This window comes from Sporosarcina sp. SAFN-015 (assembly GCF_059415085.1).
The window spans coordinates 57,231-113,614 of record NZ_JBPFDR010000008.1 but is presented as its reverse complement, the minus strand read 5'-3'; the positions used below and the strand labels follow the sequence as shown (position 1 = coordinate 113,614).

Here is a 56,384-nt window from a genome sequence, read left to right as displayed (position 1 = left end):
ATTCTCCACTATGAAGAAATGCTTTTCAAGGTTTGTATTAAATAAACGATGCAATGAAGATAACGATGATCGCTAAAGGGGCGATAAAGCGGACGAGAAACTTCCAAGCATGATTCAATCTACTATTCATTCGCAGCTCATCATCTGTTTCAGCAGTAGATAACACATGTCCGGCGAAAATGGAAATAAGCAGCGCCCCTATTGGAAGTCCGAACCGGCTCGTGAGGATATCTGCAAAATCAAAAAAAGTTCCTCCGGGCAGCTTCACATCTGATAATACACCAAATGATAAAGCACTTGGAATTCCGACGATGAAAATCAATACCCCAAATACCCATGCCGCCTTTCTTCTACGTTCCAGCTTCTTTTGAATTCCCGTCGAGACGACAATTTCCAACATCGAGATAGAAGATGTCAACGTCGCGAACAACATTAAAATAAAGAATAAAATCAAGAAGAATCCGCCAAATGGAATTTCATTGAAAATGGCAGGCAAGACGACAAAAATTAATCCTGGTCCTTCAGCTGGCGATTGCCCTAATGCAAATACCGCCGGAAAAATGACGATTCCCGCGAGTAGCGAGATGAAAATATTTAAGATCGATACATTGAAAGCGGATTGTCCAAGACGCTCCTCTTTCGGCAAATAAGATGCGTACGTCATCATCGCAGTGACCCCGACGCTTAACGAAAAGAATGCCTGTCCAAGTGCTAGCAATAATGTCTTTCCTGTCAAATACGACCAATCCGGCACAAATAGGAACCGGACTCCTTCCATTGCCCCGTCGAGCGTCAACGAACGTATCGCCAAGACGATGAAGAAAATGAATAGTAAAGGCATCATCCAGCGGCTCGCAAGCTCAATTCCGCCTCGGATCCCACTTTGCACGATCCAGATCGTCAAAATCATGAACACTGCTTGAGCAATGAGCACTTCTCCTGGATTCGCGATAATAGTATTAAATAGTCCTGCATAATCAGATACTTCAAGTCGGAAAAATAACGCCCTTGCTAGATAGGATAGAATCCATCCTCCAACGACGCTATAAAATGATAAAAGAATGAAGGAACTGAGCAATCCCATCCATCCAATCAAAAACCATGGTTTTCCGGGAGCCAATTTTTTCAAAGATGTGACGGCATCATGCTGTCCCCTTCTTCCGATTACAAATTCAGCTAACAGAATAGGCAATCCGATTGCCAATGTGCAAATGATGAATAGCAAGAAGAAAACACTACCGCCGTTTGTGCCAGCCATATATGGAAATTTCCAAATGGCACCAAGTCCGATTGCACTTCCGGCAGCAGCCAATACAAATCCAATTTTAGATGTCCATTGCTCACGTTGTTTCATATAATCACTCACTTTTCAAAATTTCTCCGATGAACATTGTATTAGTATAACGTAGAATGGATGGAATCCATACTATCTTATTATTGCGCATTCTTTACGCTTGTTTATTGTTTTAAGATGTCGTCAAAGGGAATTATGTACTCAACAAGGAGGTTTTACAATGGAACTCTTAAAAATAAACGGTAAGATCGACAAGAAGCGGCTAGCTGTCGGCATTCTAATACCGATAATCGGCGGATCTGTAACGGGATGGTTGGCGAATCGAAATGCCCAAGAAAAATACAACAAGCTCAAAAAACCCCCTTTCTCCCCACCCCCTTCAACATTTCCGATTGCCTGGACAACCCTTTATAGCTTAATGGGACTCGCAAAGTATCGTGTGGAGAAAAAAAGAGAGTATGGGTATGGAAATTCAAGCGCAATTCCCATTTATGAATTGCAACTCGGTCTCAATTATTTATGGTCTTTCTTATACTTCCGATGGGGACTGAGAGGAACAGCTCTTGTTGAAATGACCATTTTACTTGCAGCTATCGCTCTGACGACCTATGAGTTTTACCAAGTTGACCGGACGGCAGGATCGTTAATGATTCCCTATATCGGTTGGGTCGCTTTCGCTTTGTCCCTTAATTTTTCGACGTGGAAATTGAATAAGTAATGATAAAGAAAACCCTTGCCTGAAAATGGCAAGGGCTCTTCATTCATAATTGAATATCTTGGGGTTCTTCTCCCTTTTTATTCATTAAACGCATGGAATCTGGGGTGATTTTCAGGATGACGAAGTTAGGATCATCAGGTCCTTTAAAATAGGGTTTCATATGTTCATTCCAAACTTTCTCCTTCAAACCTTCTTCATCCGAAATCGTGACAGTTCCCATAATTTCAAGATACGCATCCCCAAAACCTTCTCCATCATACCCAATCAAAATATGCGTATTCGGATTCTCCTCTAGTTCCTCAACTTTGTCGGTCTCTTTAGAAGTTGCGGTGTAAAGCGTGAGATTCTCAGAGAAAAATGTCATATACCTGCTGAAGGGCTTGCCCTGTTGGACAGTCGCCATCGTTCCGACATAGCTTTCATCCAGGATTTTGCGAGCTGTTTCTTTTGCATCCATTTCAATCACTCCTTATTCAATATCTCCCCTTACTGTTCCTTTATTAAATGGAGACTAAACATTGAACAGTCGTCTGAAGAGAAGAAATGAATGAACTTCCTGCAAAGTCTTATATGATTTCATTTAAGAATAAAACCATAAAATCCTCGTCGAAATAATCTTTGCCGATTTTCAATGCTCTTTTCTCTGTTCCGTACGCTTCAAACCCTAAAGAGGAATACAATCTGATGGCAGACGAATTCGAGCTCACGACTGTCAGATGAATCTGCTCTATTCCTTTAAAAGTTCTCGCCTTATTGATTGCTTCATTCATAAGCTTCTTTGCAATGCCATTCCCACGCATACTAGGTGTCACGTACATCGCTACGATAGTTGCACGGTGTCTAAGTTTCAACGTTTTCTCCGTCAATAATGTAATGACACCGATCAGTTTCGATTCTTCGAAAGCACCAAATGTAAAGGATTTATCTCCTTGAAACCTATCCTTATATTTGTCGGCAGTTTGCTTTTTCTCCTCTTCATAGCTTGAAGAAAACGCCTCGGGATTCGTTTGCAAAGCTTCTAATCGTATTTGAAAATAAGCTTCAGCATCTTGTGGTGATAATTTTTTTATCTCCATTTATATCCTCCTTACTACATTGAATAACTATATTCATTTTACCTTTCAATTCAATTTTCCTGCAATCAACAACTAGTAACGTATAATAGATATACATAAGAATGTTTTCTAAAGGATGTGTCTATATGTCGAAGGAGCTTTTCATCACAACTGATTTGCAAAGGGAATGGATGGATAAATTAAGCAAGCTTGCACAAAAAATTCGAAGCTCGGCAGAACAGACAGACCGCCTTGCTCAATTCCCAAAAGAAAATATCCAATCGCTTGTTGAATTGGGTTATACAACACTTGCACTTCCGAAAGAATATGGAGGTGACGGAATCACTGTTACGGATATGATATTGATGCAGGAGACGATTGCGTCCTACGATGGGGCAACTGGATTATCCATCGGCTGGCATCAAGGCGTCGTAGGCGATCTTTATGCAAATGAACTGTGGGAAAAGAACAATTTGGACCGGTTTGCAAAGGAAGTTTTGAACGGTGCTCTAGTGAATCGCGCGGCGAGTGAAGCTCAAACAGGCAGCCCAACACGCGGCGGCCGGCCGCAAACAACTGCGGTCAAAAAAGAGGGGCATTGGGTCATTAACGGACAGAAAAACTTCACATCGATGTCGCCGGTCCTAACGCATTCTCTCGTGTCTGCATGGGTGGAAGAACAGGAAGGCATCGGATTCTTTCTCGTTAATCAAACAAGTGAAGGCGTATCAATCAAGGAGACTTGGAATACGGTCGGCATGCGTGGGACGGAAAGCCATGATTTAGTTTTAAATAATGTCATTGTAAGTGAGGAAGATTTCGTAGAGTTTAGTAAAGGTCGCCGCGGGGATAAATTGAACGGCTGGCTCCTTCATATTCCGGCATGTTATCTAGGAATTGCACAAGCTGCAAGAGATTATGCAGTGAAGTTTGCTGTCGAGTATAGTCCGAACAGTATCCAAGGGACGATTTCGGATTTGCCGAATGTGCAAAGTCATATTGGTCATATCGATTTGGAATTAATGAAAGCACGCCATTTTTTATATAGCGTCGCAGCCGCTTACGATAATAAGGAACGGCGAACGGCGATGAATCAAGAATTAGGCGCTGCCAAGCATGTCGTGACTAATGCAGCCATTCATGTTGTCGATCAAGCAATGCGCATCGTTGGCGCGAAAAGCTTGCAGGTGTCCAATCCGCTGCAACGATACTACCGGGATGTCCGAGCAGGGTTGCACAATCCGCCTATGGATGATATGGTCATTTCAAAAATAGCTCTATCCGCAATCGAGGCTATGAAAAAATGATCAAACGACTTGTCATAACAGGCTATAAAGCACATGAATTAGGCATCTTCAACGATAAGCATCCGGGCATCGGCATTATCAAAAAGGCGTTGGAAGACCGATTGACTCCCCTACTCGATATCGGTCTCGAATGGGTGATCATCAGCGGGCAGCCGGGAGTAGAAACATGGTCCGCGGAAACCGTCATTGATCTGCAAGACATGTATCCCGATTTAAAATTCGCCGTCATTACCCCTTTTCAAGAACAAGAGAAAAACTGGAACGAGGCGAAGAAAGAGGCATACGACTTCATATTAGCGCATGCAGATTATACGGTCAGTTTAACGAAACGTCCGTATGAAGCCCCTTGGCAATTCATCGAGCGTGATAAGTTTTTATTGCGAAATTCGGATGGGATTTTGATCGTGTATGATGAGGAAAATGAAGGCTCTCCGAAATTCATGAAGAAAATGGCGTTGAAATTTGCGGAGACAAGCGATTATGAAGTACTGACGATTTCAGCGGACGATTTGCAGCTCGTTGCTGAAGATTTGCAGAGGCAGGATTGGGATTGACAGGAATATGATCACTTATCAGGTTTTATGATCACTTACGCTAATTTATGAGCGCATATTGGCTCTCTCCATTTTAAAAGCTGTCCGCCAGCCTAACAACTGCTGGTGGACAGCTTTTCCAAATTACTTCTGATGCTTCTCCAAAAACTCCAACATCAAACTGTATACCTTAATTTCATTTTCCTTCTTCGAGAATCCATGCCCTTCATCATTCAACACAAGATATTCGACATCGCGACCGAGCTCATTCAACTTTGCGACAATCTGGTCGGATTCCTCTTTCACGACGCGTGGATCCTTTGCACCTTGGATGACAAGCATCGGTTTCACCATTCCGTCGAGATACGTGACTGGCGAATCTTTAATGAAGCGTTCTTTATCCCGCTCAGGGTCGCCTAACCATCTATCCATTATCGGCTTCCAATGTGGTGGAACGGAATTGACGAATGTAAATAAGTCGGATACTCCAAAGATGTCGACGACTGCTTTAAAATACTCTGAATGTCGGCCGTGTAGCAGTAAAGCCATATAGCCGCCATAGCTTCCTCCTACGAGAAATAGTCGATCCCTGTCGGAGATACCATTTTCAAACAACCAATCGATGCCCGCCAAGCAGTCGAGGCGAGGACCTTCTCCCCAATCCTGTTCAACCATTTTCGTAAATTCCGAGCCATAGCCTGTGCTTCCACGGAAGTTTGGTGCAAAAATATTATAACCTCTGTTCAAGAAGCATTGAAACATTGAACGAAACATTTTCCGTTCGGATGACTGGGGACCGCCATGCGGCCAGAAGATTGTGTAGCCATTTGCATTCTCTTCTTTCGCTTTGAATAAAAGAGCTTCAATTTCCAAACCGTCAAACGAAGTATAGGAAATGACACCCGGTTCGACCATGTCTTCCTCGCTGACACCGAGCACTCTATTTTCAGTAAGTCTTGTCCACTTGTTTTCATCTACAGATTTATAAATATTAGGAGGAACTGTTGCGCTTCTCCCTAAAATATACACATTTCCAGATTTTGCGACACGGAATTGATCAATTACATCGACCGGCAAGGAGCACTCTTCCAATCCTTCACCGTTTACATTCATACGATAATACTTATCCGCCACTCCTTTGATTGTAAGGAAATGGATGACGCCTGTTTCCTTATTCCATTTGATTGTAGTGACACTTTCTCCTTCCACTTCCAATACTTTTGAAAAGGATTTTGTCTTCAAATCGAATTTCGCTATATATGCATGATCACTCTCATAATCCGTTATAAAATGAATCGTGTTGTCATCGGTGAACACAGGTTCATAGGCGACATGCACTTTATTCGGATCCGGCGTTAAGTGGAATGTTTCTTCCCCGATATTCACGAAACTGACGACGTAGGTATTTGCAAAAGCCTGTGAGTAGACGAAAGCGGTTTCATCATCCGAAACTGCTGCGAGCTCCGTCGTTGATGTCTCGCCAATATGCAACAGCGTATCGACACCTGTTTCCAAGTTATGCATATGCGAATTTAGAAACATCGGATTATCGACAGATGTCACATAATAGATCCGTTTGCCATCATCGCTTAAATGACTGAAATAATACTTCTGATCCGCTTCGCCTGTAATTAATGATTGCGGCAATCCTCCTTCAAACGGAATAGCATAGATTTGATAATTTTCATCGCCATCATTATCATATCCCGCCAATACATACCGATTATCAGAATCGAACTTGATGAAATTGCACGATTCATCTTGATGCGCAAATAAGTAAGGTGATGTGCCAGGTAAATCCATCGCCCATAAATTCATCTTACCGTTAAGATTCGAGTTGAAAATAAGCTTCGTTTCATCGTTGTTCACTGCAAAATTAGTGATTGTGTATGTTCGGAAAAATTGCTCCACAGTCGGTTTTGCGAAAGGTATCATACTTATCCTCCTAGGCTACTTTTCTATTCAAAGTACAGTATATCATTTCTATACTTATGAAAGAATCAAACTTTACTAGTTTCTGAGAATATTTACACAGATGTTGTTTTCATTCAAATTCGCTTCTACTCTAGCATACGCTGTCATAGTGGGGGTGATATGGATGGAAAATGAAACGCAACAAACAAATGGGATGGCAATCAGCTCACTTGTTTTAGGGATCTTAGGAGTCGTATTAAATCTGATTCCTCTTCTACCTTATCTTTTGGGGATCTTAGCTATCGTCTTCGGTGTTACAGGGAAGAAAATTCAAAGTGGAAAAGGAATGGCGATAGCTGGCATTATTTTAGGTGTCATCACATTGGCAATGAAACTTCTCTTTTGGATATTCATTATCCTTCTGGGAGGTTCGGGCTATTAAGTGAATACAAATATGCCGCCCCGGCGAAATATTCGGAGCGGCTATATTTCATGACTTTTCCAATTGATTTTCCACCATGTCACCAATAAATGGGAGCTTATAGTAATTGTTATGATAAGCTTGATACATCATGAAAATCATCAGAGCAAAAGCAAGTGGGCTTAAAAGCAGGCTTGCAATTGCACCGATTATTGGAATGAAGCCCAATATGATACTAATCAAAAGTAAAGCGATCGCCAAGAATACAGATTGAAACGCGTGGAAACGGATAAAACGGTTATCTTTTTCCATGAATAGAAAAATAAGACCGATGATGAAGATATAACATAGCATCCCTCCAACATTCTCTGTTAATCCGATTGACGTTTTGTGTCCTTCAGCTTTAGGATCATTAGCCTTTGCTAGCTCTCCTTCATTCGTTACTTGCTTTTCTTTTTCATTTTCTTGCAATTAACAGCAACCCCCTTTCTTCCCTAGTATATTGAATTGTTGTAAGAATGATGCCTCCTTAAGTCTATTAGGACGTAAAGGGGTGAAAGAAACAAAAAAAGTCCGTCTGCAAAATGCAAACAGACAGGTCGTCAATTTAGTTCGGGTCGGATTGGTTGGACTTACCTCTCACATTACTTATATACGTCGTAGTGAGCTGGTAGCTTTTGTCGATTTTATCTGCAATGAAATGTGATCGTTCGAATAGAACCGATTTCAAGAAATCCAACTGTCTCATCATTTTATCTAGCAGTCCTTCCTGCTGTTCAATTCTTTCCACAATCCCGGTTTGAGTTTTCTTCTGTTCTTCCAGTGAAATGGAGAATTGATCCTGCTTCATGATTTGTTCATCCATTTTGTTAAGGAGTTTCTCTTGGTCGGCATCAAATTTATTTAATCGTTCCGCTATTTCATTGTTTGATTGGTTTAGCATGTTGATTTGTTCAACAAGTTCTTCATTCATCCTTCTCTTATTGTAGAGGATTTTTTGCAGCTCAATATGTTTTCGATCTAAACGTTCCAATGTTTCAATCGCTTCTTGTTCAAACTGTCGATGTTGTGATTGATAATCCAGTATTTTTTCAAAACGCATACCCGTTGTTTTCCATCGGTCAGACTGGACTCTTCTCTGTCTTTGAAGTTCCTTTTCCATATCGCTATATTTTTCATTCATCATATCGAATGCATTCTTTTGCTCTTTCATAGCTTCTGACAATGAATCGGTTCGATAGACGGCTTGGTTTCTTTCAGAAATAATATTGCCACTAAAGAGATTTGTATGGTTCTTCTTATTAAAAAACAATCCCATAAGTCAACCTCCCATCAATCGTTTTCTCTATGATATGACGGGGAGTATATATCTGTACAAAATGTGAAAACCGTCCCTTGGATAGAGACGGTTTTGATAATAAATTTATTTCTCAAAAACTTGATGAAGTACTTTTTTCGATTCAACATTATTCAAGTTTTTATAAATACAGTTATTCGGTTTCGTCCGAAGAGTTTTGGCAAATGAATTTGCAAGCTCCGCTTCACCGACTACGTATAATTCCTTCCAGTTTCGTTCTTTCCTCATTTTCTCAACAGTTACTCCTAATTCTTTATAAAAACGTTCTAGATTTTCGCGTAAACGATCATCAAGTCCGTCACTTTGGCCACCACCTGAGCCACGTTGCAACGAGGAACGGACGCTTTGTTGTTCTTTCCATACTTCCAGGCCTGAATCAAATGCATAATTCATCTCGTCATTGACAAAACCCATCGCAGTGTCCAAAATTCGAACATCTCCGAAACTTGTCAATACGATGCCCGCTTCTGGATACGCTTTCAACATATACTCCATTTCCTCGATTACCGGATGGTCCTCCCAATGGAAACTCGTCTTCACTTGTACTTGCACATAGTGGACGGACCACAATTCAGGATCTTCAGACGCAAAAATAACGACCCCTTTATTCAAGTCGTTTTGATGATCTTCGATTTCCTTTGTTACTTTTTCTTTCAGTTTCTTATACGCTTTAATTTCTTTTTCATCTTGGGAAGCTACCAAATACTCGTCGAGGCGCTTCAAACCGTTTTTTAAGTGGATTTTCCAAGCGCCATTCTGCTGTTCTGGATCTGCAGGGTTCGTATTCAAATAAACACTCAACACACAACGGGAATTACATTCGAATTCCTTTAGTTTTTTCAGTTCTTCACTAAGTGACATATATCCCGAACCTCCTCATAGTATGCTTCTTTTAAGCATACCCTATCCATTTCAATCTAAAACGGAAGATTCGGCAATAAGTCAATTTGGTTTAATCCAGTTTCACCCTCATAACCTGACCGGTTACCGCATCCACTTTCACTTCATATTTGACACCTTGAGATGTACGGATTTCGACTTCGTATAATAAAGTTCCGTCATCAAATTCCAATTCAGCCTTAACAACCTCTCCAGGAACACGTTGCAAGGCAATATCAATTGCTTGTTCCATTGAAATTTTCCGGTACCTTGGATTTTGCCAATGGCCATCCCAGTAATTATTATTCATGTTATTCAATCTCATTTAGCCCCCAAATCAAATTAGACATTCATACTCATCTTATTCAAGGAATAGTGAAATGTGCCCCACTCGGCATAAAACAACGCCAGAAAGCCATAGTAAGTACGATAGCAATTTGAAAGGAGCGATCATTTTGGGAAGAGATAACCACAATAATAAAACAGGCGGAAACAACACAAATTCTTTGCCGCAAACACCAAAAAACCAGAAGATCAAACCCGGCAATATGCAGGAGGAAATCGCAAAAGAATTTGCAGAGCTGCGAAAGGCAAAAAAGAAGAAAAAATTATGATGCTCATTACAGTATGCCCCTGCACTTGACTGTTGTAGGGGTGTTTTTAAGTTTTGCTCAAATTTGAGGTTGTTATGGCACAATCCAGTGGAATTATGCTCGATAAATGACGATAACTTTGTGAAATTGATCGATAACACCGGTGAACTGACCGATAACTTTGCTCTATCGACCGATAATTCCTATGTATCGGTCGATAACGATGTGAAAATGACCGATATGTTTCTTAGTATTTCCTCAGACTTTGCAATCCCTTGACTATTTCAAGAAATTACGTATAATCTAATGGAATAAAATAAGTAAAAATGTTTTCTAGGGTTCCGCAACAAGTTGTTGGCCTGGTCCGAGAGAAAACTCGCAGCTTAGCTGTGTCACGGAAGGATAAAAGCCTGGGAGAAACTGTCTATCAGTTGTCTCTCAGGCTTTTTTTATTTTAGGCAAAATAATTCCGGAGGTGTATTGAAGATGAATAAAGAATGGATCAAAGTAGTTGTCGCATCTTTCTTTGAAGTTTTGTGGGTGATCGGCTTAAAGCACGCGAATGACTTTTGGACTTGGGCAGGTACGGCTGTCGCAATTTTTATTAGCTTCTATTTAATGATCATGGCGGGACGGAAGCTCCCCGTTGGAACGGTATATGCCGTTTTTGTTGGTCTCGGGACAGCAGGGACTGTCTTATCCGAAATTCTAATTTTCGGGGAGCCATTTAAAGTGGAAAAAGTACTGTTAATCTTATTTCTATTAGCGGGAGTTGTTGGATTAAAACTAGTTACTTCAGACAATGTTCAGGAAGGAGATGAATCATAATGGCATGGATTGCTTTAATCGTGGCTGGCTTATGTGAAATGCTTGGTGTTGTCTTGATCAATAAATTGCATAAGGATCGTAATTGGCAGTCATTAGTTTTATTAATAGCTAGTTTTGGAGCAAGCTTTATCTTTCTGGCCTATTCGATGAGAACACTTCCTATGGGTACTGCATACGCAATATGGACAGGAATTGGTGCCTCTGGCGGAGCAATTTTAGGAATGGTACTATTTAAAGAATCAAAAGACTGGAAGCGTCTTGTTTTTATTGGCATGGTTTTAGGAGCAGCCATTGGTCTGAAACTTGTATCTTAGAGCTTATAAACAATCAAAGCCTAATTCCTTAGTCTATTGAAGAAATTGGGCTTTGATTATATAGCTTATTCATTTTGAACAACATCACTTGGAATGCTTCCTTGTTGCGAAATATCAACCGTCCAACCAATCATTGTCGTACTGTCTCTTACTTTGCACTCTTCAATTTTATTCAGAAGTAAAGAGAAGGCGGCTTCAACTTGGTTAACGTCCAAAATTTCCACTATGTCTACCGGATTAGAAAAGGGTTCTCCTGGACATTCAAGCAAACCATCTGTCGCCATGAAGATATGATTGATCCCTTTCCTTAATTCCCGGATTCCAGACGTGAAGCATGGAACAGCTTTCTCAAATGTATTCACTTGCCCAATCCATTCATAGAACTGCCTTTGATTTAACTGAAATTGACCTAGGGCAGTAAAATCGGGGTGGAAAACGTAAGCTACGCAATCTCCGATGGATAACCACCAAAGATAGTTATCCTTACGAATACAGATGAGACAAGCAGTCTCTCCTCTGACCTTCTTGCATTGACCAAGAAATTTGTCACTTTGAAAGATGGCAAGAAGCTTTTCTTGCACGTTGTGAAATCCCGGCATGGATAGTAGTTCCCTAAGTTCATACTCGTACTCTTTGAGCGTTTGTATGATCAGTTCAGCACTCTCAGCACTATAGTGAGCATCTAAAATCGCAGCGAATTCCCACACCTCACCTATCCAAACTATACAGCCATCTTCGTTTTTATATTGTCCCGCGGAAGAATTTCCTCCGAATAATCCAATCGCTACACGACCAATCGAGTGAACATATTTCTTGTCTATATAATCCTTTTCACTTCCAACCCATGAAAACTTATTGCTCATTGTTTGTCTCCATAAACGAACGCACCCGCTCACACAATTCGATTATTTCTCTATTCCCCCCTATTGGTGCTTCTGACCAATCACGAACAGACATCGGTCCACAATATTTTTCGGGAGTGCCCGGATAGCGCGGGACAATATGCATATGCAAATGTGGAACGGCATTTCCAGAAACAAGAGAGTAAATATGCTCCGCCCCTTCAGTAACCATTAAGGCCTTGCTCACTCTTGCCATTATTCGTCCAAAAGCAGCCGCTTCTTCTCCATTCATATCTCCAAGTGTTGGCACATGCCTTTTCAAATCAATCATCAAATGCCCCAAATAACTGGGTTGTCCATTATTATCTATATGTCCTACGTAAACAACATTATCTTCATAAATTGTGATACCAGCCGTCTGTATTTCTCCAAGGTGTTTCTTGCAAATAAAACAATCCATTTTCCCATCCCATCTCACCAACAAGGTATTTTACTGCTAGTCGATCTCACTACAAGGTTTCAACAAGATCCAATTCCTCTTCAATGCTATTCATTACACTGAATGCACCGACGGATTTATTAGAACAGACGACGAGACTGACATCTGTTTTTGGATAATAAGCTGAATGGAAACTGACGCCTGGGTCATATCCCATGACGTGATACTTAATGGCAATGTCGTTATTCTTCTCAATCCATACGCCATATCCATAATAATCGCCATCCTCTTCTTTGGCATGAGAAGTAAGCAATTGTTCAGTTAGTTCTTTCGAAAACAATTGATAGTTTAGTAAAGCGTTCCATAATTTCGCCATATCCTTTGCAGTTACAAACGCCCCACCATCAGAACCGCCTTGGACGGGTATTGAATACGCATTCGTCTTCCATGTACCATCTTCGTTGTCAATATAGCCAATTGCTGTTTTTCCGGGTAGTGAATCAAGTGCAAAATAACCGGAATCAGCCATATATGCCTTTTCAAAAACCCTTTGTTGAACATATTCTTTAAATGGAAGCCCGCTAGCTTTTTCAACAATTAAACCAAGAAGAATAAAACCTGCATTATTATAATGGAAACGTTCGCCAGGACTAAATTTCATATGTCCATTTTGAAATAGCGGCAAGAAATCTTCTAGAGAGCGTAAATGATACATAGGATTCTCAATCCATAAATCTTCGAAGTCATCCATTTCTTCCTCGTCAAAATAATCAGGTACACCTGAAGTGTGAGTGAGAAGATGATGAATCGTAATATTTTTATCGAAATTTGGGAAGTCAAATGAAAGAAACTCTGTCATCTTCGTATCAAAAGATATCTTCCCTTCCTCCACAAGCTGACAAATCGCGATTGCCGTAAATAGCTTGCAGCCTGAAGCAATTCCATATCGCGTTCCCACTTCGTTTTTTATATGATCCGCACGATTTGCATAACCGAAACTAGCGTCCACATAGGTTTTCTCTTTATCCCTAACAAAAACGGTGCCCCAAAATTGTATATCATTTTGTATCTGTTCGATTCGTTTCATTACACTATTTTTCATTTTATAATCTCCAAGCTTGTTGATTTCCAATAGATTTTGTTAGCTCCTGTTATAGCTATATACATGAGCTGATGTCCAACCCTTCAGATTCTATTACAATTGCTTTCATTCCTCTAAATGTTGTCGTTTCATGTCCTTCCCCTTTTTCCCATAAGACGACATTTCCTGCTGTAATCCTTGCCTTTGCATCCTCACCTGCTCGGACCCAGCCTTCTCCTTCTATTACGATCAGCATTTGCGGAACTGCCGCTACGTGATAACCTACTATTCCATTTTCCCCCAATTCCATCAGTCCTACATGAGAGGGCTGATTGGTCATTAATAGTTTTCTCATAATAAAGCTTGAATCGTATTGCGTAATGTTCTTTCCTATAACATTATTCAGATGTATAATTCTCAACTTGCGCCCCCCTTTGGACACGGAGAAATTCCGTAACAATCGGCAAATCTGGAGAGCTAATGTTGCTAGGCAGATCGTTGAATGAAAAGAATTGTAAAGACAACACTTCATTTTTCTCCGCAATTAATTCACCCTCAAAATTTTCACAAATAAATGTGGCTACTACGTTATACACTTCATCACCATGTGGATAACGATAATAAAGTTCCTTTCCAGAATAGACGTTGAATAAAGACAGTTCGTTTGCAGTTAAATTCGTTTCCTCATAGAGTTCCCGCTTTGCAACATCTTCCAAGGTTTCACCAAGTTCCATAGATCCACCAGGCAGTCCCCAGCAATTATTGTCTGTTCTTAGCTGAAGGAGAAGTTGATTTTCTTCATTTGTCACTATTACATTCGCTCCAACCATAATGATTGGCCGCGTACCAATCAGTTTTCTTAATTCACTAATATACCCCATGAAACACCCCTTATTTTTATCATTCTCTTTTAAATGTAGGACTCAATTCACTCCACACATCAAATCGATTTCCGTCGACATCTGAAAACACAAAATTGATTCCTGCATGCCCTCGGTTCTCAATCTCTCCCACCTGCACTTCACGTTCCTTTAAACTTTCACGAAGCAACTTTAAAGCCTCTTTCCCATCGACTTCAAAAGTTAGTGAAAAGCGCTCATTCCCATAAGCGTCTATAAAGTTGGTAGTCTCTTTTTCTTTCGATTTAACGAGAAAGAAACTTTGATCGGCCAAATCCAAAATTGCCTTGTCTTCGTCCTTATAATTCAATTGTGCATCCAATTTTTCAACATACCATTTAGCAGCTAGGTCAACATTAGATACAGGAATATACGTAGTACCAACCCTTAGTAATCTATTATTCATATGCTCCACCTTCCTTTTCACATCAACTAATTCAAATCGTTCGCAGACAAGCAGTAAATCTTCACTGAACTCCAACCCAACTTTGCCAAGCTCCCGCTTGAAATAACGTTCATGGATCTCTTTCCAATTCCGATAAGATCCATCACCTTCTGCCAAAGCAAACTCTTCCGTCACTTCATTCATCGGTATAATGGATACATCCACCGTTTTAATGATTGCAACCGGCTCTTCCAAACTATTTAGAATGATACTGTACTCCTCAACTACCGGGACTGGTTGATTTTCCAATTCATATAATACAAGCGCCGAACAAGTCGCCGTCTTCCGTCCGTCGATGACCGCCTGAGCCAGCTCATCTACAGCTTCGCCAAACATCCATGCACTGACAATTGTAGGACGTTCTTTATCTCCCCAAAATTGATTCCAATATTCCTTTGCAGCCTGATTCATTAGTTCTCCTCCCCATTTTCAGCAACTTTTTTCACTCGCTTTACAAAATCGACAACGACTTTGTCAGTGGCAAATAGTAAAAATAAATTTACGAACCATTTCAGCGGTTTATTTGTAGTCGTATAAATAAATCTAGTTCTTCCTTCATCAATCTTATCAAGTTCATAACCAGCTGTTATCTCGAACATACCACTGAGTGTAAACCCGACTTTCATCTTTTTTTCATTCGGAGAATTCAAATAGTCGAGTGTTTCAACCTCATACTCCATGACTCGCTTGCCTTCTCTATATTTCTGTAAATATATACTTCCCACCATTCCTTCTTTAATGGTAATGGGCTCATTTGAGACGACTTGCGGCATGATCTTTTGCATGTTCTCTAAAGTTCCATCTAAATACTTCCAAACTTGTTCAATTGGTGCATCAATCTCAATTTCCTTTGTCCACTGCTTCACTAATAATTCCCCTATTCTCGGATACTATTTAACCGTACTTAAAGTCCTATAATGTACTATGTTCGTAGCGGTGAAATCAATTGCACGTATGAGTTGTCATTTTTCGGACAAATGACGGCTGGCTTCATCATTCCACCAAAACTGATTGTCACTTGTTCTTCCTGTATCCCTTTTAATGCTTCTAATAAAAAACGCCCATCAAAAGTCATATCCATAGCAGGATTACCATTCACCTTACTTATTCTTTGGTGTTCTTCGATCGTTCCAATTCCTACAGAGTTTGTTGTAATTTTTAAAATGCTATTGTCAATCACTGCCAAGTGAACATTGTTATGCTTCCATTCTTCGGAGAAAACGCAAGCCCGGTCAATCCCCGATATTAATTCTTTCGTATCCATCGTAATTTCCGTCACAAAACCCTCCGGAATTAATGATCCTGTGTTTGGATAATTCCCTTCAATTAATACGGAATACAGGTTTGTATTCTCTGTGGAAAATACGATCATATTAGGCCCAATCGATATTTGTACTGTAGCAAAGCTGGATTCTTTCAATAGTAGAAGTTCGGTTAAGCTTTTATTTGGAACAACGATAGAATGGGATGCTTCAGTAAAATTGATTTCTATCTCTTTTCGCGATAAACGGTGGGAGTCAGTTGCAATACAAGTAAGTTTATTGTTGCCAAACTCCATCTTCACACCTGTCAACACTGGCTTAGCGTCACTTTTAGAAACTGCAAATATCGTTTGCTTGATCACTTCTTTTAATGAATTGAAATTGAGCTTAACGGAATGAAGAATTTCGATCTTCGGCAATTGCGGATAATCCGCTGCATGTAAACCATTCATTCTCGTTACAATATCACCAGATTTGATAAGGACAGACTGCAAATTGTCAGATGAAATCTCAATGTCATCAGGCAATTTTTTTAGGAGATTCATAAAATGCTTTGACAATACAACAACACTGCCGGTTTCATGAACCTCAACGACTGTTTCCTCATTTATTTGTATAGGGATTGTCTTTTCAATGAATAACTCTGAATTACCGCCAGTTAGAACGATTCCTTCACGGTTTGCTTCAATTTTAATCCCAGAAAGGATTGGTAGCAGACTTTTAGTTGAGCATATTTTATATAATTCCGAAACGATTGCTGTAAATAATGTGTTCTTTATAATAAATTTCATGGATATATTCCCCTTAGTACTATTTCAGTTATCAATCTCAACTTTATGCCATACCGACTTCCAATTCTTCTTGCTAATGCGTTGATAATAATATTTCATTCGCTCTTCTGTTTCCCTGAAGTAAGGCGTAGGTCTTATGTGGAAGCTGACGGCGTCTTCTATTCCATGCGGAGCAGTCAACACTACCTTTCCGTCTTCCAGTTTCACGCCTAATGCAGTAGCTGTTTCAGGAAATTTGGCTATTGCTTCAGTGGATGACGAATAGGGAAGATCATTGTTCACAGTATGCATTCTAGCTTGATTTTTTACAGACCAAGGAATTGCAGGCAAATGTCGCTTTAATATATTTTCATAATTTTTTTCAATTTCTTCATCTATGTTGGATGGATCAAAATAAATCACATCGATATCCGGTAAAGGTGTTCTTTCATTAAACTCATGTAGCACATCCCAAATTTTTGATCGTACGAAACCCGCGCATACCCACCAATCAGGCAAATTCAAAGACTGTGCACTCCGTAAAATATCCATCATCCACTTATCTTCAGAAACCAAGCGGATGACATCCTCCTCATCATAAATCATAATACGACTGCCTTTTTTTCGATCCTTACATGAATCAATTCATGCTTTACTTTAAATCCAGCAGCTAGATAAAGTCTTATAGCTTTCTCATTTCCATTATCAACACATAAAGAAATTTCTTTAATATCCTCATAAGCGAACAATTTGTCCAACGCAAAAGTTAACAGCTTTTTGCCAATCCCTTGTCTGCGAAATCGATCCGAAACAGCAATGTATTCGATCGAGCCTTCACCATGTTGAGGATCAGCTTCGATATAGACATAACCAGTCAATTGTTCATCACTTGCAGTGATAAACAATTGATTTTCTTCACTTAGTCGTCCGAAAATTGTTTGTGCACTGAAATAAGTTGATGGAAAAGCTTGTTCATGCAATTCTACAAAGTCATCTTTATAAGCAGAATTGTATTCTTTTACTCCTCCCTCAACGATTTTCTCCCATTCACTCTTCTTGGCAGCTAGAACTGTATGACGCCCTTGTGATTTCCCCCCATGTGAAATGGAGAATTGTTTTGCATATTCGTTTTCACAGTTGAGGAAAAAGTTATACCGATCCACTCGCGAGGCTGATAATGCAGTTACTTTCTCCCAAAGTTCATTAACAAGATCTGTATGAATAAGTTCATCATTCACAAAGGGTCCCCATACTTCTGCGCTTCTTTCTTCTAAAACGATGTCTAGTCCGATGGCACCTATAATTTCTTCTTTCTCATAAGCGACCATGAAGGAATTCGCCAAATCTAAGTCTGAAAAATCGCTTGTAAGCGTGTCGAATATCTCTTCTATTGCTTCTCCGCAATAGCCGATATGTTGGCTCGTCTCTGTATTCATTTTCGCAAGATAAGTGGCCAAATCTTTTGTCCTTCTTGGTGATTCTATTACGAAAGTCATCCTTTATTTCCTCATTTCATATAAGCATATAATGTTTCTGCAACTTCGTACTCAGCAAAATTATAGATTTGAAGCGAAAATGGACAAGTAGAATCCACTTCTTTTTCAATGAATGAGATGTTGTGTATTTTAGCATCTTCTAATTGTTTATATATCAATTTATCCAAATCACTGATTTGTGAAAGGTCATCAACACCTAGCCAACCCAATTCCCAACTTTTCTTATCAGTTTCATACATTAAACTAAAAGCATTAATTTCTATCCCGTCGACTAAGACATAGCTATGTTCTTCCAACAATCCATCCATTGCAGCATGCCTCCAGCTCTCAATCGGCAAATTCGCAACAGGGTTGTCGGTATGTGTTTCTGTATACGTTTTTTTACATAACTGAATAAAACTATTCATTATTGCTTCATTTGTTCGTATCTCGCTGATTGATAAAATTCGTTCATCCTGCACAGATTCACCTTTGGGCAATATAGGCCCGATATGTATTATCTCCGTTTTTCTAATCATCCTGAATTGATTTCGGGTTAATATATCTTTTACTTGATAAAATCTGTCGTCCAGCAAGAAAAATAAAGGCTGCTCATATTTATTTTCCAGCTCAGTAATCAATGATTGAAGTACCTGTTCATCGACTCCATCCAGGTTATAAGCAAGTTGGACATAAATACAATTTGGATGCCAAGAAGATTTATGTGTTGAAGCAGCGGCAAGTTTTTGAGCTGCAATTTGGACAGTAAATATATCTTTGTGCAATTTGGCGGAAATGCTACTGTGGAATCGTTCCTTCAAATCACGATTCTCCCAGAATACTTTGTCGATGAAATTGCTTAGTTTGCTTAATTCATCCTTATCACTTTTATCAAACTTCCTTATTATCAATCCAATACTCCTTCCCATCATCACTGCGATACATAAAACCATAGTCGATGAAAAAACGTCGAATGGTCGCAAAATCAGGATGAATTTCTTTGAGAATAGCGTTTATCTCTTTTTCCAAATACACTTTTCCAACTTCAAATCGCTTAATTATTTCTTGGGCAATGATATACTTCCTTTTGTCTTTGCTTGGAAACGTATCTAGCGGACCATCTAACCCTTTTCTAAAGTAACTTTTTAGCACTTTCTCTCTTTCTATTTCTGTAACTTGAAATTTTTCTACCATCTCTATCATTCCTTTGTATTTTTCATAGTGATCACTTAATATGTTCCTACACTCCTACCATGTCATGTCCAGCTTGTCCGCATAGAAAGTAATGGCTCTCCCATAAGATTTGATATCCGGATCGTTTGAAGTTTGCACTAGGCAAGTGAGGAGAATCTCCATCGCCTTTACGTGTTCTCCGACGTTATAGAGTGTCATAGCATAGAACGTTTTCAGAACATTGTTTTCTGGAAAGCGCGAAAGGCCGTTTTCAAAGACAGCCTGCGACTTTTGATAGCTTCCCAAAGTTCGGTATGTACTGCCGAGTCCAATAATTGCACCTAACGTATCTTCTTCGTTCAATCCTAATTGAAGAGCTTTTTCATAGTAGGGAACGGCTTGCACTTCCTTTCCCAAAACGTCAAAACTCCATGCACATTGGTAATTAATTTCGGCATTTTCCGGATCATTTTTTGCCAATTCCTTTAGAATTTCATTCGATTCAGTAAGTTTTCCTTCACTTCTCAATAAAATGGCTTTGTTAAGATTCACCTTCATTCATTCCCTTTCTTACCCTTCAAGCATTGCTAAATAAGGAATTTCCTCACCATCCACAACTGCAATAAGGACCGGAGTATTTGTTTCATATATAACAGTCCCGACAGGAAGCTTATTTGCATTTCCATCTCGGTATCCAAAAGCTTTCTTTTTCTGTTTTTTTATCTCTACTATTTGCTCACCTATTGTATAATCCAATTCAAGTACCCATTTAACTCCTTCAACATTTGAATAAACAATTCCTTCGCACATAAAAATATCGGCCTTGTCATTAGATAGAAAATCCTTCGGTGTTGGATTCCCCTTGTAGGCCTCTTGGATGCTGGAGCAACCAGCTAGACTAAGAAATACAAAAGTGGCTATGAGCAAAAGTCGTTTCAATGCTTAGCCCTCCAATGCTTTGCTTTTAGAAATATCATCGAAATGAACTTTTGATATTTCAAGAAGCGCGAAGCTGTTTTTGGCTATCATTGTTTTAATGCGATCAAACTCTGTCCACGCAAGTGCAAACTCATCGTCTGATATGATTCGACTGTTGTGCGCAGCTTCTAATTCGTCAATATCTTTCTCTATTATTTCCCCACTAGGCAGCACGATCAGATCTAAAAACAAATCATCCATCCATGGTCCATTTATTGAACAATAGCTATTCTCTCTGCAAATATCGATATACCATTGGACAATTTGACCGGTTGAATTAAACACCGTTGTCACAGAAAAATGCTTTCCATCGGGGAAATGCTGCAGCCAGCTATATCCCTTATCTGCGATGCAAACTGCCCTTCCCATATATGTTTTGTAAAGAGGCGCAGCTACATCATTCATTTCAAGCAGGGTTACATATCCTTTGAATTGTGGTGTGGAAATATATGTTTCTGCATACCCCCTATCCACTATCCGCTTCCAATCATATCGACTTCCGTATTTGCGTTTTAGCATCTCTGCTTCACTCTCCGTTCTGCATCGGCCTTGCGTTATAATTCTGAATCTCTTCTATTTCGAATAAATTCTATTGCTAAATGATAAGCAGTGACCGTAAACAACTGAGTGATTTCCTTGTTTCGAATCATTTCCTCCATGCTAGCAAAAGGTAAATGTTTTACTTCCAGAACTTCCGTCTCATCCAACTCTTGTTCATGTATACGTTTTGCACCAGTCATTAAAAAAGTGATTACTTTATTCGTTTGGGTGGCTGGATTGACCATGAACTCCCCTAAATGAATCAGCTTTTGCTCCGAAACATAGCCAGTTTCTTCACGTACTTCACGTCGAATCGCCTCTTCATACGATTCGCCTTTCTCTACTTTCCCTGCCGGAATTTCAAGATAATAATCGTTTCCTGGATGGCGATACTGCTCTACAAGAATGATTTCACCATCTTCCGTCAATACGATTGCGTTCACCCAGTCCGCATACTCATTTACGTAGTAATCTTCAATAACTGTTCCATCGGACATTTGACAAGTATCTCTCCTCAAATTGCCAAATGGTGATTTATACTTGTATTCACTGTTCAACAATTTCCATGTACCCAACTGCTTTCCCTCCATTACAGCCTATGTACTTTTTGATGTAAGACCCAATCTTCCAACACTTGATTGAATAAATCCGATTTAGCAACTGGAAAACCGTGTCCGATACTAGGGACGAATAAAAATTCAAAATGTTCGTTCGTCTCGACAATCTTCCGAACGGATTTTTTCACAAGCCCTTTCTCTTTTTCACCAGCAGTCACTAAAACACGGGCAGTGCTTTTCGAACAGTTTTCCGGAAGTGAGTACGCCATATTTTCTTTGAGAACATTAATTAGTGCGTCGGCATTCATTTTCAAGCTTTCTTCATAATATTTATTGAAATACGCGCCATCCATATATAGTTGTTTCGCTTGAGCTTTGGCGAATGTCTTATTTTTAATAAGTGGAAATGTCATCTTTATTGTCAGGGGAATGAAGGGGATCATGTACTTCATCGGAATGACTACCGCACTGTTGATGACTGCAGTTTTTATTAAATTTGGTGCCAGACTCACGATTTCCAAACAGATTTGAGCGCCAATTGAAAAACCGATAATATGTACGTCTTTCTCCTCTTTCTTCTGCTCAATCAACTCCATAATTTCTAGCGCATTTTCATGGATAGAGAAGGAGGTTTCATTATTCCTGTTCCCATGCCCTTGCAGTGTAGGAACTAAGCAATGATACTCACTGAAATACGTAATTTGCTTATCCCACATCCATCCGCCAACGCCGCCCCCGTGAATGAACACGAGGAGCGGTCCTTCTTTATTGCCAAATTCCATATAATCTTTATGCAACTTGATTCCCCCCTTAACTGAACCGTAAAATATGTGTCGTTTCAGAAGCAGAATCATCAAATGAAAAGCCGCCTGCGCGATAAAAAGCATCCGCCTTCGCTGAATCTGTTCGGACAGTAATTTCTTTGAAGTGCTGCTTAGCGTGTTCAATGATCGTTTGCAACAATAATGTCCCGACCCCTTCTCGTCTGACAGCTTCAAGTACATAAAACCTTCGCAAACGTCCTACATCAGCTTCTTGTGAAAACGGTGATTGATTGATGCCGCCGATCGCCACTACGGAATCTTCTTCATTTTTGACACAAAACAATACTTCGCCTGGCTTATTGAACGTATTGGTGCCATCCTCAAATTCATTCACAAGCCGTGTGACGAAGCGATAACCCTCCTGTTCACTTTCTTGTACGAGTTCTTCGATATCCAATTCCCGTAAATCGTTTACCTTCTCGACGATGTATTTCATTTGCTCTCCCCCTCAATTTAATGTCTATAATATACATTCAACAATGCATTTCAAAAAACCTGCCATTTCCTAATTTTCGAGAGAATTAAAAAAGCCAGTTCGTTGCGGAACGTGGCTACTGCTTAATATTCATATTGCACCCTCATTGTCGAGCGGACGCTAATTTGCCCGCCTTCGATCGGTGTTGATACACTTTCTGACATAGCTGCTTTGAAAAATGGAGTAGACTGACTACCATTTTCGACTTCAGTGACTCTTACAGGTTGTGGTGCAATTTGGAGTTGTAAAGTGTCGGCAATAGTTTGGGCTTTCATCTGAGCATTTTGTAAAGCCTTGACTATAGATTCCTGCTTATACCGATCAACATTTTCAACTGAGAATTGTATATTGGAAACCCGATTCGCTCCATGCTCTACCGCCGTATCGATTACTTCCCCTACTTGCTGAATATTAGTAAGTTTAACCGAGATGGAATTCGAAACTTCATATCCTTTAAATATTTGTTCCCCATTCACATAATCGTATCTCGGAAATATTGAGTAATTTACGGTTTGAATATTTTCTAGTTGAATGCCCAATTGATCTAATGCTTGAATGATGTTAGTCATGATTGCTGCGTTTTCCCGTTGAGCTTCGCTAAGTTGTTCACTCGTCGTGTTTACTTCCAATTGATTTACAGCTGTGTCTGGCAAGGCTAAAACCTCCCCTTGACCGACGACGGTAATCGATCGGGCACTTTGTCGGACTTGTTGTCGGATATATGGGTAATACACATTATCCCTCCTTGCTTTTTTATCATCATATGCCAGACCAGTTGTAATAATTATTATAGGAACTTCGCTTTGAGCACTTAAGATCAAATTAAAAGGGCGTCACAGAAAGTTGTTTAGACTTTCTGGACACCCCCTCTGTGACTTATAAAATCTTACTAAAAAAAGCCTTTGTTCTCTCGTTCTTCGGATTTGAAAAGATTTCATCAGGCGTCCCTTCCTCTACTAATAACCCTTGGTCCAGGAACAATACCCGATCTCCCATTTCCTTCGCAAACCCCATTTCATGAGTAACAACGACCATCGTCATGCCTTCCATGGCCAACTGTTTCATGACATCCAATACTTCCTTCACCATTTCCGGATCCAATGCAGACGTCGGTTCATCAAATAACATGACTTTCGGCTTCATTGCAAGCGCTCTTGCGATAGCAACCCTTTGCATTTGTCCACCGGATAGTTGTTCAGGGTAAGCATTCGCCTTATCGGACAGACCTACTTTCTCAAGAAGCTGCATTGCCAATGCTTTTGCGTCTTGTTCATTCATTTTCCGAATTTTAATAGGTGAAATTGTAATATTATCAATGACTCGCATATGAGGAAACAGGTTGAATTGCTGGAAGACCATTCCAACTTCCCGCCGAATATCATTAATATTCGTTTTGGAATCATTAATTTTCACGCCATCTATAAACACTTCGCCCGCAGTAATTTCTTCAAGGAGGTTGAGGCATCTTAAAAATGTACTTTTCCCCGATCCACTCGGACCAATTACACAGATGACCTCCTTCTCCTTTATGTCGTAATCAATACCCTTTAGCACATCTAATTTTCCGAACGATTTGTGCAAATTTCTTACTTTTATCATCGCAATCCCCCTCCCGGTTCCGAACGTCGCATTGAAAAAACAGACCTTCTTGAGGACGGGACATAACTATTGCTGAACCTTTTTTCGATATAATTAATAAGCTTCCCACAGATAAATGTCAAAATGAGATAAAGGACGGCGACCGTTAAATATGGCTCCCAAAATCTTGAATATGCACCCGCGACCACTTTCCCAGCATACAGTAGATCGCTCGCAGCAATGACTGTGACGAGCGAAGAATCCTTCAACAATGCAATCAATTCATTGCCGAGCGGTGGAATCATCCGTCTGAATGCTTGCGGAAGGATGATCAATTTCATGGCAGTTTTATGCGGCATCCCGAGAGAACGCGCAGCTTCCATCTGTCCTTTATCGAGCGATTGAATTCCAGCACGGATAATTTCTGCGTTATAGGCGGCACTGTTGAGCATAAGTGCTAGCGATCCCGATACAAAAAATCCTAATGAATGCCCAAACATACTAGGGATCAATGCGGTATGAATCAATAATATTTGCACGAGTAATGGAGTTCCTCGAAAAAAATCTACATACATTTTCGCAGGAATATGGATCCACTTCCGCTTCGATAGTTTGCCCATTCCAACGATCAGCCCTAATATGAATCCTCCTATATATCCTACCGCTGTCAATCCGAGGGTTACCCAAATCCCACGAATAAACAGTTCCCGATAGCTCCATATATTTTCAAACATTTCAATTCGTAAACCTAAAAACTCCATGAACATCACCTCCAAGATGTGTATAGATGTTGCTTATAAAGATCACTCCACATCAAAGCCGGTGATTTCTTTCAACTTTCCATTTTCCTTAATCTTTTCTATTCCTTCATTTAACATATCTAGTACTTCCTGATTCCCTTTCTTCACCATCAACCCATAATATTCTTTTTCAAAACTGTCATCTTCAATTGTCTTCACTTTCACATTAGGGTTATTTGCTTTGTAATCAATGATTACTGCGTTATCACCAACAGAAGCATCCGCATTACCGTTGATCATTTCAGTAATAGCAAGAGGCATTGTCTCTGCGGCTACAATTTTCGAGTTTGTCTTCCCTAATAAATCAGCTACAACAATATGTCCTGTCGTATTGATTTGGACAGAAACACGCTTATCAGCCAAATCTTCGAATGACTCGACATCCGAATCTTCAGGTACAAGAATCAATTGATTCGCTATAAAATAAGGATCGGAGAAATCATATGATTGCTCCCTCTCCGGAGTAATTGTAATTGAAGAAACTGCGAAATCAACTTCCCCATTATCGACCGCCGGGAATAACGGCTCCCAACCATAATTTTTATATTCCACTTCGAAACCTGCAGCTTCCGCGATTGCATTTACGATATCAATATCAATACCAATAATATTCCCCTTTTCATCCATATACTCCATTGGCGCATATGTCGCGTCCGTGCCGACAATCAATTTTCGTTTTCCGCTTGTCTCATCGCCGCCAGATCCGCTCGTTTTTGTAGAACCTGTTCCGCATCCGATTAGAACAATGGATGTGCACACCAATGCGATGCCAACCAAGAAACGTTTTACTGATTTCTCCATTTGGACTCCCCCTTATTTTCTACTAATTTACAGAATTGATTGATACTTTAATTGATTATATACGAAAACGCTTTCATTCACAACTGAATATTTTCAATTAACAGTCAAGGGCGAAACTTCAATTATTCAAAACAAAAAACTGCTCCGTCGACAACGGAGCAGTTTTTATTAAAAGATCGGCAACGTAACAGCTACCATCAGTAAAAATAAAATAGCTATATAATTGACAGAGTAGATGAACATAACATATGCCCATCTGTCATCGTTTTTCGTAAAGAATCCACGAATGGAGACAATCAAGAATCCAATATTCAATATCGTAGCAAGAACGATGAATAGCATTCCGAGTGATCCTAAGTAAAATGGCAACGGAAGCAAACATGCGATGTAGACGAACATTTGGCGCTTTGTCACCTTGAAACCATGAACGACCGGCAACATCGCTACATTGGCCGCCTTGTATTCATCGTACTTCCTCATCGCGATTGCAAATGTATGCGGCATCTGCCAAATGAATAAAATGATAAAAAGCATGATTGGAACGATATGCCATGTTGGTGCAATTGCAGCCCAGCCGATCATCGGGGTTACCGCACCTGAAACACTTCCGATAACCGTATTCAATGTATATTTACGTTTCGTCCACATTGTGTACATGATGACATATGTGAACCAACCGATGAATGCGTAAATCGCTGCCTCCATCGTTGTAAATAACAGCATGATCATCCCTAATGCCGAAAGGGAAATACCGATCCCTAATACAGTCTTTAAAGGAATGTTACCAGTTACAGTCGGACGCTTTTGAGTCCTTTTCATAACCGTATCGATATCTACGTCGTACCAGTTATTCAGGACGAGCGCCCCACCCATCAGGATTGTGCTCCCAATAATCGTCAGCCAAAACAGTTTGCTGTTCGCAAATAAGGAGCCACCAGTAAAATGAAGGGCAAGCCAAAAGCCGACAAACACGGGCAATGCATTGGCAAGCAAAACCGGTCCCTTGAAAAGCGATTTCAAATCCGCTATCAACGTTCCTGAATTTTGATCTATGGTTGTGCTATTTTCAGTAAAAGTTATATCCATATCTTTCGTCATATCTATATACGCTCCTCAGAGGTATTTTGGCAAAGTTTCATCCCTTCCATCATATCATTTCATCCGTGATAATTTAAAGATTTACGGATTTTTCTTTAGAAATCCATTGGTTTCCCTTTAAGTTTGACACAATTTATTCAAAACTGAACTGGAAAATAAAAAATGGCTTCGGATTTACGAAGCCATTACACCTATAAATAACAGAAAAATGAATATGAAAATATACATTAATATAATAAGTGCAAAGATTCCACCCATCACAATCAAGTACGCCTTTGCAAATGTATTTCGCGGATCCTGCTTATCTGCTGCCCAAATAATGAGCATGACGAAGCCGACTATCGGCAAACAGACAAGGATTAATGTTAATATCCAATCTTTCAACGACATCTGTTTCTCAGTCTTCATATTTGTCACTCCCAAGCCATTTCTAATAAAGGTTACATTCTATCCTACCATAGTATATGTGACCAGATTGCAAGTTATATTAGATATAATGGAGAAACAGCTGATACACTTCAACCCGCCGTTTGATTCATTTCCCAGTCTGTTCAATCAAAGGTTCAAAATTAACTCTTGAAACTTTTGATACACGCACTTTCTGCCCTTCTTTCAACTGCACTTGACTTTGAGAGCCTGTCAATTCTCCCCCCAGCAATTCAAATAGTTGAGGGTCTTTTCCTTCTTCCAAAATCTGTACAAAGCCATACCCATAGGGGATGCTAATTGAATAGTTACCCGGCTTAATGTCCAACCCGACATCCCAAATTCCAGCTGTCAGCTCGGTGGAAAGCTCGGTCTTTACGGGTTGAATCGTTACTGTGTTATAGCCGCCGTCAAAAAAGATGGTGAACGTTGAATCGATGTCGGCAGTTAAGCTAGACACTCCAGCTTTGTCCCCTACGATTTCCCGTAAGAGCAAGTTGTCATCTTCGTCATATATATATATATTCCCAGATGGGTGACCCATCAATGCGTATCTTCCTGGCTCGATCGTCAGCTTTGCCCCTTTTTTTGTCGGCATCGGTCCATAAATTCTTTTTGCCTCTTTGTTGCTTCGATCTACGGTCGTGAAAATGGCCGAATGAACTGTTCCGATGATTTCATCTTTTGTCTCTCCGCTAATTTCGTAGTTGTCTGCATATGCGGTTATTCTATCTGATCTCGTTCCTTGTAAGTTGTGGCAACCGGATAAGATCAACGTACAAACGAACAATCCTGCTAATATCCTTTTCATCTTTTCTCAGCCTTTCAACTTGATTGTATTGGTGCTGTTTCTACTTTCCGAATATGCAATAGCTTATTTCTTCCATATAGGATAGCGATGACAAGTATATTCAATACTACAAGCCAACTGTACGCATGCTTGAAATCAAGTTTTTCAATCCCGTATTCCATCGCTGCATCGCCGCTCAGCACTTCGCTAATATCAATGAACTTTATTGGATATAGCCAATTCGTCTCTACTCCTGCAACTAATAGAAGTTGCGGAGAAAACAATATAAATAAGATAATGACAATTGCCGCGTACAAGTTTTTTGTTACAAGATTAAGTAGTAGGAAGGTGAACAAAAGTAATAGGGCAATTAATCCGAACGCCACTAACATGTAAAACAAATAGCGCAGCATAGATACTGCAATATAATTAGCGTCCTGATAAATAAGGATTGGAGTCCTAAAATCTCCCCACCCCGCTTTTCTCGCTACATAATAGCCCCCTATCAATATACTTGCACTAAGGAAGAACATGATTTGGACGAAATGGACGCTTACTTTACTAAATGCTTTTTGCATGGACGTAATTGGAAACCCTTGCATTACGGAAGGATGATGTTGATCATTTACAAGCATGCTGCTTCCTGCAAATAATACGAGCAAGCAAAACATGATTCCGCTAATAATGCTCAATGCAGCCGGTATGTAATTACTAGCTTTAAAAGAATTCTGGATGAGGGGAAGTTCATGCTCTTTGTGATAATGGAAAAGCGCATTTTCTTTTAGTATTTCATCAACTGGAACAATATACTCACGCTGAATTCCTTTGTTGCCTCGTCGATGCAACTCTAGACGCAATTCATTTAACTGAAGTCCTGCATCAAAAAACTTTTGAAAGTTAGGTCCCGCACTAAAAAAACCACGAGAAATTCCCTGTTCTTCATTTCGTAAGTAAAGCCTTTGCATATTAATCAGTGAAGATTGTTCAATCAGATTCTCACGAATTTCTTTTCCTTCTTCTGTTTGCCAAACAGAACCCGGAAATTTATCTAAAATCTTAGGAAAGTTCTCTGCTTCCTCATTCTTCTCTTCCCTTATGTCTATTAAATCCAATTGACTATAATGTGAATAATAAAGCGGGAAAAACAGGACTAGGGCAAGACCTAACAACCAATTTTTCTTATTTAGTACTAATAATCTTAATTCGAATAATAAATACTTCCAGAACATAATTGGATCTTTCCTCCTTCCCATTTTTTAGTTTGCCAAATAAAAATGGCGTTTATTAATGAAAAGTGAAACGATATACAAGACAATTTCAATGATGACGTACGTAATGACTAGGACGAGGATTCCTTTTGTATAAGTAATCGTTTCCGTGTTCAATAGAAAATTCTTTTCCCCATCGATAATTTTTCCAAAATCAAAATATGTTTGTGGAAACAGGCTAATATCCTTACCAAACAATTCTTTTGTATAACGTGATACATAAAGGCGTTCAGAGAACAAGATCAAACTGCTGATGAATAGAACAATCCATTCATTTTTAAAAAGCAAGCTTAAAACAACATTCAACCGTACGAATAGGATGACTAATAGCGGAAGGACAACGAGTGTCTTCCCTAAATAGGCTGCCAAGGAAATGACACTATAGTCTTCGGCTGTAAACGTTTTTTGCTGAATCATGATGGGAATTGACAAATCGAAATGACCGAACCCGAACTGAATCGTCATAATGAGTACACCGACAGTGATCACGCTACAAATGAATACAATTGAATAAAGAAATGCTGACAATGATTTCAAATTCAATTGACGATACCAAGATAATGGCAGGCCTTGGAGGACGGTTTGATGTTTTCTGTCCCTTGATAAAATGTCACTGCTCACATAAATTACGCAAAATATAAGGAAGTAAACCCCATAGTTTTGTAGAAAATTTTGCAATGTTTGCAACCCTGTTTTTTCATACATCAACCCAAATGTGATAGGGTGATCCTTTTTAAGATAATCCTCATATTTCATCATCGTTTGCAGATAAGCATGCTCTCGATCTTTGCTAGGAAATGGCGCGGTCTGGAATAAAAACCGATCTTCCATATACTCGTCCGGATTGCCTTGCAAATAGATTGTCCTTAGTTTGAGCAAGCGCTCATAGTTTCGATCTTCAAAAGACTGCAGCATACCGGAAAACAAATCGTAATTATAGTCATTTGTCGCATAAACAGGTGAACCTACCTGACGATCATAGGAATAGCTATGCCAAGGGTAAACAAGGCCGGTATTACCGATACTCTTCCATAGTTTTTGCTGGTCTTCCAAGTACGCTAAATAAGCTTCCGTTTCCTTTTGATTAAACGCTTCCTTCGTATCCGCAAACGGCCATAATAGTAAACAATAGCTAAATAATAAAACCGTGATGAAAAAAACAAATGGAATCGTACGTCTGCTTTTTGCTGAAATTAAAAATTCATGCTTTAAATAATATCGATTCATCCCAGCTTCCCCTTTAATTTATCGTTATTTTTATTTATTTCAAAATAATATATTATATTTCACTATATACATATTATTGTAATATTTCAATAGCATGTGGCTATTAGAAATCTTATAGCCAGTAAGCAAGTCTGACGTAGTAGATTGCTTAATCTCTTTTAACTGGATTTTATATACGTTCGTATATATGAACAGATTACCGGCTATGTTAGAAATAGTTGAAGCGAAAGGATGAATGGTCGGATATGAAGAAGTGGATTTCTTTCTTTATCTTCTGTTGTTTCATGATATTGAGTGGATGTAGTAACCAAAATCTTGTTCCGAAATCCGAAGCGAGCAATGTTGTCGATACATATGGCATCACTTCATTTTCCGTAACGATTGATACAAATGAAATGCAAGAGGCATTGAATGCAAGCTTTACGGAGAAAAAGGAAAGATCAGAGGCGGAATATACGAATCAGAAAGAAGAGATAACGCTACATGGTAAAAAGGCTTTGAAAAAAATAATGGAAGCGTTCGAAAAAATGGAACCTGACCCAGAAGCCGAGGAAACGGAATTAATAAAAAATGCCGCAGAAGCATTTGGATTTAAAGAGTATAAGATGATTCGGTTGGAAGTAAAATTCAAAGGATATGACAGTAAAGAAATCATGTTCTCCAAATAACGATGGATATCGAATTCCGACCGGATTTCGATATCTTTTTTATATTGCGGCTAGATATCCATAAAAAAGGGTAAAGCATACGTAAGTTACTCAGATTCATTGACGTTTTCAAGGAGGCAATTTATATGGAATGGAAAGGTAGAAGAGGCAGCAGCAATGTGGAAGATCGGAGAGGTATGGGAGGAAAAACGCTCGTTGGCGGAGGTATTGGCGGCATTGTCATGCTCCTCATCGTCATGTTTCTCGGTGGAGATCCGAGTGATATGCTCTCCAATCTGACAGCGTCTCCTGGAAATACAGAATACGTAGAGACAGAACAGGATAAAGAATTAGCTGAATTCGTTTCAGTCGTTTTAGCGGATACTGAAGATGTTTGGACAGAAGTTTTCGAGAAGGAAGGAATGGAATATCGTGAACCGATTCTCGTACTTTATTCGGGAAGTGTCCAATCAGCATGCGGGATGGCTGGCTCAGCGGTCGGTCCGTTTTATTGTCCCGCCGACGAAAAATTATATATCGATTTAGGTTTTTACGATGAATTGCAAACACAGTTCAAGGCACCCGGCGATTTCGCGATGGCATATGTCATTGCGCACGAAGTCGGCCACCACGTTCAAAAACTATTGGGTATTAGCGACGAAATGGCGAGAATACGAAGCCAAGTGAGTGAAGAGGAATATAATAAATACTCTGTACGACTCGAATTGCAAGCTGATTACCTTGCAGGAGTATGGGCGCACCATGCGCAAGGAATGGGTGTCTTGGAAGAAGGCGACTTGGATGAAGCGCTGAACGCAGCTAGTGCAGTCGGTGATGATACGATTCAGAAAAGGGCACGCGGGTATGTCGTACCTGAAAGTTTCACTCACGGCACTTCCAAACAACGTAAGAGTTGGTTTTATAGGGGCTTTGAAGCAGGGAATCTTGAAGAAGGAGATACATTTGGCGCTGGGAATCTTTGATCGTAGAACCGAGAGTGAAATAATGGAGCCCTTGTGCGATTTATTGAGCCCTTATTGAAATAATGGAGCCCTTGTGTGATTTATTGAGCCCTTGTTGAAATAATGGAGCCCTTGTAAAACAAAACAGGTAGAAGGAGAGAATGCTTTTGAAGTGCACTCCCCTTCCACCTGTTTTATATTTTATACAATACTTGATACTTTCTTCGATTGGCTGTCCAACTCGGATGCTGATGAAGCGATGGCTAAAAAATCTTCCATTGCCACTTCAATCCTCTGCTGGCATCGATCCACGTTTTCTTGAGCCAAGGTTGTCCCTTTGGAAATGTTTTTAATTTCCGTCGTAATTGCTTCGACTCCTTCACGTACTTCCACAATTGATTTTTCAACATTCGCGGATAATTTACGTACCTCTTTTGCGACGACGTCAAATCCCCTTCCATGCTCGCCTGCACGCGCCGCTTCAATTGCCGCGTTCAAAGCGAGCAAATTCGTCTGAGCCGCAATTTCTCTAATTGTTTTCACGATATGCTGGATGCTTTCGGCATGCAATTGCAGATTACCCAGCGTATTCGTATTCTCATGAGAAATTGCCGCGATATCTTCGATGATCACTAACAATTCCTTGCTTCGTTCCATTCCAATATCGGCACGTTCGGTTAATCCTTCCGCCATCTGCCTCAACTCTTCAACAACAGAGGTAATGGAATTTTGCCGTTTCGTAATATTCGAAGCAACTTTAGAAATGCTAATGACCTTTCTTCCATCGTGACTGAAAACCGGCATATAGGTCGCTTCCAACCATACTTTTTCGCCGTTTTTATCTTTCATTTCAATTTTCCCATGTTGGCTGATGCCCCGCAGAAGCTCTCGCCAAAACTTGTCATACTCAACACTTTTCACATATTCATCAAAACAAATGTCGTCATGACGAATTCCGATCATTTCATCTTTCGTATATCCCATTGCATTCGCAAAAATGTCATTCACATAAGCAATTTTATGATCCAAATCATATCGGATAATCGCAAGATTCTTCTCAAGAGCTTTCACGACATGATCATCCGTTACTTGTTCAATTACCTGTTTCACCATTTCATTCCCCTCCTACTTCCTTCATACGAACTGACTTTTCACTATTGTCCGGAATATCTGAACCTACTACTATTTAACCATAGTCGGGGATGAAGTGGAATACCTTGGATATTGTTATAATTCCATTTTTTCTCATAGAATGATAAGTAGGTAACTAGGAGGTGAAGTTTTGGAACATTCATTTCAGAAACAAGCTTTGAATGAACTGCAATTCTGGCTTCAAATTTTAGGCGATCATAGCCGCTTTATCCACGACTCGCTAGCTCCCGGCCAAACTAAATTTATCAACACCGCCTCAGCATTCATAGATCTTTTCGATACATTATTGAATCGTTCAAAACAATCAATGAACGAAACTGAATTGGTGTCCTTGGCCGGTCTCGCCAAAACGGAAAGCGAAGCAATACGAGAATTGAAGCTGACGATTATAAAGGAACAATTAGTCGGCAACATTAAAATTTCCCTAACTCCTTCATTCATCAATCATATGGTCAATGAAGTAGATGAAGCGATTCGGGTTCTCTCGTACTTGGAAAAAGGAGAATCCCCTTCCATAGTCCACCCGCTTCACCATGACTTAATATGGCTGCTCGATGCTGCAGGTCATGCCGGTGCAATTGACGCAAATATGGACCGTGTTGAAAAGCAGCTGAAGAAAAAAAGCAGAAAGTTCATGAAAGATTGGGAAGCATTTTATTTGAAGGCTGTAGAAATGACCGGATTTTTGCGTACAAACGTAGCAAGATTTCCTGCCTTGGAAAAATTCCATAACGACGTCCACCTCGAGATGACCATCTTCAAAACATTCTTAGATGAACTCGAAGAAATGGGATTAAAAAAAGAGAATTTAGGAGCGCTCACTCCATTGATGGCCGACCATATGGCGCGCGAGGAGTGTTACTATTTATTGAAACTGGCAGAGACAGCCGGCACTCCTGATCCTAATTGCGATCCGGCAAAGGAACGAGTGCAAGGGTAATAGATTTCTATGAACCTACTACGACTGCATTGCTAATATTCGCTAGTGCCGTTAAAATGCTGGACCCTGTAATATGGCTCGTCTTCGGATTATCCGGAGACGGGTTGTTTTTGATTGTCATCTCAAATTCGCCGAAAGCTCCCTTTGCTGCCACATGATGAATATTTTGTGTGACGGCAGGATCGGCAATGATTCGTACACGAGTTTCTTCAACGCCAATGCCCGCAAGCGACAAGACGATTGCGACATTCGCATTTTTAGGGAATTGTTCAATCGCGTCACGGGCTGGTCCTTCAAACAACATTTGCTCCGCAGTAATCTTTTCCGCGGTTAATGAATGGGCAGGCTTTCTAGTAGTTAGTGTGACAGAATCGAGCCCGCCTGCTAGTTTAGCTGCCTTCAGAACATCCAATCCACCAATTGCCCCCGATGGCAAATAGATGCGGTTCCCACTATTTTGCGCAGCCTGTTTTAGTAGATTGCCAAAGTCGGGATCGGCGAACGCTCCAATGCTGATGATCATCAGATCTTTCTTAGCGATGGCATCAAGTGCATATTTTTTTACAGCTTCAATGTTCGAGCATTCGACTACGATATCGATATCAGTTTGCAAGAAGGAATCCAGGTCAAAGAATGCCTGACATCCGTATGTATCGGCGAACGCAGGAAGCTCAACTCTAGCTTTCTCTCGTTCATCCAGAATAGCGATGATTTTGATGTTGGGTAGAAGTTGCTCTTTGTTTATTTTTTGAAGGAGATAAGTGCCTAGGTTTCCTTTTCCGATTATGCCTATTTTGATTTGGATCAGTCCTTTCGCTTTTATGGTTAGTATACAGTAAAACCCCTTGGCTTTGGCCAAGGGGTTAAGTAAATAATTCTATTATCTTGCAATAGTGATGTTTGCTGGTACTGCTAGTTTATTTCCAGCAGCATCTTTAATTGTAAGCGTATTTAGAGCTTTCAACTCTAAAACTTTTTCTAGATCAGCGTTGGAAAGGTTGTCTTCTAGTGTGAATGTTACAGTTGTAACACCATTCTCATTTGCAGGAGTTGTTACTGCTGTTTTAGATGCAACAGTAGCTCCGCCAATTAGAAGTTCAAAATCACCAGTTCCTGAAGTAGTCGTAACAGCTTCGCTGAATGTTAAAGTCACTTGGTTTGTTCCTACTAGTGTAGCAGACGTTACTGTTGGAGCTACATTTTCTTTAACAGATACAGTATTTGTAAAGAATGGCTCCATTACTTTAGTTGAACCAAGTGCTTTCACGTTTGCAATGTTGATGTTGCGAGTTCCTGTGAAGTTATTTGAATCTTGCTTCAATGTAAGAACTGCAACTTGCTTACCATTTGCAACAGGATTTAACTTAACTGATTCAACGACTGCACCATCAATTTGATAATTAGCAACAGTCGTCGCAGATGCTCCGTCTACCGCTTTGTCAAATGTGACATATACTTTATTGTTATCATCTGCATCTTGGACAACAGATTCTACACCAACGACTGCATCGCTTGCAGGAGTGTTGTCTTTACCACGAGTAAACGTTACTTTAGCTGTGTCAGCAGTTACGCCTGATTCGCTAGCAACATTTGCAAATGTCAAATCAAGTGTGTATGCTGCGCCTTCAACGTCAAACGTAGTACCAAGGAAAGTATCTAGCTCAACGCGAACGACTTTCTTATTTGAAGCGTCTTTGTAGCTAATTGCCGTAGCAGATAGATCATTAGCAGCAACCGGTGTAGTTACATAGTTTTTAACATATGAACCAACTCCGTCTACCGTAGGAGAATTGCCAAGCTCAACATTCTTATCAAATGTAATTTCAAGATATTCTTTACCGTTTGTTTCATCTGCAACAACTGTGCTGGATGCAACTTTTGGAGCGTTAATATCTTTTACAAAGCTAACAACTCTGCTAACCGAATCACCAGCTTCACCGCTAAGATCTACAAAACCGTTGATAACAACAGTTTTCGCTTCGTCAAGAACAGCAGAAGAAGTTACATTATAAACAGTTGGATCGTTCGCATCTTTTTCAACTTTCGATGCTGCTGTACCGCCGATTGTTACAGTCGGAGCTGTTTGTAATTCCTCAGTGAATTTGATTGCGAAAGATTTAGCGCCAGTTTGAGTAACAGATGTTACAGCTGGTTTCACTCCATCTTTGTCACCTTTTTGGAATGTAACAGTTGTAGGATTTGGTGAGATTAAGTTTCCAGCTTGGTCTTGAGTACCAATGAATGTAGCAATCACATCTTGGTTAGCAGCAACGTCTGAACCTAGAGTGAAAGTTACTTCTTTAGCTCCTGCTTTAAAGTTGTTTGTAACACCTTTTGCAGAACTTGCAACCGCTGAACCATTTGCTAGTTTATAGCTAACATCTCCAAGTGATTTAAGAGGTTCAGAGAAAGTTACTTTGAACGTACTAGCAGAAACTCTTTCAGTATTTACAACTGTTGGAGCAGTTTTATCTGCCGCAATTGTAACCATTTCTTCATATTTAACGATTTGTTTACCGTTGTATGATTTCAAACCGTCAATGACGACATCATAACGTTTAGAGAGAACGTTTTTTGCAGTAATAGTCAATGTTTTACCGTCATTCGACAATTCGCCAGTAAGAGCTCCAGGAGCAACTCCGTCAAGAGAAGTTAACTTAACTGCGTTCGCTTTAAACGTTCCGCCTTTACCATCTTCAAACAAAGTTGCTTTGTCAACTGGGAGGTTGAACTTAACTTCAACTTGTGTAGCGTTAATTCCTTCAACGGAAGCAACTTCGAGGTTTGTCGGCTCTGCTACAACTACTGTAAGTACTAAATCCTCAGCGCTGTTTCCTGCTTCGTCAATTGCGCTGTATGTCACTTTGTATGTTCCATAATTTTTTGTATCGATGGCAGTTAGTCTTTCGCCAGCTTCGTTTGTAATAACAGAAGTGACTTCGATTTTTTCGTCAACGTTGTCAGTTGCAGTTACAACTGGAAGTGTGAATTCTGCACCGTATGCAACGTTAAGAGTTTTTTCGCCAGTGTATACTAGTTTTGGTGCTTCAGTGTCAGCTACTTCTTCTACGTTTACGTTAGAAGTTTTGTAGAGGAATGAAGCGAATTGACCGCGTGTTGTTGTGTTTTTAGGGTTGAATTGCGGTGCAACCGGGTTTGTAATATCGAAGTAGTCTAGTACGTCGATGTATGGACGAGCTTCCGCTTTTGCTTTCGCTAGGTCTGTTACATCTTTGTTGAATTCTTTTTCTTTTACGAGAGTTACTAAATCTGTTTTATGGATAGCGTCATATGCTCTTACAAGAACGATCGCCATGTTTTCACGAGTGATGTCAAGTCCTGCACCGAGTGTGCCATCCGCATAACCGTTAAATACGCCATTGTCTTTTACCAACGCAGCATATTTTAGGAGTTCGTCATTTGATTTAGATGTAAGATCTTTGAAACGTGGGTTTGTCTTGTAATCTGCTGGAACTTCATAGTCTAGTGATACTAGCCATTTACCCATCATTTTTACAACATCAGAACGAGTCAATGTTTTATTCGGTTGGAATGTACCGTCGGGATATCCGCTAATAACTCCTGCTTCTACTAGTGCTTTAATAGCTGGTTCGTGCGTATTCCCTTTCACGTCGGAAAACTCTGCTGCACTAGCTACTGGTGCTACTGCTGTTGCTACCAATGCTGCTGAAGCCGCACCGATCATGAAATTACGATATTTTTTTGGTTGGTTGTTACCCATAAATAAATTTCCTCCTCTGAGATGTACTAATAAGTTGAGAGCAATGCATCCCATATACGTATACCCTCGTCAATCATTATTAATCATATTTTATAAAATTGATAGAGGTATTAACTGGTTATAGTTCCAGTCTACCACTCTATTTCATAATTTAAATAGAAAATAACCGTCTGATTTTTTACGCAAGAAAGCTATAATCCCACAGCTTCAAGTATTCCCTATGACATCTCACATATTATTTTTCCTTTTCTTTTTTATTCCCCTTTTTCAAAAACATTTGATAGATCGGTTTTAATGATTTTGGTGTGAGTTCTATATCATTTTCATGTGCATATTTGATGGCATGTCCTAAAGCGATCGTCATTCCGCCAGCTACACTTGCGCCTGCCACCATGCCTGCACCGGGAACTATCTTTACAAGTTGCCTGAAAACCGTCTTTCCAATATTCCCTACAATTGTCGCGATAATTAATTCTTTCGCGTTATCCTTCGAAATCGGTTTTCCATATAAGGTTGAGAGTTTTAACATAAGACTGACTTGTAAGGCAGTCAAAGGAACGAAATCGGAACCTGGAATCGGAACGGCACCAATTGTCGCTGCGGATGCACCTGCCGCGAGGATCCATCTATTAGCGATTGCAGATTTATCGGCCATGTTTGCCGCCATTAATATATCTTTTTTTTTCGTTTCTAATAATGAAAGCACTTCTTTTTGCAGCAAATCGATATTTTCACCTGTCCTTGAAGAAATCGGCGTGACTGGATATTCGTAACCTGTATGATCCTGCACGTATTTTACGAGGCTTGGAATATCTTCGGCTGCGTCAATTTTATTTAATACTAGAATAAGATCTTTATTCACTTTGGCGATTCTCTTCAGTGATTTCAGCTCAGTTTCCGATAAAACTGTTCCTGCTGCATTTAAAAAGAATAAAATCAAATCTGCCTGTTTATAAAATTTCATCGTTTCATTTGAGTGTTCGCTGTAAATATCATCCAGACCTGGAGTATCGACGAAGATGATTTTATCTTTATATGAAAACTTCTTAATCTCCTGTGTTTCTCCGGGCTTTGCCCCAACCTGTGCCACTTCGTTGCCCATGAGGCGATTAATCGTCGATGATTTGCCAGCGTTCACATCACCGATCATGGCGATTAGAATTTCGCTTTCCAATTGTTCGTTAATTTCGGATGACTTCTCTTCGAAAATCTTGTCAAAGTCCTCATCTGACATCCATTGTCGACTCATTTGGATCACCTTCCTCTTTCATTTAGTAATGATCTCTTCCTATTCATACGGATAGTACTGCAATTAGATTCAATTTCTTATTCATACCCTGTCTGAGATAAAATTAAAAAGCAAAAGAAAAAACCTGCATGTTTTCCATACAGGTTTTAGCATAACGCGTATTATGCTTTTTTCATCATTTTCTTAATCAGGCGGATTTGTCCTCTATGATTCAGTTCGTCTTCGAAGACGTGGAACCATTTGAAAAAGTTGTTGGCAGGCAAGTCATACCAAAATGGTTCTTGTTCGAACAGCCAAGCATCCGGTAGAGACTTGAATTTCTCAATTGTTTCTTTTCTTGTTTCTTCTAATTGATGTAAGTAATAATCAATGGCATGTCCTTTTATCGTTTCCCGAGCATGATCTCCCAAATCTAACCCAGGGTTAAGCCTATCGATATCTTCTTCTGTAAAATCCCGGTTTTCGAATGTTGCTATTTGATAAGCTTTTTCTACTGAAACAAAATGAGCTAAAAGCATGCCAATTGAGTTGCCGTCATCTGCATATAAAAAATCCAATTCATCTACCGACAGATCTTTCACTTCATCAATAGTAGTCGCTCTCGTATAGTCCATCATCGAAACTAGCTTGCCGAATTCTGCGCTTAATCCTTCTTTTTTATCAATAATAAACAACGTTTCCTTATTCATTATGTCTTTCCCCCTTATCTAGTAATTCCTTAAACCATTTCGCACATTGGTATGTGTTTTCCCAATCTGGATCCTTGTCCTCTATTCCCCAGCATGCATACAAAGTTGACATGGAGACTGCTGCTCTCAAAAGCTTTTCGCGATCTAATTGCAATAGTTCACTTATAAGATCGACACGCAACTTCAGCAAAGCTTCAGGATCTGGCTTTGTGAAAAGATGATTAATCATGAATGAAACAACATCTAAATACGGACTTCCAGCAACCCCTTTCGGATCAATTGCAAGCCAGCCTCTATCAGTTGAAAATAATATGTTCTCGTGATGCAAGTCCCCATGCAGCAGCTCGCTTTTCATTGAGATTTGCTGTATTTCATGCAAGTAGCCTGCCGCCATCTCGACCCATTCGTTTGGTAATGGACCATCGTTAGCGTCGTAGTTGCTTTTATATTTTGCAAATGCAGTCGCCCAGCTTAAGACTGTTGGAAAATCGCCTTCAACAGGTAACGGTCGACGGATTTGTTTCCAAACATGGCAAAAGTTTTGAATGACACCTTCTTCATCCGTTTCTGTGCATAGCATCGTTCCGGGCTGAAGCTTTTCGAGCAACATAGCTCCTTGTTCCGCATCAGCTTTTACTAGTTTGGCACACCCTTCTCCGTTGTAGAGCTGCAATGTCCGTATTTCGTTTTCAAAATCGAAGCCCGCCAATCCCATCTTCAATATGTATTGGTCATTGTTTTGATCTATTACGTGAATGACGTAGTTATAAGAAAGGTTCGTGACAGGTTCCTGTAGATTCAGTCCCCAGCTGCTTGCAATATTCGTCACCCTAGATTCCAATGTTTGTAGCCAGTCTCGCCCAGCTGTACCGAAGCAGTTTGTGATTTTTTCTTTAAATGAAATAGGTATGTCCATATGAGTTCCCCTTACAATAATTTTGCCATATAGTATTCGTCGACATACTGACCATTCACGAACAATGAATCCTTTTTGACCCCTTCTTTAATAAAACCCGCCTTTTCATAAAGCACTATTGCAGCAGTATTATTTGACATCACGGTCAATTCAACACGATGAAGTTTGTTCTGAATTGACCAATCGTTTAATGACTTGAAAAGAGCCTTGCCAACTCCTTGCCCACGAAAGGCCTCTGAAATACCAATGACTATATATGCAGAATGCTTATTTCGATTAGCAGTCCCAGCTATCACCATCATATAACCAACCAATGACTCGTCTATTTCCGCAACGAGTATCGTCGATGCATCGGCCCCAAGCGACTCGATACGCTTCTTAAGTTGTTCTGCGGATAACTTCCTTTCACCTGCTTCGTAGAGCATCGTTTGCGATGTTCTCTCCACTTCTCCTATAAGTTGAGATAATTGATTTGCATCATTGATTTGAACTTGTCTAATTATCATTTGAAATACACACCTACACTTTGCTCAATAATAGGTTCAAAATCGCCTTATACACTTCCGGCTGCTTACTATGGATCAAGTCTCCAGCAAACGGCATAGTCGCTACATGTATATTTCATCCACCAATTGTTTCAATTTTGTCCCAGTAATATGCAATCTCCTTAAACTCCTCTCCTCCTATATCAATCCATGTTGTGTCTATAGGAATCCCACCAAGTGATTCGTAAAATGCTTTAGATGGATTGTTTTCTAGAACCCAAACAAGCATGGAGTTAAAGCCTTGCTCTTTCAAGTTTCCCGCAATTTTACGCGTCAATTTTTTACCTATTCCCAAACCTTGTACGTCTTTCAAAAGATAAATTGCGTAAAGTTCTCCATCCGCTTCATATTTACCTGTCCGTTCCTTGCCCCCTGTTGCGAAACCGACAATCTTGCCATTTTCATCTTCAGCAACATATAGCGCATTATGCCTAATGCCTCTGCTCCAATTCTCTGCACGCTGTTCGTACGACAATTGCTGAAGATAACTGTTTGGAACAATATCCTTATAAGTTGTCCTCCAACTGTCCACGTGAACACGGGCAATGCCTTCCGCATCGTCTAGTACGGCTTCTCTTATTTTCATCTTCATCACCTCTTACACTATTATTCTCAGTTTACAGTAAATAGTGAAATAATAGAATTGATTTCAGAAAAGAAATGGAAAGTCAGCTTTTTTCTTGCCCGTTGAACAATTATTGTTCATTTCCTGAGAGATATCGATCATTTCCCATAAGTTATCGATCAATCCAGCAAACTTATCGATCATTTCCCAAATTTTATCGTTCATTTCCCAGGTTTTATTGTCATTTCGTGACCTTCGACCTAACAAAATCTCACAAAAAAAGCGCCACATTGCCAAATCAATGCGGCGGCAGTATTATGCAAATCTTCTATGAACCTTTTTTCCATCATATGAAAACACGACTTGTTTATTATCCACATATGTCTCTAAATGCACGATGCGTCCCCATAACTGATGAATATAAGGGAGGACGTTTTCCAAATACGGCACATCCAACTCCGTCTCTTCAAATTTATGCACTAAGTAAAGCTCACCATTTCGGATGTAATCTCCGTCATGGACAACAATATAAGGGAATCCCCCATTCACACGCTGCGCGATGAGACGGTCTTGTACACTACGATATTCCTTATCCGAAATTTTATAATGGCTTCCTTTTTTCTCGAATATATATAAATCCTCTTTTTGAACGAGCTCCTTCGTCAAATAATTTCGGATGAAGGAAATGTCGGAGTCCATCTCTCTTACTTCAAACATCTTCTCTCTACCGGACCTAGGCATGATTCCGGACTCGAGCATCTCTGCTGTCGGGTCGTCATATCGTCGCTCAATGTCCTCAAATATCTTCAACCCTAAATAGTATGGATTGATGGACGTTCTGGAAGGTTGGATTACGTTTGCGTTTAACTTCGCAAACTCGATCGTTTCATCCGTTGTCAAATCCATTTCCCTTAAAATTCGCTGATGCCAATACGTTGCCCATCCTTCATTCATAATCTTCGTTTCCATCTGCGGCCAAAAATATAGCATTTCCTCACGAATCATCGTTAAAATATCTCTTTGCCATTCTTCCAGTTCACGACTATTCTCCAATATGAAAAGCAATAAATCCTTTTCTGGAGTCGGAGGCGCCTTTTTTCGTTTCACTTCTGTCGGAGGCTTCAATTTCTTATGATCCATTTCCCATAAGTCATCGTATGCTGTCTTCCGGATAACCGGAGCGTTATCTTCCTGCTCCACTTCTTCAACTCCGTGACGCCACCTCACTAAGGAAGGATCGATATGTTCTTGGATGGCAAGCACCGCATCCAGAAAACGTTCAACTTCATCGTTTCCATAAATCATCTCATAATCAGCAATCCGTTCAGCGGTTGCTGTCATGCTTTCGACCATGTCCCGCCTCGTATTTGCGAAGCGGGCGTTATTTTTAAAGAAGTCACAGTGGGCAAGAACATGTGCGATGATCAGCTTGTTTTGAATCAACGTATTGCTTTCTAGCAAAAACGCATAACAAGGATTGGAATTAATAACGAGCTCATATATTTGGCTCAGTCCTAAATCATATTGGAGCTTCATTTTATGAAACTGTTTTCCGAAGCTCCAATGCGAAAATCGTGTGGGCATTCCGTACGCGCCGAATGTATAAATGATATCTGCTGGACAGATTTCATATCGCATCGGATAGAAATCCAATCCAAACCCTTTGGCAATTTCCGTAATTTCTTCTACAGCATATTGAAGGGCCTTGTGCTGCGTCATACGGATCCCTCCAAGCTTTTATGGAAAAACTTTTTCAATGCGTAATAGACATCTTTGTTTTCTTTTAGCACATAATGACGGAATTTCGGATTTTCGATTTTTTGATACGTATTCATAAGAGTGGAATATCGGCTATGCGCATTTACTTCACCGTAGCCGAACATATTTGAAACTTCCATAAGCTCTTCTACTAAAGACATGCATTTCCCATTATCAGACGACATATTTTCCCCATCTGAGAAATGGAACGGATAAATATTATAACGGGATGGACTGTATTTTTTTGTAATGAGTTCAAGCGCTTTTTCATAAGCGGTTGAGCAAATTGTACCCCCGCTTTCACCCTTTGAGAAAAAGTCGGTTTCCGATACAACTTTTGCAATCGTATGATGAGCTATGAATTCAATATCTACTTTTTCATATTTCGTCCGCAAAAACTTCGTCATCCAAAAATAAAAACTTCTTGCCATATATTTCTCAAAAGTGCCCATTGAAGCGCTCGTATCCATCATCATGAGCACGACAGCTTTCGATTGCGGCTTGACGACTTCATCCCACGTTTTAAAACGCAAATCATCATTATAGATCGGCATGATTTCGGCGTTTCCTTCCATTGCATTTCTCTTGAACGCAGCAATGATCGTCCGCTTTTTATCAATATTTCCAATGAGCCCTTTTTTCCGAATGTCATTAAACTGAATATCCTCTTCAATAATTTCTGCTTGTTCCCTTTTTTCAAGATCCGGTAATTCCAGCTCTTTGAATAAAGTATCCTCTATTTCTGCAATCGATACTTCCGCTTCATAATAATCCTGACCCGGCTTATCGCCCGCCTGCTTCCCTTTTCCAGCGCTTTGACTGCCGTCGCTCGCAACGATATCTCCTACTTGACTATCTCCGCCGCCTTGGCCGACATGCTTCGATTTATTGTGGTTGTATCGAATTTTATATTCATCCAATGATCGTATTGGTATTTTTATGACGTCCTTGCCATCTGACATAACAATACTTTCTTCACTGATCAATTCAGGCAAATTATTGTGGATCGCTTTTTTCACTTTATCCAAATGTCGTTTCTGATCCTGATATCCTTTTCGGTGAAGCGACCAGTTTTCCTGGGAGACGACAAAAGATTCGCTCTGCTCTTCATGCATTTCTATTCACCTACTCCAGTCCACTCATTTTTTTATTATATGCAACGACTGGCGGGTATTGATATGGGTGGATTCGATTACCTGTTCAACAAACTGCCGACGTACCGTAACAACTCATTTGCCGAAATAGAATTATAGCCATATTCATCTATGAGCCTTGCGACAACTTCATTGACTTTTTTCAGATGCGTTTCGTCAGGCGTCGTCGATGAAGTAGTAATTTTAACTACATCCTTTAAGTCGGCGAATAGCTTCTTCTGAATTGCCTCACGCAGCCGCTCATGGGATTTGTAATCGAATCGTTTGCCCTTCCTTGCATATGCAGAAATTCGAATAAGAATTTCTTCGCGGAAAGCTCTTTTCGCATTTTCCGAAATACCGATTTGCTCTTCAATGGAGCGCATAAGCTTTTCGTCCGGATTCATCTCTTCACCAGTGAGAGGGTCTTTCAACTTATGCTTATTGCAAAAGGCTTCAACATTATCTAAATAATTGTCCATTAATGTCCTGGCAGATTCTTCATACGAATAGACAAACGCCTTTTGCACTTCTTTCTTCGCAATTTCATCAAATTCCTTACGTGCAATCGAAATATAGTTCAAATACTCTTCTTTATCTTCCTTAGAAATGGATGCATGCTGATCAAGACCTTCCTTCAATGATCGCAGCACATCGAGTGCATTGATTGCATCAACTTCTTTACGGATGATAGCTGAAGAGATCCGATTGATGACGTATCGTGGATCAATGCCGTCCATACCTTCGTTTGGAAATTCCTTTTTCAACTCTTCCAAATCGGCTGAATTGAAGCCTTCCACATTTTCACCATCATATAACCGCATCTTTTTCACAATATCGATTCCTTGCTTTTTCGATATTTTTAAACGTGTCAATACGGAGAAGATAGCTGCAACTCTAAGAGCATGAGGAGCTATATGAATATGGGCCATATCGCTTTCCCGTATCATTTTTTCATATATTTTTTCTTCTTGGCTCACTTTCAAGTTATAAGGGATCGGCATGACTATGATCCTTGAATGTAGGGCCTCATTCTTTTTATTGGAAATGAATGCACGATATTCTGTTTCATTCGTATGTGCAACGATCAATTCATCCGCACTAATTAAGGCAAATCTTCCTGCTTTGAAATTCCCTTCTTGCGTCAACGATAAAAGATGCCATAAGAACTTTTCATCGAGCTTCAGCATTTCCTGGAATTCCATCATTCCTCGGTTCGCCTTGTTCAGCTCGCCGTCGAATCGATAAGCGCGTGGATCAGATTCAGAGCCATATTCGGCAATTGTCGAAAAGTCGATGCTTCCGGTCAGATCCGCAATATCTTGGGATTTCGGATCTGATGGTGTAAATGTTCCAATGCCGACCCGTTTGTCTTCTGAAAAGAAAATCCTTTCAATGAGCACATCCTCAATCCGTCCATCATACTCTTTTTCAAGACGCATTGTATTTAATGGGGATAAGCTTCCTTCAATTCGAATGCCGAATTCTTTGTAGAAATCATCTCGTAAATAATCCGGGATTAAATGCAATGGATCTTCATGCATCGGGCATCCTTTAATCGCATAAACCGCACCTTCATCCGTCTTTGAATATTGTTCTAATCCACGCTTCAACAATGTGACAATTGTCGATTTCCCTCCGCTGACGGGACCCATAAGCAATAATATCCGTTTTCGTACGTCGAGTCGTTTCGCTGCTGGATGAAAGTATTCATTGACAAGCCGCTCGATTGTATCTTCGAGTCCATAAATTTCATTTTCAAAAAAGCGGAATTTTGTATAGCCATTTTCTTTCGTCTCTCCGTGGCTTTTGATCATCTCATATACTCTCGAATGTGCCGTCTGCGCTACTTCTTGACGTTCTTTTAAGATGTCTAAGTATTCGGCGAAGGTACCTTCCCACTTCAACTTGCTTTCTTCTTCACGCAAATGTTCCAACTTGCGCAAAATATCCATTCGTTTCCCTCCATTCAGGGCCTGGTTTCAATCATTGTATGCAAGGAGGCTCTGTAAAATGAGGCTTATAAAAACACAAGCTGTGGTCATTAAAAAGAAAAACCAGCAGAGGAACAAAAAAAGTTCCTCTGCCAGTTTCTTTTAACGAGTAAATGACAACCACAGATCAGTTTTCTGGATATGTTTTTTTAAGAAATATGACTGATTGTTCGATGAGCTCTTGTAGAACTTCGATGTCGACATCGTCCACTTTATTAATGTACACGCACGCTTTTCCTGATGTATGCTTTCCGAATTTGGAAAGGAGTTCTTCACGCTCGGTATCACCCGGAGCGAAATAGAGGCTGATTTTCGCTTTGCGGGGTGAAAAACCGACTAACGGAGCATCCCCCTCGTGACCCGTCTTATAAACATAATGATAAGAGCCGAAACCTATGATGCTCGGTCCCCACATTTTTGCTTCATAACCGGTCGTTTCTGTGAAAATGTCCAGTAACCGATAAGCATCCTCTCTTTTTTTAGGGTTTTCGACGGCTTCGATGAATTCAATAACATTGGCGTCTGTTTCCTTCGTTTTTTGTTCGTACATTTTTCATCCCCCTTCCATGAATCTGAATGATGCAATTACTTGATATTACGGTGAAGTTATACTAACGTTAAAAGCACGATAACTCCTTTATTTACCTACTACTATAGAGGTTGTTATAACGTAGTGCAAAGCGGAAATAATTTATCTTGACTCGGAAGTTTTTTACTCTATAATTAAAATGATTTTCTATACAAACGCGGAGGGTGGCAGTTGCTGCCTGAAGTCTAGACGATAACGAAAAAGGAGGGATATTCAGGTTGGAAAATAAGCTGAAGTTATACGGCTTTAACAACCTCACCAAAACACTTAGCTTTAACATCTATGATGTGAGCTATGCAAAAAGTGAGCGGGAGCAAAAAGACTATATTGCCTATATCGATGAGCAGTACAATTCTGAACGATTGACAAACATTCTTTACCATGTAACTGAAATCATCGGAGCCCATGTGTTGAACGTGAGCAAGCAGGATTATGATCCGCAAGGTGCAAGTGTCACTATCCTTATAACGGAAGAGACGCTGCCAGTCGCGTTGATCGATGAATCTTGCAATCGGGGGGCAATCGACATTTTGAAAACCCGGGATTCGGTTGTAGGTCATTTGGACAAAAGCCATGTAACCGTCCATACGTATCCTGAATATCACCCGGATAATTCGATCGCCACATTCCGTGTCGATATTGAAGTATCTACATGTGGTGAGATTTCCCCTTTGAACGCTTTAGATTATCTTATTGGCAGCTTCGATTCGGATATTATTACGACTGATTACCGTGTACGCGGGTTTACTCGGGATGATAGAGGGAAGAAGTTATTTATGGACCATAAGATGACGTCGATCCAGGATTATATTGATGAAGAGACGTTGCAAAAGTATGATGCCATCGATGTCAATGTATATCAATCCAATATCTTTCATACAAAACTGCTGATTAAAGACATCAATTTACAAAATTACCTTTTCAATACGGATGTATATGAAATTCCTCCGAAAGAAAGGTTATACATTACAAACAATTTACGTAAAGAGATGATTGAAATTTTTAGCGGTTCCAATATATACGAAGAGTGAGAGGACGGTGTTGAACATTCTTTCACAGCAGAAAGCCCCGATTATGGAGGCTCTAAACAAATATAAGAAGATGCGGGTCGTTCCTTTTGATGTCCCCGGCCATAAACGTGGCAGAGGAAACGAGGAACTGACCGCTTTTTTAGGTGAGAATTGCATGACGGTGGACGTCAATTCAATGAAACCGTTAGATAATCTGATCCACCCTGTTTCTGTCATACGGGAAGCCGAGGAACTTGCGGCTGAAGCTTTTGGGGCAAAGCATGCCTTTTTCATGGTGAATGGGACAACTTCAGCTGTTCAAGCGATGGTGATGACAGCTTGTAAAGCTGGCGAAAAAATCATCATGCCCCGCAATGTGCATCGGAGTGCCATCAATGCTCTTATTCTAAGCGGAGCTATCCCTGTCTATGTCAATCCAGGCGTAAACAACGAACTCGGAATTCCATTAGGCATGTCCGTGGAGGAAGTTAAGAGAACAATCCTTGAGCATCCCGATGCGAAGGCGATTTTGATCAACAACCCTACTTATTACGGTATCTGCTCCAATATGCAAGCAATTACAGATCTTGCCCATCGCCACGGTATGCTTGTCCTTGTCGACGAAGCACATGGAACGCACTTTTATTTCAGTGACGATTTACCTGCTTCTGCAATGTCTGTTGGTGCTGATATGGCTTCTGTCAGCATGCATAAATCTGGTGGTTCATTGACACAAAGCTCATTGCTTTTAATAAATAACGATGTTAGTGAAGGATATACGAGACAGATCATTAATTTAACACAAACGACAAGCGGATCGTATTTACTCCTCTCCTCCTTAGACATCTCACGGAAAAACCTCGCCTTAAATGGTAAGGAAATCTTCCGGAAGGTCAGGGAGATGGCACAGTATACCCGAAATGAGATTAACAAGATCGGCGGCTACTATGCTTTCTCGGAGGAATTGAAAAATGGCGATACCATTTTCGATTTCGATACGACCAAGCTTTCCGTTCATACTCTTGAGATAGGATTGGCTGGAGTCGAGGTGTATGACATTCTTCGTGACGAATATGACATCCAAATCGAGTTCGGAGACATCGGCAACATTCTGGCGTACATATCAGTCGGAGACCGCCGTTTAGATCTCGAACGGCTCGTCTCGGCGCTGGCTGAGATTAAAAGGCGCTATAGTCAAGATAAAAGTGGATTGTTTGATCATGAATATATTAATCCACAAGTCGTTTATACACCTCAAAAAGCGTTCTATGCACCGAAGGAAACTCTTCCGATTAATGAAAGCGCCGGCCGTATTGCAAGCGAATTTGTCATGGCATATCCACCAGGCATACCAATTTTGGCGCCTGGCGAAATGATCACTACGGAAATTTTGCAGTACATCCAGTATTGCAAAGATAAAGGAAGCTTCATGACAGGTACGGAAGATAGTAAAATCGAGCATATTAATGTTTTGAAGGAGTCTGAGCAATGAACTTATGGTTTAAGGAAAATCATTCGCAGAACGTCCAATTTTCAATGAGAGTCAATGAGCATCTATATACAGGGAAAAGTGAATATCAGAAAATCGATATTCTCGAAACAGCAGAGTTCGGTCGTGTTCTCACGTTAGACGGATATGTCATGGTCACCGAAAAGGATGAATTCATTTATCACGACATGATCACACACGTACCAATGGCGACGAATCCTAATATTAAAAAAGTGCTTGTCATCGGTGCCGGTGATGGTGGTACAATCCGTGAGCTGACAAAATATGATTCGATTGAGCATATTGATATGGTTGAAATCGATGAAATGGTCGTTGACGTATGTCGGGAATACCTTCCGCAAACAGCAAGTAAACTCGATGACCCACGCGTACATCTTCATTTCGAGGACGGACTGAAATTTGTCCGTTCCCGCAATGATGAATACGATCTGATCATCGTCGACTCGACGGATCCATTCGGGCCGGGAGAAGGCCTATTTACTAGGGAGTTTTACGGCAATTGCTATAAGGCGTTAAATGAGGATGGCATTCTTGTCAATCAACATGAAAGCCCTTTTTATGAGGAAGACGCACTTGGGATGCAGCGTGCGCATAAACGGATTATCGGATTCTTCCCGGTGTGCAAAGTATACCAATTGCACATTCCAACCTACCCCTCAGGCCATTGGTTGTTCGGTTTCGCATCGAAAAAATATGATCCAATTAAAGATTTGGACGCAGATGCTTGGAATCAGCTCGGGTTGCAAACGAAGTATTATAACACCGACATCCACGTCGGTTCATTCGCATTACCGAACTACGTAAAGGAGCAATTGGAAGATGTTGAATAAAAATATCGAAACATTCATCGGATGTGACAATGAATATGACGAATCAGGCATCGTCGTTTTCGGCGCTCCTTTCGACTCGACGACGTCATTTCGTCCAGGCACAAGATTCGCAAGCAAAGTGATGCGCGGAGAATCATTCGGAATCGAGACGTATAGTCCATATCAAGATAAAGATTTAGAAGACTTCCCCGTTTATGACGGAGGAGACCTCGAGCTGAGCTTCGGGAACACTGAAAGAGCTCTGGGACAAATCGAGGAGTATACTAGCAAAATCGTGAAGGACGGCAAAATCCCTTGCATGATCGGCGGAGAGCATTTAGTGACACTTGGATCAGTCCGAGCTGTTGCTGCTCAATATCCCGATTTGCATATTATTCAATTCGATGCGCACGCAGATTTGCGTGACCATTACCTCGATGAGAAGCTATCGCACGCGACTGTCATTCATCGTGTATGGGATATCCTAGGAGACGATCGGATTTTCCAATTCGGCATCCGTTCTGGAGATCGTAGCGAGTTCCACTGGGGTAAAGACCGTGTATTCACGAATAAATTTAATTTTAATGGACTAGAAGAAGTCGTTGAAAGATTACAAGGGAAACCGGTTTATTTGACGATTGATCTAGATGTATTAGATCCATCCGTCTTCCCTGGCACGGGAACACCTGAAGCTGGCGGCGTCAGTTTCATGGAATTATTGCAAGCGATTTTGACAGTGAGCGGCCTCAATATAGTTGGCTGCGATGTTAATGAACTGTCTCCGATCTACGATCAAAGCGGAGTTTCAACAGCAGTCGCTTGTAAAGTGCTTCGTGAACTTTTATTAGCTATTCATGAATAAAAGCGGAGGGCGCTTGCTCAGCTGCGACAGGCATAAGGCGAAGATACGGAGTGGTGGTCTTTACCACGAAGTAGCTTTGACTTATGACCCGAGCGAAGCGAACAGCGAAGGGTTCGATTCGCCGTATTTCTGCGACTTTTGCAGAAATTAAGGCAGCTTCCTAGCGCCCGGAGCTAGATACAAAAATATTATTGGGTGGTGTTTTGATTGGGTAAAGCGTTAATCATTGGAGCAGGTGGAGTAGCAAGTGTTGTTGTCCATAAATGTGTACAAGTACCTGATGTGTTTGAAGAAATTTGCATCGCAAGCCGGACAAAATCGAAGTGTGATGCATTGAAAGAAAAGCTTGACGGCGGTCGCACGAAAATCCAAACAGCGCAAGTCGATGCAGATAATGTCGATGAGCTAGTTGAACTGATCAATAGCTTCAAGCCGGACATCGTCATTAACGTCGCATTGCCGTACCAAGACTTGACGATCATGGACGCATGCCTTGCTACAGGCGTACACTATTTGGATACAGCAAACTACGAGCCTCTCGATACGGCGAAATTCGAATATAAATGGCAATGGGCATATCGTGAAAAATTCGAAGAAGCCGGTTTGACTGCAATTCTTGGCTGCGGCTTCGACCCAGGCGTAACGGGCGTCTTCTCTGCCTATGCACAAAAACATTATTTCGACGAAATCCATACGATCGATATTGTGGATGCAAATGCTGGTGACCATGGCTATCCATTCGCAACGAACTTCAACCCGGAAATCAACATCCGTGAAATCACGGCTAACGGCCGTTATTGGGAAAACGGTGAGTTCATCGAAACTCCTCCACTTTCCGAAAAACGCGTATATGACTTGCCTGAAATCGGACCAAAAGACGTCTACCTACTCTACCACGAAGAGTTGGAGTCCCTTGCACAAAACATTAAAGGTATCAAGAAAATCCGTTTCTGGATGACGTTCTCGGAAAAATATTTAACGCATTTGAAAGTGCTAGAAAACGTCGGTATGACTTCGATCGAGCCGATCAATTTCGAAGGACAAGAAATCGTTCCATTGCAATTCCTGAAAGCTGTTCTTCCTGACCCTGCTTCTCTAGGGCCTCGTACAAAAGGAAAAACAAATATCGGTTGTATTTTCCAAGGCGTGAAAGATGGCGAAGAAAAGACATATTACGTCTATAACGTATCCGATCACCAAGAGTGCTACCGCGAAGTCGGTTCGCAAGCAATCTCCTACACGACAGGAGTGCCAGCGATGATCGGCGCGATGCTCTTACTAAAAGATGAGTGGAAAAAACCTGGCGTGTATAACGTCGAAGAGTTCAATCCGGATCCATTCATGGAAGCATTGAACGAATACGGTCTGCCTTGGCAGGAAGATTTCAACCCAGAGCTGATCGATTGATAGGAGGCACGCAACAAATGAAATTGAATTTCGATCCACATGCAGTCCCCTCCCCTTCTTATGTAGTTGACGAAGGGCTGTTGATCAAAAACTTAGAATTGCTGAAATCGGTTATAGACCGGACAGGCTGTAAAATTCTTTTAGCCCAAAAAGGTTTTTCAATGTTCTCTGTCTATCCGCTCATCGGACAATATTTGAATGGGGTAACATCAAGCGGTCTATTGGAAGCGAAATTAGGATATGAAGAGATGGGGAAAGAAGTGCATACGTACTCTCCTGCTTATTCAGAAGCAGACTTTGAAGAAATCCTCTCTTATTCCGATCATCTTGTTTTCAACACGTTCGATCAATGGAGACGTTTTAGGGATAGAGTGAAAAACTACCCGAAACATATTGAATGCGGTATTCGGATCAATCCTGAGTACTCTGAGATTGAAGTCGATATGTATAACCCGTGCTTTACTTTTTCACGATTCGGCGTAACACTTGAGAACTTCGAACCGGACGAATTGGAAGGCATCAGCGGCTTACATTTCCATACAATGTGCGAACAGAACTCCGACACGCTTGCTAGGACAATTAAAGTTGTCGATGAAAAGTTCGGCAAGTATTTGAAAGATATGAAGTGGATCAATTTTGGCGGCGGACATCATATTACACGGCCCGATTATGATATCGAAACACTAATCGAGTCCATTATGTTCATGAAGGAAAAGTATGGTTTGGAAGTGTATTTGGAGCCAGGTGAAGCGATTGCGCTGAACACAGGATTCCTCGTATCAACTGTGCTTGATACGATGCATAACGGCATGCCGATTGCCGTTTTAGACACCTCAGCTTCTTGCCATATGCCTGACGTTTTGGAAATGCCGTACCGTCCTGAAATCGTCGGTGCAGGGTTGCCTAACGAGAAAGCAATAACGTATCGATTTGGTGGGCCGACATGCCTAGCGGGTGATGTCATCGGCGATTACTCATTCGATAAGCCACTAACGGCTGGCGATAAGCTAGTCTTCTGTGATATGGCTCATTATTCGATGGTGAAAAACAATACGTTCAACGGAATGGAATTGCCTGCAATCGTGTTGAATACTGTAGCGGACGGTCCGAAAGTAATTAAGGAATTCGGCTATGAGGACTTTAAAGAGCGATTGTCATAAGAATAAAGAGCTGCCTACTCTATAAGAATGAGTAGGCGGCTCTTTTAACTTTTATCGTTCTAAGGAAGCACTATCTTGTCCCTCTTACTCATACAACTAGTATCATAGGTACCATGCAAAAAAATTCTGATGATACTAGTTGCTTTACCTTTAAGGTGCACCGGTGAGTTTGCTAATATCAGTAGAACCAAAGATGACTAACAGCAATAAAACAATTAGAATGACTACGTTAATGAATGAACTTCCCGAAAAACCTGTCGTGTTGTCCGCCGTGTTGCCCGTCGAGTTTTCTGTCGTGTTTCCTATCGTGCTATTGCTCAAGTAACGACGTACCATCCTTATCTCCCCTGTCCTTTATTCATACGACTTTGAATCCCTTCAAAAATTTCATCGATTGTAATATCCCCATTTTCATTTAAGAAATCAGCCATTTTATTACCATTCTTCGACTCTTCCTGGAATGCTCCGAGTAAATTCACCGTAATTGTCGGACTATTACGGTAAAGTATGACAGAATCTACTTTTAGCTTGCCCAAAACTAGAAGTGATGCTGCAATGATCTCCAAATCTTTCCCTTTTAACAGGTCGTTTAGAGTATACGATGAATTGATCTTGTCATTATTATTCTTTCTATACAATTCAACCACTTCCTTTTGAGGGTGCGTGACTTGGTCGTCATACTCCATTGTATGAGCTGCTAGTTAGAGAAGTGTGTACAATTATTGGTTGCCTTGTTTATCATCATATAAAAAGCCCGAAACACCGCTTATTGCAAGCAGGTTTCGGGTTTTTTCACTATCATTGCAGATTATTCAGCACTTCAAGTATATCTTCTGATACATATGTTTTATTGCCGCCAATCAGCTCGGGTGCAACCGAGAATTGTTGTAGGCTCTTATTGTAACCGTACATTTTCTCTCCACGAGTAATTGTAAAAGATACATTTCCTTTTGTTAGTAGCGCTCCATTCGTTTTCGGCTGCGATAGAACGAAATAGCCGAGCTCTTCCGCAACTTTGCGTAATGGAATCATTTTCACGCCATCCTTCATGTAATGGTCGTTTTCGATTATTTCTAAAACAGATGCCGGCATTTCAGATGTTTCTGGAGTTTCCTCCACTTCTTCACCTGTTCCTTCTTCAGTCAATGGATCAAGGGCAATGATTTTAGTCGGAGGCGTTTGTGGCGGTAAACTTTTCGTTGTGATCGAGTAAAATACGACTAATTCTTTGTCTTTTAGATCAGCCATTCCAATCTTTTCGCCTTGCTGATTCAAAAGCGTCGTTTCTTCTCCAATATTCAGCTTCAATTCCTTGTCCAAGCTGAGGAAGTCATCATCGAATTTACCGACTTTAACGCTGCCCGGTTTTTGTTCATCCATTACGAAGAAAAGTTCCGGTGTAATTTGTGCTGGATAAATCAAGATCATCGGCTTGTTTTTATCGTAGTATGCTTCTACTTTCAAGTTCTTTTTCAAGTCGGCCGGTTGAATTTCTTCTGTAGTAGCGCTATTGAATAGAAGCGTCTTGTCTTGGATTCGAAAAATCGTGATAAGCCCTTCTTCATTTTCGACAGTTACCATTACATCATTATCTGTGTTTTCGATGTTGGTAATAACTCCAGTCGCTCTCACGAAATCCGTAGAATCTTTCACTTCTTCACTTTCCATCTGAATCACTTCCTCATTCGCCTGGACTGCAAAAGGTGCCCATGCGCTTCCTGCCAATAATGCGGTTAATGCCACTGCTCCAATTTTTTTCATGTTCTCTCTCTCCTCAATTCGAG

The 56,384-nt window shown here is 40.4% G+C and carries 68 protein-coding genes, 1 pseudogene and 1 riboswitch; of the genes and pseudogenes, 17 read left to right on the top strand and 52 right to left on the bottom strand.

Annotated features, from left to right (window positions below):
- Positions 1-37 precede the first annotated feature (37 nt).
- Positions 38-1,354 carry a sodium-dependent transporter gene (locus tag ACR65H_RS14460; RefSeq protein WP_440501164.1) on the bottom strand — a complete coding sequence of 439 codons (1,317 nt, stop codon included), beginning with the start codon at positions 1,352-1,354 and terminating at the stop codon, positions 38-40.
- 160 nt (positions 1,355-1,514) lie between these two features.
- Here ACR65H_RS14460 and ACR65H_RS14455 point away from each other — a divergent pair, with 160 nt between their 5' ends.
- Positions 1,515-2,012 (top strand): TspO/MBR family protein, encoded by a 498-nt coding sequence (locus ACR65H_RS14455; RefSeq protein WP_440501162.1) that lies wholly within the window; start codon positions 1,515-1,517, stop codon positions 2,010-2,012.
- Between the two features lie 43 nt (positions 2,013-2,055).
- On the opposite strand, the gene ACR65H_RS14450 is transcribed toward ACR65H_RS14455, so the two are convergent.
- Complete coding sequence (locus ACR65H_RS14450; protein WP_440501161.1) at positions 2,056-2,469, bottom strand: pyridoxamine 5'-phosphate oxidase family protein; 414 nt, start codon at positions 2,467-2,469, stop codon at positions 2,056-2,058.
- A 109-nt stretch (positions 2,470-2,578) separates the two neighbouring features.
- Entirely contained in the window at positions 2,579-3,088 is a 510-nt protein-coding gene (locus tag ACR65H_RS14445; protein ID WP_440501160.1) for a GNAT family N-acetyltransferase, read from the bottom strand.
- Positions 3,089-3,213: 125 nt separating this feature from the next.
- Here ACR65H_RS14445 and ACR65H_RS14440 point away from each other — a divergent pair, with 125 nt between their 5' ends.
- Together ACR65H_RS14440 and ACR65H_RS14435 are read left to right on the top strand one after the other, a co-directional pair.
- Complete coding sequence (locus tag ACR65H_RS14440; RefSeq protein WP_440501159.1) at positions 3,214-4,374, top strand: acyl-CoA dehydrogenase family protein; 1,161 nt, start codon at positions 3,214-3,216, stop codon at positions 4,372-4,374.
- Positions 4,371-4,928 carry an SLOG family protein gene (locus ACR65H_RS14435; protein WP_440501158.1) on the top strand — a complete coding sequence of 186 codons (558 nt, stop codon included), beginning with the start codon at positions 4,371-4,373 and terminating at the stop codon, positions 4,926-4,928. The genes ACR65H_RS14440 and ACR65H_RS14435 overlap by 4 nt, the downstream gene beginning before the upstream one ends.
- A gap of 123 nt (positions 4,929-5,051) precedes the next feature.
- Here the strand turns inward: ACR65H_RS14435 and ACR65H_RS14430 are convergent, their stop codons facing one another.
- Positions 5,052-6,842, bottom strand: coding sequence for a S9 family peptidase (locus ACR65H_RS14430; RefSeq protein ID WP_440501157.1), 1,791 nt, complete (start codon positions 6,840-6,842; stop codon positions 5,052-5,054).
- A gap of 163 nt (positions 6,843-7,005) precedes the next feature.
- On the opposite strand from ACR65H_RS14430, the gene ACR65H_RS14425 reads away from it, so the two are divergent.
- On the top strand, positions 7,006-7,263 hold the full coding sequence (locus ACR65H_RS14425) for a DUF4190 domain-containing protein (RefSeq protein WP_440501156.1): 258 nt from the start codon (positions 7,006-7,008) through the stop codon (positions 7,261-7,263).
- Positions 7,264-7,311: 48 nt separating this feature from the next.
- Here the strand turns inward: ACR65H_RS14425 and ACR65H_RS14420 are convergent, their stop codons facing one another.
- The 4 genes from ACR65H_RS14420 to ACR65H_RS14405 form a co-directional block, all read right to left on the bottom strand.
- The gene (locus tag ACR65H_RS14420; protein WP_440501155.1) at positions 7,312-7,713 is read right to left on the bottom strand and encodes a DUF4870 domain-containing protein; all 402 of its coding nucleotides are present in this window, start codon (positions 7,711-7,713) and stop codon (positions 7,312-7,314) included.
- A 136-nt stretch (positions 7,714-7,849) separates the two neighbouring features.
- Positions 7,850-8,560, bottom strand: a complete 711-nt coding sequence (locus tag ACR65H_RS14415) for a hypothetical protein (RefSeq protein ID WP_440501153.1) — start codon at positions 8,558-8,560, stop codon at positions 7,850-7,852.
- Between the two features lie 105 nt (positions 8,561-8,665).
- The gene (locus tag ACR65H_RS14410) at positions 8,666-9,460 is read right to left on the bottom strand and encodes a VLRF1 family aeRF1-type release factor (protein WP_440501152.1); all 795 of its coding nucleotides are present in this window, start codon (positions 9,458-9,460) and stop codon (positions 8,666-8,668) included.
- Positions 9,461-9,551: 91 nt separating this feature from the next.
- Positions 9,552-9,788 (bottom strand): PepSY domain-containing protein, encoded by a 237-nt coding sequence (locus tag ACR65H_RS14405; RefSeq protein ID WP_440501257.1) that lies wholly within the window; start codon positions 9,786-9,788, stop codon positions 9,552-9,554.
- Positions 9,789-9,915: 127 nt separating this feature from the next.
- Between ACR65H_RS14405 and ACR65H_RS14400 the strand changes: the two genes are divergently transcribed.
- From ACR65H_RS14400 to ACR65H_RS14385, 4 genes are all read left to right on the top strand, one after another.
- Complete coding sequence (locus ACR65H_RS14400; protein WP_440501151.1) at positions 9,916-10,092, top strand: YfhD family protein; 177 nt, start codon at positions 9,916-9,918, stop codon at positions 10,090-10,092.
- A 120-nt stretch (positions 10,093-10,212) separates the two neighbouring features.
- A complete protein-coding gene (locus ACR65H_RS14395; protein ID WP_440501149.1) occupies positions 10,213-10,350 on the top strand; it encodes a hypothetical protein in 138 nt (45 codons plus the stop codon).
- Positions 10,351-10,393: 43 nt separating this feature from the next.
- A riboswitch (guanidine-I (ykkC/yxkD leader) is annotated at positions 10,394-10,490 on the top strand.
- Positions 10,491-10,557: 67 nt separating this feature from the next.
- Positions 10,558-10,899, top strand: a complete 342-nt coding sequence (locus tag ACR65H_RS14390) for a DMT family transporter (protein WP_440501148.1) — start codon at positions 10,558-10,560, stop codon at positions 10,897-10,899.
- The gene (locus ACR65H_RS14385) at positions 10,899-11,213 is read left to right on the top strand and encodes a DMT family transporter (RefSeq protein WP_440501147.1); all 315 of its coding nucleotides are present in this window, start codon (positions 10,899-10,901) and stop codon (positions 11,211-11,213) included. The genes ACR65H_RS14390 and ACR65H_RS14385 overlap by 1 nt, the downstream gene beginning before the upstream one ends.
- Positions 11,214-11,278: 65 nt before the next feature.
- Here the strand turns inward: ACR65H_RS14385 and ACR65H_RS14380 are convergent, their stop codons facing one another.
- From ACR65H_RS14380 to ACR65H_RS14245, 28 genes and pseudogenes are all read right to left on the bottom strand, one after another.
- A complete protein-coding gene (locus ACR65H_RS14380; protein WP_440501145.1) occupies positions 11,279-12,076 on the bottom strand; it encodes a PP2C family serine/threonine-protein phosphatase in 798 nt (265 codons plus the stop codon).
- Positions 12,066-12,515, bottom strand: a complete 450-nt coding sequence (locus tag ACR65H_RS14375; RefSeq protein ID WP_440501144.1) for an HIT family protein — start codon at positions 12,513-12,515, stop codon at positions 12,066-12,068. Before ACR65H_RS14375 ends, ACR65H_RS14380 begins: the two co-directional genes overlap by 11 nt.
- 49 nt (positions 12,516-12,564) lie before the next feature.
- The gene (locus tag ACR65H_RS14370; protein ID WP_440501142.1) at positions 12,565-13,596 is read right to left on the bottom strand and encodes a serine hydrolase domain-containing protein; all 1,032 of its coding nucleotides are present in this window, start codon (positions 13,594-13,596) and stop codon (positions 12,565-12,567) included.
- Between the two features lie 55 nt (positions 13,597-13,651).
- Entirely contained in the window at positions 13,652-13,996 is a 345-nt protein-coding gene (locus ACR65H_RS14365) for a cupin (protein ID WP_440501141.1), read from the bottom strand.
- Positions 13,974-14,456 carry an NUDIX hydrolase gene (locus ACR65H_RS14360; protein WP_440501140.1) on the bottom strand — a complete coding sequence of 161 codons (483 nt, stop codon included), beginning with the start codon at positions 14,454-14,456 and terminating at the stop codon, positions 13,974-13,976. Before ACR65H_RS14360 ends, ACR65H_RS14365 begins: the two co-directional genes overlap by 23 nt.
- Before the next feature lie 19 nt (positions 14,457-14,475).
- Positions 14,476-14,880, bottom strand: a complete 405-nt coding sequence (locus ACR65H_RS14355; protein ID WP_440501256.1) for a VOC family protein — start codon at positions 14,878-14,880, stop codon at positions 14,476-14,478.
- A 3-nt stretch (positions 14,881-14,883) separates the two neighbouring features.
- A pseudogene (locus ACR65H_RS14350) lies at positions 14,884-15,330 on the bottom strand (ASCH domain-containing protein); the annotation flags it as partial.
- The gene (locus ACR65H_RS14345; RefSeq protein WP_440501139.1) at positions 15,330-15,785 is read right to left on the bottom strand and encodes an SRPBCC family protein; all 456 of its coding nucleotides are present in this window, start codon (positions 15,783-15,785) and stop codon (positions 15,330-15,332) included. The pseudogene ACR65H_RS14350 and the gene ACR65H_RS14345, both read right to left, overlap by 1 nt.
- Before the next feature lie 56 nt (positions 15,786-15,841).
- On the bottom strand, positions 15,842-16,972 hold the full coding sequence (dnaN, locus tag ACR65H_RS14340) for a DNA polymerase III subunit beta (protein WP_440501137.1): 1,131 nt from the start codon (positions 16,970-16,972) through the stop codon (positions 15,842-15,844).
- A 24-nt stretch (positions 16,973-16,996) separates the two neighbouring features.
- Positions 16,997-17,557: a nucleotidyltransferase family protein gene (locus tag ACR65H_RS14335; protein WP_440501135.1), complete on the bottom strand. Its 561-nt coding sequence runs from the start codon at positions 17,555-17,557 to the stop codon at positions 16,997-16,999.
- Complete coding sequence (locus tag ACR65H_RS14330; protein ID WP_440501133.1) at positions 17,554-18,447, bottom strand: GNAT family N-acetyltransferase; 894 nt, start codon at positions 18,445-18,447, stop codon at positions 17,554-17,556. Before ACR65H_RS14330 ends, ACR65H_RS14335 begins: the two co-directional genes overlap by 4 nt.
- Positions 18,448-18,458: 11 nt before the next feature.
- On the bottom strand, positions 18,459-19,337 hold the full coding sequence (locus tag ACR65H_RS14325; protein WP_440501131.1) for a hypothetical protein: 879 nt from the start codon (positions 19,335-19,337) through the stop codon (positions 18,459-18,461).
- Positions 19,318-19,620 (bottom strand): DUF2087 domain-containing protein, encoded by a 303-nt coding sequence (locus ACR65H_RS14320; RefSeq protein ID WP_440501129.1) that lies wholly within the window; start codon positions 19,618-19,620, stop codon positions 19,318-19,320. The genes ACR65H_RS14325 and ACR65H_RS14320 overlap by 20 nt, the downstream gene beginning before the upstream one ends.
- A 54-nt stretch (positions 19,621-19,674) precedes the next feature.
- A complete protein-coding gene (locus ACR65H_RS14315) occupies positions 19,675-20,157 on the bottom strand; it encodes a tetratricopeptide repeat protein (RefSeq protein WP_440501127.1) in 483 nt (160 codons plus the stop codon).
- 12 nt (positions 20,158-20,169) lie between these two features.
- On the bottom strand, positions 20,170-20,538 hold the full coding sequence (locus tag ACR65H_RS14310; RefSeq protein ID WP_440501126.1) for a hypothetical protein: 369 nt from the start codon (positions 20,536-20,538) through the stop codon (positions 20,170-20,172).
- Between the two features lie 3 nt (positions 20,539-20,541).
- Complete coding sequence (locus ACR65H_RS14305) at positions 20,542-21,096, bottom strand: ribonuclease FAU-1 family protein (RefSeq protein WP_440501124.1); 555 nt, start codon at positions 21,094-21,096, stop codon at positions 20,542-20,544.
- 35 nt (positions 21,097-21,131) lie between these two features.
- Positions 21,132-21,692, bottom strand: coding sequence for an NUDIX hydrolase (locus ACR65H_RS14300; RefSeq protein WP_440501123.1), 561 nt, complete (start codon positions 21,690-21,692; stop codon positions 21,132-21,134).
- A gap of 14 nt (positions 21,693-21,706) precedes the next feature.
- Positions 21,707-22,471, bottom strand: coding sequence for an alpha/beta fold hydrolase (locus ACR65H_RS14295; protein ID WP_440501122.1), 765 nt, complete (start codon positions 22,469-22,471; stop codon positions 21,707-21,709).
- Between the two features lie 13 nt (positions 22,472-22,484).
- Entirely contained in the window at positions 22,485-22,934 is a 450-nt protein-coding gene (locus ACR65H_RS14290) for a GNAT family N-acetyltransferase (RefSeq protein ID WP_440501120.1), read from the bottom strand.
- A 122-nt stretch (positions 22,935-23,056) separates the two neighbouring features.
- On the bottom strand, positions 23,057-23,707 hold the full coding sequence (locus tag ACR65H_RS14285) for an SIMPL domain-containing protein (protein ID WP_440501119.1): 651 nt from the start codon (positions 23,705-23,707) through the stop codon (positions 23,057-23,059).
- Positions 23,708-23,849: 142 nt separating this feature from the next.
- A complete protein-coding gene (locus tag ACR65H_RS14280; protein WP_440501118.1) occupies positions 23,850-24,572 on the bottom strand; it encodes an amino acid ABC transporter ATP-binding protein in 723 nt (240 codons plus the stop codon).
- Entirely contained in the window at positions 24,569-25,312 is a 744-nt protein-coding gene (locus ACR65H_RS14275; protein WP_440501117.1) for an amino acid ABC transporter permease, read from the bottom strand. The genes ACR65H_RS14280 and ACR65H_RS14275 overlap by 4 nt, the downstream gene beginning before the upstream one ends.
- 42 nt (positions 25,313-25,354) lie before the next feature.
- Positions 25,355-26,152: a basic amino acid ABC transporter substrate-binding protein gene (locus tag ACR65H_RS14270; RefSeq protein WP_440501116.1), complete on the bottom strand. Its 798-nt coding sequence runs from the start codon at positions 26,150-26,152 to the stop codon at positions 25,355-25,357.
- A gap of 168 nt (positions 26,153-26,320) precedes the next feature.
- Complete coding sequence (gene cyoE, locus ACR65H_RS14265; protein WP_440501115.1) at positions 26,321-27,250, bottom strand: heme o synthase; 930 nt, start codon at positions 27,248-27,250, stop codon at positions 26,321-26,323.
- 174 nt (positions 27,251-27,424) lie between these two features.
- Positions 27,425-27,658, bottom strand: a complete 234-nt coding sequence (locus tag ACR65H_RS14260; RefSeq protein ID WP_440501113.1) for a hypothetical protein — start codon at positions 27,656-27,658, stop codon at positions 27,425-27,427.
- A gap of 127 nt (positions 27,659-27,785) precedes the next feature.
- Positions 27,786-28,487 carry a hypothetical protein gene (locus ACR65H_RS14255; RefSeq protein WP_440501111.1) on the bottom strand — a complete coding sequence of 234 codons (702 nt, stop codon included), beginning with the start codon at positions 28,485-28,487 and terminating at the stop codon, positions 27,786-27,788.
- Between the two features lie 14 nt (positions 28,488-28,501).
- Positions 28,502-29,695, bottom strand: a complete 1,194-nt coding sequence (locus ACR65H_RS14250; RefSeq protein WP_440501110.1) for a hypothetical protein — start codon at positions 29,693-29,695, stop codon at positions 28,502-28,504.
- A 27-nt stretch (positions 29,696-29,722) separates the two neighbouring features.
- Positions 29,723-30,961 carry a hypothetical protein gene (locus ACR65H_RS14245; protein WP_440501108.1) on the bottom strand — a complete coding sequence of 413 codons (1,239 nt, stop codon included), beginning with the start codon at positions 30,959-30,961 and terminating at the stop codon, positions 29,723-29,725.
- 245 nt (positions 30,962-31,206) lie between these two features.
- On the opposite strand from ACR65H_RS14245, the gene ACR65H_RS14240 reads away from it, so the two are divergent.
- Both ACR65H_RS14240 and ypfJ read left to right on the top strand, forming a co-directional pair.
- On the top strand, positions 31,207-31,629 hold the full coding sequence (locus ACR65H_RS14240) for a YusW family protein (protein WP_440501107.1): 423 nt from the start codon (positions 31,207-31,209) through the stop codon (positions 31,627-31,629).
- 125 nt (positions 31,630-31,754) lie between these two features.
- Positions 31,755-32,591 (top strand): KPN_02809 family neutral zinc metallopeptidase, encoded by an 837-nt coding sequence (gene ypfJ / locus ACR65H_RS14235; protein WP_440501105.1) that lies wholly within the window; start codon positions 31,755-31,757, stop codon positions 32,589-32,591.
- 180 nt (positions 32,592-32,771) lie between these two features.
- On the opposite strand, the gene ACR65H_RS14230 is transcribed toward ypfJ, so the two are convergent.
- Positions 32,772-33,683, bottom strand: coding sequence for a methyl-accepting chemotaxis protein (locus tag ACR65H_RS14230; RefSeq protein ID WP_440501104.1), 912 nt, complete (start codon positions 33,681-33,683; stop codon positions 32,772-32,774).
- 169 nt (positions 33,684-33,852) lie between these two features.
- Here ACR65H_RS14230 and ACR65H_RS14225 point away from each other — a divergent pair, with 169 nt between their 5' ends.
- A complete protein-coding gene (locus ACR65H_RS14225) occupies positions 33,853-34,662 on the top strand; it encodes a DUF2935 domain-containing protein (protein ID WP_440501103.1) in 810 nt (269 codons plus the stop codon).
- Between the two features lie 7 nt (positions 34,663-34,669).
- Here the strand turns inward: ACR65H_RS14225 and nadX are convergent, their stop codons facing one another.
- From nadX to ACR65H_RS14165, 12 genes are all read right to left on the bottom strand, one after another.
- Entirely contained in the window at positions 34,670-35,521 is an 852-nt protein-coding gene (nadX, locus tag ACR65H_RS14220; RefSeq protein ID WP_440501102.1) for an aspartate dehydrogenase, read from the bottom strand.
- A 21-nt stretch (positions 35,522-35,542) separates the two neighbouring features.
- On the bottom strand, positions 35,543-38,404 hold the full coding sequence (locus tag ACR65H_RS14215; RefSeq protein ID WP_440501100.1) for an S-layer homology domain-containing protein: 2,862 nt from the start codon (positions 38,402-38,404) through the stop codon (positions 35,543-35,545).
- 235 nt (positions 38,405-38,639) lie between these two features.
- The gene (locus ACR65H_RS14210; RefSeq protein WP_440501099.1) at positions 38,640-39,653 is read right to left on the bottom strand and encodes a YcjF family protein; all 1,014 of its coding nucleotides are present in this window, start codon (positions 39,651-39,653) and stop codon (positions 38,640-38,642) included.
- 161 nt (positions 39,654-39,814) lie between these two features.
- Entirely contained in the window at positions 39,815-40,342 is a 528-nt protein-coding gene (locus ACR65H_RS14205) for a mycothiol transferase (RefSeq protein WP_440501097.1), read from the bottom strand.
- Positions 40,335-41,258 (bottom strand): aminoglycoside phosphotransferase family protein, encoded by a 924-nt coding sequence (locus ACR65H_RS14200; protein ID WP_440501096.1) that lies wholly within the window; start codon positions 41,256-41,258, stop codon positions 40,335-40,337. The genes ACR65H_RS14205 and ACR65H_RS14200 overlap by 8 nt, the downstream gene beginning before the upstream one ends.
- A gap of 11 nt (positions 41,259-41,269) precedes the next feature.
- Positions 41,270-41,764, bottom strand: coding sequence for a GNAT family N-acetyltransferase (locus ACR65H_RS14195; protein ID WP_440501094.1), 495 nt, complete (start codon positions 41,762-41,764; stop codon positions 41,270-41,272).
- Positions 41,765-41,879: 115 nt separating this feature from the next.
- Positions 41,880-42,389: a GNAT family N-acetyltransferase gene (locus tag ACR65H_RS14190; RefSeq protein ID WP_440501092.1), complete on the bottom strand. Its 510-nt coding sequence runs from the start codon at positions 42,387-42,389 to the stop codon at positions 41,880-41,882.
- A 63-nt stretch (positions 42,390-42,452) separates the two neighbouring features.
- A complete protein-coding gene (locus ACR65H_RS14185) occupies positions 42,453-42,593 on the bottom strand; it encodes a hypothetical protein (protein ID WP_440501091.1) in 141 nt (46 codons plus the stop codon).
- A gap of 90 nt (positions 42,594-42,683) precedes the next feature.
- The gene (locus ACR65H_RS14180; RefSeq protein WP_440501090.1) at positions 42,684-44,087 is read right to left on the bottom strand and encodes a SpoVR family protein; all 1,404 of its coding nucleotides are present in this window, start codon (positions 44,085-44,087) and stop codon (positions 42,684-42,686) included.
- Positions 44,084-45,241, bottom strand: coding sequence for a sporulation protein YhbH (yhbH, locus tag ACR65H_RS14175; protein WP_440501088.1), 1,158 nt, complete (start codon positions 45,239-45,241; stop codon positions 44,084-44,086). The genes ACR65H_RS14180 and yhbH overlap by 4 nt, the downstream gene beginning before the upstream one ends.
- Positions 45,242-45,318: 77 nt before the next feature.
- Complete coding sequence (locus ACR65H_RS14170) at positions 45,319-47,214, bottom strand: PrkA family serine protein kinase (protein WP_440501087.1); 1,896 nt, start codon at positions 47,212-47,214, stop codon at positions 45,319-45,321.
- Positions 47,215-47,380: 166 nt separating this feature from the next.
- The gene (locus ACR65H_RS14165; RefSeq protein WP_440501085.1) at positions 47,381-47,803 is read right to left on the bottom strand and encodes a DUF1801 domain-containing protein; all 423 of its coding nucleotides are present in this window, start codon (positions 47,801-47,803) and stop codon (positions 47,381-47,383) included.
- 257 nt (positions 47,804-48,060) lie between these two features.
- Between ACR65H_RS14165 and speD the strand changes: the two genes are divergently transcribed.
- The 6 genes from speD to nspC all read left to right on the top strand — a co-directional run bounded on the left by speD (position 48,061) and on the right by nspC (position 54,600).
- Entirely contained in the window at positions 48,061-48,873 is an 813-nt protein-coding gene (gene speD / locus ACR65H_RS14160; protein ID WP_440501083.1) for an adenosylmethionine decarboxylase, read from the top strand.
- A 43-nt stretch (positions 48,874-48,916) separates the two neighbouring features.
- On the top strand, positions 48,917-50,344 hold the full coding sequence (locus ACR65H_RS14155; RefSeq protein WP_440501255.1) for an aminotransferase class I/II-fold pyridoxal phosphate-dependent enzyme: 1,428 nt from the start codon (positions 48,917-48,919) through the stop codon (positions 50,342-50,344).
- Positions 50,341-51,192, top strand: a complete 852-nt coding sequence (speE, locus tag ACR65H_RS14150; RefSeq protein ID WP_440501082.1) for a polyamine aminopropyltransferase — start codon at positions 50,341-50,343, stop codon at positions 51,190-51,192. Before ACR65H_RS14155 ends, speE begins: the two co-directional genes overlap by 4 nt.
- Entirely contained in the window at positions 51,182-52,033 is an 852-nt protein-coding gene (speB, locus tag ACR65H_RS14145) for an agmatinase (protein ID WP_440501080.1), read from the top strand. Before speE ends, speB begins: the two co-directional genes overlap by 11 nt.
- A 207-nt stretch (positions 52,034-52,240) precedes the next feature.
- Positions 52,241-53,440: a saccharopine dehydrogenase family protein gene (locus tag ACR65H_RS14140; protein ID WP_440501078.1), complete on the top strand. Its 1,200-nt coding sequence runs from the start codon at positions 52,241-52,243 to the stop codon at positions 53,438-53,440.
- A gap of 17 nt (positions 53,441-53,457) precedes the next feature.
- Positions 53,458-54,600, top strand: coding sequence for a carboxynorspermidine decarboxylase (nspC, locus tag ACR65H_RS14135; protein WP_440501077.1), 1,143 nt, complete (start codon positions 53,458-53,460; stop codon positions 54,598-54,600).
- A 150-nt stretch (positions 54,601-54,750) separates the two neighbouring features.
- On the opposite strand, the gene ACR65H_RS14130 is transcribed toward nspC, so the two are convergent.
- The 3 genes from ACR65H_RS14130 to ACR65H_RS14120 all read right to left on the bottom strand — a co-directional run bounded on the left by ACR65H_RS14130 (position 54,751) and on the right by ACR65H_RS14120 (position 56,361).
- Positions 54,751-54,936: a hypothetical protein gene (locus ACR65H_RS14130; RefSeq protein ID WP_440501075.1), complete on the bottom strand. Its 186-nt coding sequence runs from the start codon at positions 54,934-54,936 to the stop codon at positions 54,751-54,753.
- Between the two features lie 2 nt (positions 54,937-54,938).
- Positions 54,939-55,238 (bottom strand): hypothetical protein, encoded by a 300-nt coding sequence (locus ACR65H_RS14125; protein WP_440501074.1) that lies wholly within the window; start codon positions 55,236-55,238, stop codon positions 54,939-54,941.
- A 160-nt stretch (positions 55,239-55,398) separates the two neighbouring features.
- Entirely contained in the window at positions 55,399-56,361 is a 963-nt protein-coding gene (locus ACR65H_RS14120) for a stalk domain-containing protein (protein WP_440501072.1), read from the bottom strand.
- Between the last annotated feature and the right edge of the window lie 23 nt (positions 56,362-56,384).

What these genes read in the sequence shown, in the direction of transcription:
- ACR65H_RS14460 (WP_440501164.1), bottom strand. Translation starts at nt 1,354, where the DNA reads ATGAAACAACGTGAGCAATGGACATCTAAAATTGGATTTGTATTGGCT.
- ACR65H_RS14455 (WP_440501162.1), top strand. Translation starts at nt 1,515, where the DNA reads ATGGAACTCTTAAAAATAAACGGTAAGATCGACAAGAAGCGGCTAGCT.
- ACR65H_RS14450 (WP_440501161.1), bottom strand. Translation starts at nt 2,469, where the DNA reads ATGGATGCAAAAGAAACAGCTCGCAAAATCCTGGATGAAAGCTATGTC.
- ACR65H_RS14445 (WP_440501160.1), bottom strand. Translation starts at nt 3,088, where the DNA reads ATGGAGATAAAAAAATTATCACCACAAGATGCTGAAGCTTATTTTCAA.
- ACR65H_RS14440 (WP_440501159.1), top strand. Translation starts at nt 3,214, where the DNA reads ATGTCGAAGGAGCTTTTCATCACAACTGATTTGCAAAGGGAATGGATG.
- ACR65H_RS14435 (WP_440501158.1), top strand. Translation starts at nt 4,371, where the DNA reads ATGATCAAACGACTTGTCATAACAGGCTATAAAGCACATGAATTAGGC.
- ACR65H_RS14430 (WP_440501157.1), bottom strand. Translation starts at nt 6,842, where the DNA reads ATGATACCTTTCGCAAAACCGACTGTGGAGCAATTTTTCCGAACATAC.
- ACR65H_RS14425 (WP_440501156.1), top strand. Translation starts at nt 7,006, where the DNA reads ATGGAAAATGAAACGCAACAAACAAATGGGATGGCAATCAGCTCACTT.
- ACR65H_RS14415 (WP_440501153.1), bottom strand. Translation starts at nt 8,560, where the DNA reads ATGGGATTGTTTTTTAATAAGAAGAACCATACAAATCTCTTTAGTGGC.
- ACR65H_RS14410 (WP_440501152.1), bottom strand. Translation starts at nt 9,460, where the DNA reads ATGTCACTTAGTGAAGAACTGAAAAAACTAAAGGAATTCGAATGTAAT.
- ACR65H_RS14405 (WP_440501257.1), bottom strand. Translation starts at nt 9,788, where the DNA reads ATGAATAATAATTACTGGGATGGCCATTGGCAAAATCCAAGGTACCGG.
- ACR65H_RS14390 (WP_440501148.1), top strand. Translation starts at nt 10,558, where the DNA reads ATGAATAAAGAATGGATCAAAGTAGTTGTCGCATCTTTCTTTGAAGTT.
- ACR65H_RS14385 (WP_440501147.1), top strand. Translation starts at nt 10,899, where the DNA reads ATGGCATGGATTGCTTTAATCGTGGCTGGCTTATGTGAAATGCTTGGT.
- ACR65H_RS14380 (WP_440501145.1), bottom strand. Translation starts at nt 12,076, where the DNA reads ATGAGCAATAAGTTTTCATGGGTTGGAAGTGAAAAGGATTATATAGAC.
- ACR65H_RS14375 (WP_440501144.1), bottom strand. Translation starts at nt 12,515, where the DNA reads ATGGATTGTTTTATTTGCAAGAAACACCTTGGAGAAATACAGACGGCT.
- ACR65H_RS14370 (WP_440501142.1), bottom strand. Translation starts at nt 13,596, where the DNA reads ATGAAAAATAGTGTAATGAAACGAATCGAACAGATACAAAATGATATA.
- ACR65H_RS14360 (WP_440501140.1), bottom strand. Translation starts at nt 14,456, where the DNA reads ATGGGGTATATTAGTGAATTAAGAAAACTGATTGGTACGCGGCCAATC.
- ACR65H_RS14355 (WP_440501256.1), bottom strand. Translation starts at nt 14,880, where the DNA reads ATGAATAATAGATTACTAAGGGTTGGTACTACGTATATTCCTGTATCT.
- dnaN (WP_440501137.1), bottom strand. Translation starts at nt 16,972, where the DNA reads ATGAAATTTATTATAAAGAACACATTATTTACAGCAATCGTTTCGGAA.
- ACR65H_RS14335 (WP_440501135.1), bottom strand. Translation starts at nt 17,557, where the DNA reads ATGATTTATGATGAGGAGGATGTCATCCGCTTGGTTTCTGAAGATAAG.
- ACR65H_RS14330 (WP_440501133.1), bottom strand. Translation starts at nt 18,447, where the DNA reads ATGACTTTCGTAATAGAATCACCAAGAAGGACAAAAGATTTGGCCACT.
- ACR65H_RS14320 (WP_440501129.1), bottom strand. Translation starts at nt 19,620, where the DNA reads ATGGTAGAAAAATTTCAAGTTACAGAAATAGAAAGAGAGAAAGTGCTA.
- ACR65H_RS14315 (WP_440501127.1), bottom strand. Translation starts at nt 20,157, where the DNA reads ATGAAGGTGAATCTTAACAAAGCCATTTTATTGAGAAGTGAAGGAAAA.
- ACR65H_RS14305 (WP_440501124.1), bottom strand. Translation starts at nt 21,096, where the DNA reads ATGCTAAAACGCAAATACGGAAGTCGATATGATTGGAAGCGGATAGTG.
- ACR65H_RS14290 (WP_440501120.1), bottom strand. Translation starts at nt 22,934, where the DNA reads ATGAAATACATCGTCGAGAAGGTAAACGATTTACGGGAATTGGATATC.
- ACR65H_RS14280 (WP_440501118.1), bottom strand. Translation starts at nt 24,572, where the DNA reads ATGATAAAAGTAAGAAATTTGCACAAATCGTTCGGAAAATTAGATGTG.
- ACR65H_RS14275 (WP_440501117.1), bottom strand. Translation starts at nt 25,312, where the DNA reads ATGGAGTTTTTAGGTTTACGAATTGAAATGTTTGAAAATATATGGAGC.
- ACR65H_RS14270 (WP_440501116.1), bottom strand. Translation starts at nt 26,152, where the DNA reads ATGGAGAAATCAGTAAAACGTTTCTTGGTTGGCATCGCATTGGTGTGC.
- cyoE (WP_440501115.1), bottom strand. Translation starts at nt 27,250, where the DNA reads ATGACGAAAGATATGGATATAACTTTTACTGAAAATAGCACAACCATA.
- ACR65H_RS14260 (WP_440501113.1), bottom strand. Translation starts at nt 27,658, where the DNA reads ATGAAGACTGAGAAACAGATGTCGTTGAAAGATTGGATATTAACATTA.
- ACR65H_RS14255 (WP_440501111.1), bottom strand. Translation starts at nt 28,487, where the DNA reads ATGAAAAGGATATTAGCAGGATTGTTCGTTTGTACGTTGATCTTATCC.
- ACR65H_RS14250 (WP_440501110.1), bottom strand. Translation starts at nt 29,695, where the DNA reads ATGTTCTGGAAGTATTTATTATTCGAATTAAGATTATTAGTACTAAAT.
- ACR65H_RS14245 (WP_440501108.1), bottom strand. Translation starts at nt 30,961, where the DNA reads ATGAATCGATATTATTTAAAGCATGAATTTTTAATTTCAGCAAAAAGC.
- ACR65H_RS14240 (WP_440501107.1), top strand. Translation starts at nt 31,207, where the DNA reads ATGAAGAAGTGGATTTCTTTCTTTATCTTCTGTTGTTTCATGATATTG.
- ypfJ (WP_440501105.1), top strand. Translation starts at nt 31,755, where the DNA reads ATGGAATGGAAAGGTAGAAGAGGCAGCAGCAATGTGGAAGATCGGAGA.
- ACR65H_RS14230 (WP_440501104.1), bottom strand. Translation starts at nt 33,683, where the DNA reads ATGGTGAAACAGGTAATTGAACAAGTAACGGATGATCATGTCGTGAAA.
- ACR65H_RS14215 (WP_440501100.1), bottom strand. Translation starts at nt 38,404, where the DNA reads ATGGGTAACAACCAACCAAAAAAATATCGTAATTTCATGATCGGTGCG.
- ACR65H_RS14210 (WP_440501099.1), bottom strand. Translation starts at nt 39,653, where the DNA reads ATGAGTCGACAATGGATGTCAGATGAGGACTTTGACAAGATTTTCGAA.
- ACR65H_RS14205 (WP_440501097.1), bottom strand. Translation starts at nt 40,342, where the DNA reads ATGAATAAGGAAACGTTGTTTATTATTGATAAAAAAGAAGGATTAAGC.
- ACR65H_RS14200 (WP_440501096.1), bottom strand. Translation starts at nt 41,258, where the DNA reads ATGGACATACCTATTTCATTTAAAGAAAAAATCACAAACTGCTTCGGT.
- ACR65H_RS14195 (WP_440501094.1), bottom strand. Translation starts at nt 41,764, where the DNA reads ATGATAATTAGACAAGTTCAAATCAATGATGCAAATCAATTATCTCAA.
- ACR65H_RS14190 (WP_440501092.1), bottom strand. Translation starts at nt 42,389, where the DNA reads ATGAAAATAAGAGAAGCCGTACTAGACGATGCGGAAGGCATTGCCCGT.
- ACR65H_RS14185 (WP_440501091.1), bottom strand. Translation starts at nt 42,593, where the DNA reads ATGAACGATAAAATTTGGGAAATGATCGATAAGTTTGCTGGATTGATC.
- ACR65H_RS14180 (WP_440501090.1), bottom strand. Translation starts at nt 44,087, where the DNA reads ATGACGCAGCACAAGGCCCTTCAATATGCTGTAGAAGAAATTACGGAA.
- yhbH (WP_440501088.1), bottom strand. Translation starts at nt 45,241, where the DNA reads ATGCATGAAGAGCAGAGCGAATCTTTTGTCGTCTCCCAGGAAAACTGG.
- ACR65H_RS14170 (WP_440501087.1), bottom strand. Translation starts at nt 47,214, where the DNA reads ATGGATATTTTGCGCAAGTTGGAACATTTGCGTGAAGAAGAAAGCAAG.
- ACR65H_RS14165 (WP_440501085.1), bottom strand. Translation starts at nt 47,803, where the DNA reads ATGTACGAACAAAAAACGAAGGAAACAGACGCCAATGTTATTGAATTC.
- ACR65H_RS14155 (WP_440501255.1), top strand. Translation starts at nt 48,917, where the DNA reads ATGGAGGCTCTAAACAAATATAAGAAGATGCGGGTCGTTCCTTTTGAT.
- speE (WP_440501082.1), top strand. Translation starts at nt 50,341, where the DNA reads ATGAACTTATGGTTTAAGGAAAATCATTCGCAGAACGTCCAATTTTCA.
- speB (WP_440501080.1), top strand. Translation starts at nt 51,182, where the DNA reads ATGTTGAATAAAAATATCGAAACATTCATCGGATGTGACAATGAATAT.
- nspC (WP_440501077.1), top strand. Translation starts at nt 53,458, where the DNA reads ATGAAATTGAATTTCGATCCACATGCAGTCCCCTCCCCTTCTTATGTA.
- ACR65H_RS14130 (WP_440501075.1), bottom strand. Translation starts at nt 54,936, where the DNA reads ATGGTACGTCGTTACTTGAGCAATAGCACGATAGGAAACACGACAGAA.
- ACR65H_RS14120 (WP_440501072.1), bottom strand. Translation starts at nt 56,361, where the DNA reads ATGAAAAAAATTGGAGCAGTGGCATTAACCGCATTATTGGCAGGAAGC.